The following is a 54,606-nucleotide window of genomic DNA, read 5'->3' on the forward strand; positions in this document are numbered from 1 at the left end:
AGGCAGACATGGGCCGGCGAGCCCCGCTGGGTCTGCTCCCCCTTCGGCTGCTGCGCGCCTGGCGTCTGCGGCGCCGAAAGGAAGCCGGTGGCGAGCCACATGCCGAGTCTCCGCCGCCGTGAGGGGTTGTGATACGGGACGTCATTCATGAGTCACCCCGGATGTCGAGCCTCGCCGGCCCGGCCGCGGTGCCGGACGGGTGTCCGGAACTGCGGCGTCGCGTCTCAGCCGCTGCTCCCGGTGCTTTCACTCGTCTCGCTGATCTCGACGTGCCGGGGCTTTGCGACCTCGGCCTTGGGGACGGTGATGGTGAGCACCCCGTCCGACATCTGCGCATTGATCTTTTCGGTGTCGACTTCTCCGGGCAGCCGCAGCCGGTACTCGAAGGCTCCGGTGCGGCGGGTGCTCCGTCGCAGGACACCTTTGCGTTCCTTCTCCTTGATCTCTCCGGTGACCACCAGCTCCTGGCCGCTCGCTTCGACGTCGATGTCCTTGCTCTTGACGCCGGGGAGTTCGATCTCGATGTGGAAGGCGTCGTCGGACTCCGTGACATCCGCCAGGGGTGTCCACGCGACTGCGGGCGCCGCGCCTCCCACCGTGGATTCGATCAGTCCGCTCATCTCGCTGAGCAGTTGGTCGAACTCCGTCAGCGGATTGCGTGCCCAGCCAAGCGGCCTGGCCTGCATTGCGGCACCCCGTTGGTGCCGGACGGGCGTAGTCATTCCCATCGCCTCCTTCTCCTTCTCGTGATCTCGTCGCTCTCTGGGGTCATGCGAGCCAAGCGGACTCCTTCGGACGGGTGTGCGGGGAGCTGTCGGTGCCGCCGGGCGCGGCCGTGTGGCCCAGGTAGCGGTGCACGAAGTGGATGCTCATCGCGCCTTCGCCGACCGCGGAGGCCACGCGTTTCACCGAGCCGCTGCGGACGTCGCCGGCGGCGAAGACGCCAGGCAGGCTGGTCTCCAACGTCAGGCAGTCGCGGCCCTGGCTCTGCCACAGTCCGGGGACGGAGCAGGCCTGCGCCTCCGCCCCGGTGAGCACGAAGCCGCGCGCGTCGAGGGCGAGCGCGTTGGACAGCCACTCGGTGTGGGGCTCGGCGCCGGTGAAGACGAACAGGGCGCGCACCGCGAGGTGCCGATGCTCGCCCGTACGGTGGTCGAAGACGGTGACCGCCTCCAGCACCTTGTCGCCGATTGCCTCGGTCATCTCGGTGTGCAGCAGCACGCGCACCCGCGGGTGGCGCTCGACCTGATCGATCAGGTAGCGGGACATGTGTGCCTCGAGGCTCGGCCCACGGACGAGCAGATACACCTGCGGTGCGTACCCGGCCAGGAAGAGCACGGCCTGGCCCGCGGAGTTGCCTCCGCCGACGACGGCCACCGGGTCGGTGCGGCACTGCTGGGCCTCGTAGACGGTCGCCGAGTAGTGGACGCTCGTTCCCTCCAGGCGTTCGATGCCGGGCACCTGGAGGCGGCGGTAGCGAGCGCCGGTGGCCAGGACGACGGCACGGGCGGTGATCTCGCTGCCGTCGGCGAACCCGACGGCGTAGTGCCCGTCCCGCGGTTCGAGCCGGGCCGCCTCCGCCGGGACGCTGATCCTGGCGCCGAACTTGTCGGCCTGGAGCACAGCGCGTTCGGTGAGTTCGGCGCCGGAGATGCCGGAGGGGAAGCCCAGCAGATTCTCGATGCGGGACGACGTGGCGGCCTGGCCGCCGCTGGCCATGGCCTCGACCACGGTCGTGCCCAGGCCCTCCGAGGCGGCGTTCACCGCGGCGGCGAGACCAGCGGGTCCGGAGCCGACGATCAGGAGATCGCCGTGATGGTTTCCGGCAGGCAGCGACGGCAGGCCCATGAGCCGGGCCAGTTCCGCGTTGCTGGGGTTGCGCAACAGAGTGGTGTCCCGCCAGATGACGAGCGGTGTCTCCTCCGGGCCGACGCCGAAGCGGCGCAGCAGCTCCTCGGCCTCCTCGTCGGTCTCCAGATCGATCCAGCGGTGCGGCAGCCGGTTGCGGGCGGCGAACTCGCGCAGCCGCCGGGTGTCAGGCGAATAGCGCGAGCCGATGATGCGGAAACCGGCGCCCTGCCCGACGAGCAAAGCACGGCGGCCCAGGCAAGCGCGCAGCACCACATCGCCAAGGACGGAGTCCCGGGTCACCAGGTCACGCAGCTGATCCATGGACAGGGCGAGGGCCTCACCGGGGTCCCTGACCATGGCGGTGTAGAAGGCCACCTGCCCGTTCAGGAGGCCGAGTTCGCCGATGAAGCGGCCGGGGCCGTGCACACGCAGCAGACGTTCGTCGGGCGTGCCGTAGCCCTCGACGATGGCGACCGAGCCACTGAGGACGACGTAGAACGTCTCGCACCGCTCCCCCTCCCGGATCAGCACGTCACCGGCGTCAACCGCGCGCCGCCGGCCATGCTGCGCCAGGCGGGTCATCTGGTCGTCCGGCAGGCGGGGATAGGCGCCGTAGATGTCGGCGGTCTCGAAGGGGACGCTCTCCTCCGCCTCGTCCGGCACGGGCACCGGGCTTGGCCGCGTCTCGTCGCGGGCCATCACACGAACGCCTCGTGGACGAAGCACCACCGCCAGTCCTCGCCGGGCTCCAGCGACGCCACGATCGGATGGTCGTCGGCGGCGGCGTGACGGCGCGCGTGCCGGTTCGGCGAGGAATCGCAGCAGCCGACGTGGCCGCAGGTCAGGCAGAGCCTGAGGTGGACCCATGGGGAGCCGAGCAGCAGACACTCCTGACACCCTTCGGGGGTCAGTGGCTGGACCGGCCGGACGAGCGCGAGGTGGGGGTCGGTTCGTACGGTCATGGCTGATCACCCTTTCCCGGCCGGTTCGCGGCCCGCGATCGACTGCTCCACCCACCGCTGCAGGGCAGGGGCAGGTGCGGCACCCGCCTGCCGGGCGATGGTCTGCCCTTTGTCGAGGACAAGCAGCGTCGGTACCGCCTGGACCTCGAACCGCTGCGCCAGGCGCGGGTTCTTGTCGATGTCGACCTTGACCAGCTTGATCTTTCCCGCGAGATCGGCGGCGACCTTCTCCAGCGCGGGGCTCACCATGCGGCAGGGGCCGCACCAGGTGGCCCACAGGTCGACGACGACGGGCACGGTGGCCTGCTCGACGACCTCGGTGAAGTCGTCGTCGCCCGCGTCGGCCATCCACGGCAGAGGCTGCTTGCAGTTGGCGCACCTGGGGCGGCCCTCGGCGGCCACGGGTACCCGGTTGGTGCGCCCGCAGTGCGGGCAGGTGACGTTGGTGGCTTGCACGGTACTCATGCCGCCCTCGCTCCCTTCACGTCCTCGGGCTGGTCGTAGGTGACGACCAGCTCTCCGTGCTCGGCGTCGACGCGGACCTTCGCGCCGTCCTGGACGTCGCCGCGCAGCAGGGCGCGCCCGACCAGCGTCTCGACCTCGTGGGAGATGTAACGCCGCAGCGGCCGGGCCCCGTACACCGGGTCGTAGCCCTGGTGGGCGATCAGCTCCCTTGCTGCGTCGGTGAGTTCGACGGTGATGCGGCGTTCGGCGACCCGCTGCCGCAGCTCGTCGAACTGCAGCTCCACGATCCGCTCGATCTGCCGCTCACCGAGCGGCTTGAACAGCACGATGTCGTCGACGCGGTTGAGGAACTCCGGACGGAAGTGCCCGCGCAGCTCACCCATCACCAGGGCGCGGGCGTCCGGCTTGATCTCACCCTCGGCGGTGGCGCCGTCGAGGAGGTGCTCGGAGCCGATGTTGGACGTCATGATGATCACGGTGTTGCGGAAGTCGACGGTGCGGCCCTGGGCGTCGGTGATGCGGCCGTCGTCGAGGATCTGCAGCAGGGTGTTGAAGACATCGGTGTGCGCCTTCTCGATCTCGTCGAACAGCACAACCGAGTACGGCTTGCGGCGTACGGCCTCGGTGAGCTGGCCGCCTTCCTCGTAGCCGACGTATCCGGGCGGTGCGCCCATGAGCCGGCTGACGGTGTGCCGCTCCTGGTACTCACTCATGTCGAGGCGGACCATGTTCTCCTCGGAGTCGAACAGGGTCCGGGCGAGGGTCTTGGCCAGCTCGGTCTTCCCGACGCCGGTGGGGCCGAGGAAGATGAACGAGCCGATGGGGCGGCGAGGGTCGCGGATGCCGGAGCGGGCGCGGATGATGGCGTCGGCGACGAGCTTGACGGCCTCGTCCTGGCCGATGACGCGCTCGCGCAGGATGTCGTCGAGGCGCAGCAGTTTCTCGCGTTCGCCCTCCTGGAGGCGGGAGACGGGGATGCCGGTCCAGGCGGCGACGATCTCGGCGATCTCCTCCTCGGTGACGACCTCGCGCAGCAGCCGGTTCTGCCCTTGTTTGGCGGCCAGTTGCTCCTCCTCTGCGGCGAGTCGGCGCTCCAGGTCCTGGAGGCGGCCGTAGCGGAGTTCGGCGGCACGGTTGAGGTCGTAGGCGCGTTCTGCCTCCTCCGCCTCGTGGCGGACCTGCTCCAGTTCCTGGCGCAGCTCCTGCACGCGGCGGATGGCCTGCCGTTCGGCCTCCCACTGAGCGTGCTTGGCGTCGGCCTCGCCGCGCAGGTCGGCCAGTTCCCTGCGCAGCTCCTCCAGGCGGGTTTTGCTGGCCGGGTCGGTCTCCTTGGAGAGGGCGGCCTCCTCGATCTCCAGGCGGGTGACGCGGCGAGTGATCTCGTCGAGTTCGGCGGGCATCGAGTCGATCTCGGTACGCAACCGGGCGCACGCCTCGTCGACGAGGTCGATGGCCTTGTCGGGCAGGAACCGATCGGTGATGTAGCGGTGGCTGAGGGTGGCCGCGGATACCAGCGCGGTGTCCTGGATCTTCACGCCGTGGAAGATTTCCAGGCGTTCGCGCAGTCCGCGCAGGATGGAGATGGTGTCCTCCACGTTCGGCTCTTCGACCAGGACCTGCTGGAAGCGGCGTTCGAGGGCGGCGTCCTTCTCGATGTGCTTGCGGTACTCGTCGAGGGTGGTGGCACCGATCATGTGGAGTTCGCCGCGGGCGAGCATCGGCTTGAGCATGTTGCCCGCGTCCATGGCTCCTTCGGCGGCGCCCGCGCCTACGACGGTGTGGAGTTCGTCGACGAAGAGCAGGATGTGCCCCTGGGCGGCCTTCACCTCGGACAGCACGGCCTTGAGGCGTTCCTCGAACTCGCCCCGGTACTTTGCCCCGGCCACCAGGGAGCCCATGTCGAGTGCGAACACGGTCTTGTCGCGCAGTCCTTCGGGCACATCACCGCGGACGATGCGCTGGGCGAGGCCCTCGACGATGGCGGTCTTGCCGACGCCGGGGTCGCCGATGAGGACCGGGTTGTTCTTGGACTTGCGGCTGAGGATCTGGGTGACGCGGCGGATCTCGGCGTCCCGGCCGATGACCGGGTCGAGTTTGCCGTCCCTGGCCTCGGCGACCAGGTCGCGGCCGTACTTCTCCAGGGCCTCGTACGCCACTTCGGGGTTGGCCGAGGTCACGCGCTGGTTGCCGCGGATCTGGGTCAGCGCGCTCAGGAACGAGTCCCGGGTGATGCCGTGCTCCTTGAGCAGCCGTCCGGCGGCGGTGGACGAGCCCTCCTCGGCCAGGGCCAGCAGGAGGTGCTCCACGGACACGTACTCGTCCTTGAGGCGTTTGGCCTCCCGCTCGGCCGCGTCCAGCAGCCGGGACAGGCGCTGGGTGACGAACACCTGGCCCGGTGCCGCACCCGGGCCGGTCACCTTGGGCCGGCGGGAAAGCTCCTCACGCACAGCCGCACTGAGCTCCTCGGGCTCCCTGCCCGCCTGTTGCAGCAGCCGCGGGATCAGGCCGTCCTCCTGGTCGAGGAGCGCGAGCAACAGATGCTCGCCGTCGATCTCGGTCTGGCCCATGCGGACGGCGGCGGTCTGCGCCTCCTGGAGGGCTTCCTGTGACTTCTGGGTGAGACGGTTCATGTCCATGGCGGTATGTCACTCCTCGTACCGGCGCGGCGCAGTGCGGCTTCGAGCAGGCTGATGCGGTCCAGCAGATCGAGCACCAGACCGATGGATGCGTAGTTGAGACACAGACCGGAGCGCAGCCGCTGGACGCGGGCGAGAACCGCCGGGGCCGCGGAGTCGAACACCAGGCGCCCCGCAGCGTCGCGCTCGGCGTCGAGCAGGCCCAGGGCGACGAACCGGCGGACCAGGTCGGGATGGACGCCGGCGCGGCGGGCCACGGTGTCCAGGGAAAGCCTGGGCACGGGGACGAGCGCGTACCGCACGGCCGTGGAGCCGGCGCTCGTCCGTACGGGACGCCCGCCCGCGTCGGCCCGGGCGGTCCGACCGCCGGTCGCCGCCCATGAGGGTCGGTCGCTCATCACGTCCTCCTGGGGTCGTACGAAGAGGTGGCGGCGAGCTCCTCGAACAGCTCGCGCTCCCGGTCGCTGAGCTTGGGCGGCACCATGACGCGGAGTTCGGCGTAGAGGTTGCCGTCGGCACCGCGCGGGTTCGGCATGCCCTCGCCGCGCAGCCGCAGCCGCCGGCCACTGGACGAGCCCGCGGGCACCGTGACCTTGGCCGTGCCGCCGCCGGGGGTGGGCACCGGAACTGTCGCGCCCAGCGCGGCCTCCCAGGGGGTGACCGGAAGCTGCACGTACACGTCCCGGCCGTCCAGCCGGAACCGAGGGTGCGGTTGGATACGCACCCGCAGATACAGATCCCCCGCGGCGGCGTCACCACTGCCCCGTCCGCCCTCGCCCGCCAGCCGGATGCGCTGCCCATCGGTGACGCCGGGCGGTACGTCGACCTCGTACCGTCGCGGCTGCCCGGTGGGGCCGGCGAGCGTGACGGTGCGGCGGCCGCCCCTGTACGCCTCCTCGACGGTGAGCGGCAGCTCGGCCTCCTGGTCGGCCCCCGGTACACCGCCGGTGGCGCCGCCTGCTCCGAAGAGCGAGCCGAGCAGGTCCTCGATGTCGACGCCCTCCGCTGCGAAGTCGTCGCCGAAGCCGGTGTACCGGACACGGGGGCCGCCCGCACCAGCGGTTCTCCGAGCGCGGAAGCCGCCGCCCGCTCCGGCCGCGACCCGTTCGTCGAAGTCCTCGGGGATCTTGCGGAAGTCCTCGCCGAAGCGGTCGTAACGGGCCCGTGTCTTGGGGTCCGACAGGACGCTGTACGCCTCGTTGAGGTCCTTGAAGCGTTCCTCCGCCCCCGGGTCCTTGTTGACGTCGGGGTGGTACTTGCGGGCCAGTTTGCGATATGCCTGCTGGATCTCGTCCTGGCTCGCGGTCCGTGACACGCCCAGCACCTCGTAGAAGTCCCGTGCCATGACCGGTCACTCCCGCTTCGCGACAGTCACGGCAGCGGGCCTGAGCTGGCGTTCGCCGTCACCGTAGCCCGGGCGCAGCACCTCGACGACCGTGCCCGGTGGGGCGTCGGGGTCCTGGACGACGCCGACCACCTCGTGCCGGGCCGGGTCGAAGGCGACGCCGGTCTCCGCGTGCCGCGGGTAGCCGAGCAGTTCGAGGACGTTCACCGCCTGGTCGCGGACCGCTCGGACGCCCTCGACGACCGCGCCGGGGTCGGATCCGGCATGGTTCAGGGCGAGTTCGAGGTTGTCCAGGACGGGCAGGAAGGCGGCGGCCGTGCGGGACCGCTCGGACGTTCGTTCCCGCTCCAGTTCCCTGGTGTGGCGCTTGCGGAGGTTGTCGAGGTCGGCGAGCGCGCGCCGCCAGCGGTCCTCGAGTTCCTTGAGCTCGGCCGTGTGCTCGTCCTCGGACGGTGCGGGGCCGCCGGCCGCGTCGGGGCCGGGTTCCTCGTCCGTGTCAGGCCCCGGCCCGGTCGGCGGGCCCGAGCGCGGAAGATCCCCTCGGGGAGGGCGTACGGCGCCCTCCGGAGCCGGGTCGGCCGGGTCCGGCACGGCCGGGTCGGATTCCCTGGGGTGGATCGGCATGGCGGTTCCTCAGTCCTTGTCGAACTCGGCATCGATGACGTCGTCGTCACCGCCACCGCCGCTCGGGCCGCCGCCGGTCGCGCCGTCCCCGGTGGTGTCCTGGTCGGGACCGCCCGTGGTGGCGCCGCCCTGATGCGCCGCCAGCCCTGACAGCACCTGCTGGAGTTCGGAGGTCAGGGGCCGCACCCGCTCCACGCCTGCCTCCTCCTTGACCGCCGCCCGGGCATCCGACACCAGCATCTCGGCGCGTGCCTTCTCGTGCGCGGGTGCGGCGTCGCCCAGCTCAGCGAGGCGCTTGTCGACCTGGTATGCGACGGCGTCGAGCTCGTTGCGGGCGTCGACGGCCTCGCGCAGGGCCTGGTCCTGGCCCTGGTTGCGCTCGGCCTCCTGGACCATGCGCTCGATCTCGCCGCGGTCGAGGTTGGAGCTCTCGGTGATGGTGATGCCCTGTTCCTTGCCGGTGTCCCGGTCACGGGCCTTGACGTTGAGAATGCCGTTGGCGTCGATGTCGAAGGTGACCTCGATCTGTGGTTCGCCCCGCGGCGCCGACCGGATGTCGGTGAGCTGGAACCGGCCCAGCACCCGGTTGTCGGCGGCCCGCTCGCGCTCGCCCTGGAGGACCACCACATCGACGGCCGGCTGGTTGTCCTCGGCGGTGGAGAAGGTCTCGCTGCGGCGCACCGGGATGGTGGTGTTCCGCTCGATGATCTTCGTCATCACTCCGCCGCGCGTCTCCACGCCCAGCGACAAGGGTGTGACGTCGAGCAGCAGGACGTCCTTGACCTCGCCCTTGAGCACCCCGGCCTGGATCGCGGCGCCCAGGGCCACGACCTCGTCGGGGTTGACGCTCATGTTGGCTTCCTTGCCGCCGGTCAGCCGGCGGACCAGAGTCTGGACAGCGGGGATGCGGGTGGAACCGCCGACGAGGATGACCTCGTCGATGTCGCTCTCGCCGACCTTGGCGTCGGCCATCGCCTGCTGCACCGGTCCCAGGCAACGCTCCACCAGGTCGCCGGTGATCTGCTCGAAAGTGGACCGCATGATCGAGTCGGTGAGGTGCTTGGGGCCCGAGGCGTCGGCGGTGATGAACGGCAGGCTGACCTGCGTCTGCGTCACCGAACTGAGCTCGGTCTTGGCCTTCTCCGCCGCCTCGAACAATCGTTGCAGCGCCTGCGGGTCCTTGCGCAGGTCGATGCCGTTCTCCTTCTGGAAGTCGTCCGCGAGGTAATCCACCAGACGCCGGTCGAAGTCGTCACCGCCCAGGTGACTGTCGCCCGCCGTGGAACGCACCTCCACCACGCCGTCGCCCACGTCGAGGATGCTCACATCGAAGGTGCCGCCGCCCAGGTCGAAGACCAGCACCGTCTCGTGCTGCTTCTTGTCCATGCCGTACGCGAGGGCGGCCGCGGTCGGCTCGTTGATGATCCGCAGCACCTCCAGTCCCGCGATCCGTCCGGCGTCCTTGGTGGCGGTGCGCTGAGCGTCGTTGAAGTAGGCGGGCACCGTGATGACCGCCTCCGTGACCCGCTCCCCCAGCTGCTTGGACGCGTCGTCGGCGAGTTTGCGCAGCACCTGGGCGCTGATCTCCTCAGGCGCATAGAGCTTGTCGCGCACCTTGAAGCGGGCGACGCCGCCCGGGCCCTCGACGACGTCGTACGCCACCGCTCTGGCTTCGTCCGGGATCTCGTCGAAGTGCCGGCCGATGAACCGCTTGGCCGAGTAGATGGTGCCCTTGGGATTGAGGATCGCCTGGCGCCGGGCCAGCTGGCCCACCAGCCGTTCCCCGGTGTCGGTGAAGGCCACCACGGACGGTGTCGTACGGTTGCCCTCGGTGTTGGGCACGACGGAAGGTTCGCCGCCCTCCCACACGGCGATCACCGAGTTCGTGGTGCCCAGGTCGATGCCCACTGCCTTGGCCATGAGGAACTCCTCCCGTGCGGCGGCAAGCGCCGGCACTGCGGATCCGATCGTTCAGGTATGGGCGGGACGTCCACCGGCACCGGCGGCCCGCAACCCGCCGAGCAGCCGTACGGCCTCGTCGGCGACCGCTTCGTCCACGACGACGTCGTACCGGCTGGGCTGCATCGAGCGGACGGAGGCGAAGTCCCGTCGGCCGCCCTGCAGGGCGTACAGCAGCAGGCCGAACAGCGCGCCCACGATCGCTCCGAAAATCAGGCCGTAGAGGGCGACGAGCAGGGCCGAGACGAGCGGGTCCACCCAGTCGACCAGGCCGAAGAGCCAGCCGATCAGCGCTCCGGGAAGGGCCCCGCTCGCCGCTCCGTGCAGGGCGGCCCTGCCATAGTCCATACGGCCGACGACCTGCTCGACGAGGCGGACGTCCTGGCCGATGATGGCCACCCGCTGCACGGGAAACCCCTGGTCCGAGAGGTGGTCGACAGCGCGTTCGGCTTCCTGGTACGTCTCGTACGTGGCAACGGGCCTGCGAGGCTGCTCGCTCATCGCCCAGTCCTTCCTGCCGGTGTGCACGGCGGCCCCCGGCACGCCCCAGACTCGCGAACCGAGCAGCTCTACGCCTGCACCCGGCAGGTCAAAGAACGACGGAACCCGTCCCCCCGCGAGCACGAGACGGAGATTCCGGATATCTCGGGTATTTTGGTCGGGGAAGGCCTGGAGGAAGAGGCGCTGTCACCTCTCTGAGGGCTCAGGGAAGGGAGTAATCCCATGCCTGGCTGCAGGGTCCGGAGCGTGTACCGACGCCGTCCCGACCGGGAAGGCGACCTTCCGCCGGGCCGTCTGGGGCAGCACCCCACCATCTCGCGGAGAGGGTCCCGCCCGCCCCTTTCCACCCTGGCATCCCACAAACTGCCGGCAGTCTCCCGCGCCCTGTTCGACACCCAGGACGAAAGCGAGATCCTGCGCCTGGCCATGGACCACGTGTCGTTGGCCGGCCCGTACAGAGCCGAGGCCGGATACCTCAGGGTGCACGGCCATATGGTCCCGAGCCCGCAGGTCGGGCCGGGTCATGCGTCAGCCGTCGACCGGACGGTGCGAGAGCTGACAGGACGGGACGTCCCCGTAACCGTTCCCGGCCGGTCCAGGGGCCGGGCCTTGGCCCTGCACGGACCCGGTGGACTGCACGGCTACCTTGTGGTGACGTCTCGCTCCCGGCCCACCGAGGCCCAGCACCTCCTGCTCGCCACGCTCGTACGCCTCACCGCCGCCGCCCTGTCGGTCGCCGTCGCGCACCGCCGCCAGCGGGAAGACGCCCTGGAGCTGCACCGACTGCGACGGGAACGGGCAGCCTTCCAGCGGCGGCTGATCTCTCTCGTGGTCGAGCTGGGATATCAGCGGGCCGTGCACGAGGCCCTCACCGAGGTCGCGGCCTCGGGCGGCGGCGAGGAGGCCATCACCAGCGCACTGCATGAGCTCACCGGGTTTCCCGTGCTGGTGGAGGACCGCTTCGGCCGACTGCGGTCCTGGACCGGTCCCGGCCGGCCCGACCCCTATCCGGAACCGGACCCCGCACGCCATGAGGAGATGCTCCAGGAGGTCGCCCGGAGAGGCGGACCCGTGCGCATCAAGGACCGGCTGATCTCCCTGGTACGCCCCCGCGGTGAGGTCCTCGGAGTGCTGGCCCTGGTCGATCCCCAGGACGAGGCCGACGAGTACACCGTGTTCGCGCTGGAGCACGCCGCCACGTCACTCGCCCTGGAACTGTCGCACCTGCGCCATCTGGCGGAGGTCGAGCTGCGATTGCGCCGCGAACTGGTCGACGATCTTCTGGGGGGCACGGACAAGGCGAGCGCCTACGCCCGGTCCGAGGCGTTCGGACACGACCTGCACCGCATGCAGTACGTGGTCGTCGTGCAGTGGAGGAACCGGGCCGCGGACGACGCTTTCGCGCGGACCGTGGGCCGCGCGGCTTCGGCCGTGGGCATGCCGTCGCTGGTGACTCGGCGTTCCGACCACGTGGTCCTGGTCGCCGAGGGCAGACCCCACGACCACGCCTTGTACGAGACGCTCGCCCGGGAGACCGGAACGCTTGACGGGACGATCGGGGTGAGCGCCCGCTGCGACACCCCGGACGGTATCCCCGGCCGCTACCAGGAAGCACTGCGCGCCCTGGAGGTACGCCGCCGGTCCCGAAGGCGATACGGCACGACGTTCTTCGACGATCTGGGCCTCTACCGCATCCTGGGGCCTGGAAACGAATACCAGGAGCTGGAGGCGTTCGTCCGGGAATGGCTCGGACCCCTCGTCGACTACGACGGTCGGCACCGTACGGCGCTCGTGGAGACCCTGTCCCGGTACTTCGACTGCGGCGGCAACTACGCCGAGACCGCCGAATCCCTCGCGATCCACCGCAGCACGCTGCGCTACCGGCTCCAGCGCATCCGTGAGATCAGCGGCCATGACCTCACGAACGTGGAGGACCGCCTCAACCTGCAGGTCGCGACGCGGGTGTGGAAGATCATGCTGGGCGGACCGGGTTGAGGCGCCCACGGCGATGGGGCCGGCTCCGCTGTCCCCATCGCCGTGAGGAGCAGGCTGCACTCCGCCGAATTGGCTCGTCAGGCATCACGCAGACCGCCGACAGCGGCTCGAAGGCGATGGCCTGCCGCACACACCGCAAGTGTCCTGCTCCGAGCGGTTCCTCCGCGCCGTAAAACTCGAACCTTGGGCACGAATGGCCTTCCACCAGGCATGGCTCCAGATCGAGGCCACAACCGTCGCGGCCCCCTACGCGACCCTCGTGGCCACGGCGCGAGCGGAAGCCGGCGCGCAAATGAGCCTCGCCTGGCAGCAGCATCCGATCGACACCGACAGCGGCATGAACCTCGGAACCCCGTACCCCCGGGACCGATCGAACGCGGCCCGAGCCACGTGCATCGAGGTGATGCGCCGTCACCTCTGAGAACGACCGTGATCTTGGTGCCAACTATCCCTCTTTTGTGCCAACTAAAAATCCTCGTCACAAGCAGGCTAACGCCGTACCCGCGGCATCCCCAGACCGATCCACGAGATGATCTCGCGCTGGATCTCGTTGTTCCCGCCGCCGAAGGTGAAGATGACCGCCGAGCGGTAGCCGCGCTCCAGTTCGCCGCGGAGCACCGCGCCCGCCGAACCCTCCCGCAGCGCGCCCGGCGCGGCGACGATCTCCAGGAGTGCCGCGTAGGCGTCCCGGCGCGCCTCGGAGCCGTAGACCTTGACGGCGGAGGCGTCCTGCGGGGTGAGGGTGCCGTTCTGGACGGTCGTCACCATCTGCCAGTTGAGGAGCTTGAGGGCGTCGAGGCGGGTGTGGGTGCGGGCCAGGAGGCGGCGGACCCAGGGCAGGTCGACGACGCGGCGGCCGTCGGCGAGCTTGGTCTCCATGGCCCAGCGCTGCACGTCGTGCAGGGAGCGGATGGCCATGGTGCCGTGGGCGGCGAGGGTGACGCGCTCGTGGTTGAGCTGGTTGGTGATCAGCCGCCAGCCCTGGTTCTCCGCGCCGACGCGACGGGAGACGGGGACGCGGATGTTCTCGTAGTAGCTGGCCGTGGTGTCGTGACCGGCGAGGGTGTTGATGAGGGTGCAGGAGTAGCCGGGGTCGGTGGTCGGGACGAGGAGCATGGTGATGCCCTTGTGCGGCGGGGCCTCGGGGTCGGTGCGCACGGCGAGCCACACCCAGTCGGCGGTGTCGCCGTTGGTGGTCCAGATCTTCTGGCCGTTGACGACGTACTCCTCACCCTCGCGCACCGCGCGTGTCCTGAGGGAGGCCAGGTCGGTGCCCGCGCCGGGCTCGCTGTAGCCGATCGCGAAGTCGATCTCGCCGGAGAGGATCTTCGGCAGGAAGTGCGCCTTCTGCTCCTCGGTGCCGTACCGCATGATCGTCGGGCCGACGGTGTTGAGCGCCATCAGCGGCAGCGGGACGCCCGCCTGGGCGGCCTCGTCGAAGAAGATGAACTGTTCCATCGCGGTGAGGCCGCGACCGCCGTACTCCGTGGGCCAGCCCACGCCGAGCCAGCCGTCCGTGCCGAGCCGCCGGATGGTCTGGCGGTAGAAGCGTTTCTGGGCGGCCGGGTCGGCGTGCCGGGTGTAGGCGTTATCGGGTACCAACTCGGCGAAGTAGGCGCGCAGTTCGCTGCGCAGCCGCTGCTGCTCGGGCGTGTGGTCGAGATGCACGGCGCCTCCTGGCTCCCCTGGGCCGGTCCTGACGGCGCACACGGTAGAACGTGTTCCAGTAATTGGGAATGGCGGGGAGACGTGAAGAGGCCCCCGGCTCGGGAGCCGGGGGCCTCTTTCATCGGGAACCGGTCACGGTGCCACGGGAGTCGGCCGCGCCGCGGCGACCTCCCGCGCCACGGTCCGTGGTGCGAGCACCCGTTCCGCCAGCAGCCCGAAGACCAGCCCGAAGGCGGTCCACAGGGTGGCCTGCACGGCGAGCGCCGCCAGGCGGAACTGCCAGAGCAGGGTGGCCGGGAAGTGCTCGGGGACCTCGTTGAAGGACGGCAGGAAGGCGTACGCCAGCCCGACGGCCAGGACGAAGAACGCGCCCGCGACGAGGGTCGCGTTCCAGTTGCCCAGGCGTGGCGCGAGGCGCCGGCCCAGGATCACGGTGGCGACGGCGAGCAGGACGCTCAGCACCACCATCAGGAAGTAGAGGGTCGTGCGCTGTCCGATCGTGTCGGGGTCGCCGACGGCGGGCGGGTTGGCGGGGTACTTCAGGAACGGCACGACATACACGGCGACCAGGCCGGCCATCGCCAGGAGCAGCGCGCTCGCGCGCGGCCCGAAGCGGCCGATCCGGCCGAGTGCGAAGCAGTACGCGAGGGCGGCGATGCCGCCGAACGCGACGCCGTAGACGAGGACACCGGTGGACAGGCCGGCGGTGGACTGCATCGTCCGGCTGACGGGTTCGGCACCTCCCCCGTGGTGGTGGGCGTGCGCCTCCTCGAAGGCGATGGCCGCGTCGACGCGCGACTCCCCCAGGAAGTAGGCGACGACGAGGGCGAGCAGGCCCGCGGTGAGTCCCGCGAGCATGCCCCGCACCAGGAGGGTGCGGACAGTGGTGGAGTTCATGGGCTGGTACGTCCTTCCCCGGCCGTCAGTGGCAGGGGAAGCCGAGCAGGTGGCGCGCGTCGTGCACCCACTCGTGGACGTCCTCTCCGGACATCACGGAGGTGGCGCCCTGTTCGGCGCCGACGAAGTAGAGCAGGACCAGCATCAGGATGCCGAAGAAGACCGCCCAGGGGACGATCGCGCCGATCGGCAGCTTCTCGGGTACGGCAGCGGGGGCAGCGGTGGGCTGGACGGCGGACTGCGCCATGGCAGGACCTCCTGGGGGAACTCGCGTCCCGTATCGGTGGTGCACAGGACGACGGACGCGGGTCTGACTCGCCCGGCCCGCACTCGAGGTGCGTGCCCGACATACAGTGGCGCGACCGTGCCGGAATTCCACCGGCTTCCACATACCGTCGTCGATTTCGACGTGACGGTACCGCGAGGGAGGGAATCGGCCAAGGGCGCACGGATCGGCCGCGCGCGCCCGGACGGGGCTGTCAGCCCGTCAAGTCGCTGATTCCAGAAGGGCGTTGAGGGCGCGAGTGGCAGGAATGGACGTATGACGAGCCGAGTGATGTTGATCTCACCGGCGATCAGCGCGGCGCTGCGGGAGGCCCGCTTCGACGACGGCTGCCCCCTCGACCCGGCGGGGTTGCGCCGGGCCCGGGCGGCCGCAAGCACGCTGCCGGCCCGGGAGGCGGCCTGGTCCTCCCCCACCGTGCGCTGCCGTGAGACGGCCGGGGCGCTCGGGCTCGACGCCGTGGCCGCGCCGGAGCTCGCGGGACTGGACGCGGGCCGCTGGCGCGGGGCGACGCTGGCGGAGGTCGGCGCGGCCGAACCCGCGGCCCTCGCCGAATGGCTGGCGGACCCCGGGGCCGCCCCGCACGGCGGGGAGTCGGTGCGGGCGCTGTGCGACCGCGTGGCCGCCTGGCTGGAAACGGCCGCCCGTACACCGGGACGGACCGTGGCCGTGGTCGAGCCGGAGGTGTCCCGCGCCGCGGTCGTCCGCGCCCTCGGCGCGCCGGACCAGGCATTGTGGCGCGCCGACGTGTCACCACTGACGGCCGTCGAGCTCAGCGGCAGATCGGGACGCTGGAACGTCACGGTCGGACGCCCCCTCGGCGGGACGGAGCACTGACCAGCAGCAGACTGCCTTGCCGGGCGGCGGTGTTGCGGTGGGCGGCATCGGCCGGGATCCGGTCTGGACACCGATGCCTGTGCGCTCGCGCCGCCGCCATGAGTGGCTCAGATGTCCTTGACGAAGACGATGGCGTCGATCCGGTCGGTGGTGGCCGGGTCGAGGGCGGCGTACGTGTGGTCGGCCGGGACGCGGGGCGTGGGCTTCTGGTCGAGGACCCTGGCGAGGTGGCCGGGATCGATGACGGCGCGGGCGTGGGGAAGGGAGGACAGGAGCCCTTCGAGGGTGTCGGGAGGGGGGACGTCGGAGCCGCGGGTGCCGAAGGTGGTGGCGGCGAAGGCGTACTGGTCGCCGAGGCGGCTGCCGATGACGGCGCCCGCGCTCCACCACTGGAGCGGGCCGGCGAACTGCATCTGGCTCTTGTCGCGCTGCAGGTGGCCATTGTGGGCGAAGGCGAGGGTGGGGCCGCGACGGGCCTCACGGCGGACGATGGCGTCGAGGTTGTCGGCCATCATCACCTCGCGCAGGCACGTGATCTCCCTGAGGCGCGTGGGCGCGGTGTCGGCCAGGCCGGCGTGGTAGCGCAGGAGCCCTGCGGCGGTGCGGGCGTGCAGGTCGGCGCGCCACAGCTCGTCGGTGGAGGTGACGGCCGTCAGGTGCGGGGCGTAAGAGGTGAGCAGCGTGCGCAGGTCGTCGGTGATCAGGCGCAGCTCCCTGGCCTCGGGGGTGCGGCCGACCGACCGGGTGGGGTCCATGAGGGCGGCCGGGTCGGTCCAGCGCTCGTCGGGGCCGCACAGCTCGTCGAGGGACTCCCGGCTCCGGGCGAGGTCGAGGTGGGCGGAGAGGTAGTCGTGCAGCGCGGTCAGGGCCGGCCGGGGACTTGCGGCGCCGGTCATCTCCAGGGGGCCGTCGAAGCCGTAGAAGCGGAGCCGCTCGTACGGGGGGCGCTGCTCGTTGTGGGCGCGCATCCAGCGCAGGAGCTCGCGGTTGGCGGGTGAGGCGCCGAGGCCGTGGCTGAAGCCGCGGCTCATCGCGTCGTCGAGGGTTGCGATGCCGCCGGCGACGTACGCGTCGGCGGCCAGGGCCGACAGGCAGTCGCTCTCGATGGCGATCGATCGGTAGCCCTCGTGCTCGACGAGGTGGCGGAAGAGCTCGTTGCGCAGCTCGGGGAAGGCTTCGACGCCGTGGGTGGGCTCGCCGAGGCCGAGCAGGCGGGTGGTGGGTGACAGGAGCACGGTGAGGGCGTCGCCGGTGAAGGGACGGGCTGCATCCCGGATCGAGGTCGTCATGCCTTCAACGCTATCGTTGAACCTTCGGTGTAAACTTTTGAGAACTCTGGCGCTATTTCCTGTAGTTGACGAGGACGTACCTTCAAAATGCGGTTGCGGCCCATCGATCTGGCGCGCGAGCACGGCCTGTCCACACAGGCGGTGCGCAACTACGAGGACGCGGGGATCCTGCCGCCGGCCGAGCGCACGGCGCACGGCTACCGGGTCTACGCTCCGCGCCATACGGCGGCGCTGCGGGCGTTCCTGGCGTTGGTCCCCGCGCACGGCCATGCGACCGCGGGGGCGATCATGCGGGCCGTGAACGGCGGCACGGTCGAGGAGGCCCTGCGGCTGATCGACGAGAGCCACGCGCAGCTGGCCGGCGACCGGCGCACGCTGGAGGACGTGGAGGGGGCACTGCGCGACTCGGCGCCACCGCGTGAGCCGGAGCCGGGCGTGACGTTCATCGGGCCGCTGGCGCACAGGCTCGGCATCCGGCCGGCGACGTTGCGCAAGTGGGAGCGAGCCGGGCTGATCGTGCCCCGGCGCGACCCGCGCACCGGCTACCGCGTCTACACCTCCGCCGATGTGCGCGACGTGCTGCTGGCCCACCAGCTGCGGCGGGGCGGGCACGGGCTGGAGCAGATCGCGCGGGTGCTGGAGCAGGTCCGGACGGCGGGCGGACCGGAGCCACTGCAGGCGACGCTGCGGGAGTGGCGCGCCCGGCTGACGGCACGGGGCCTGGCGATGCTGGCGGGTGCGGCCGCGCTGGACGCCTTCCTGGGGACGCACAGCGCCTGACGGCGATTTCTGTCGCGGCTCCGGTTCGCCTGTGCGGCGGGCACCGGGACCTCACGGGTGAAGGGTCAGACCAGGGTGGCCATGAAGTCCGTGCAGGCCCGGGCGCAGGCGCGGCAGGCCTCGGCGCTCTCCTCGGCGCCCGGGTGTCCGTCGAAGACGTGCGCGGACTCCAGGCAGACGGTCCGGCACCACTCCAGCTGGACGCGTATGGCCGCCTCGTCCAGGTGGTTCTGCTCGGACAGCACACGGCAGGTGGCGTCGCACACCTCCGCGCACATGATGCCCTTGCGTCGTACGAGTTCCTGCTGTTCGGTCCCGTCCGGATCCACGAGGCTCGCGCGCAGCGCACACGCCCGGGCGCACTCGGTACACGCCTGGGCACACGCGAAACGGTCCTCCAGGAACCGGAAGAGCTCCTGCTGGGATGTCGTCGGTGTCACGTAAGGGCGGGTAGCCGGTGCGGACGGTGTCAAACACGCGCGCGAGTGAGCGGACCGGAGGTCATCAGACGGTTACGGAACCGGATCGGCCGGTTCACTCCCCATTCGAGGGGTATTCGGCTGGTATGAGTACCGCAACCATGCAGCTGGCCGCGGCGAGTGGGCTGCTCAGCATCGTGCTCTTCGTGGTCGCCGTGACTGTCGTGGCCATCCTGGCCGGGGGTTTCTGGCTGGGCTACCGCATCAAGCTCAACGAGTCGCCGAGGCCGCGACCCGACGAGCAGCCGCACCTTCCCCCGGAAGGGCCCGTCCATGAGGTCCAGGAGAACCGGGAACCCGACGAGGTGCCCCAGATCTCCAAGGACGGCCGTCCGCTCACGCCGTACGAGCTGACCAACATGCAGACCCGCTCGAGCTCCTCGAAGGACCGCCCGCGCTGGGGCCGCGGCAGCAGTGGTTCCTTCGGCGGGGGCGGGCTGGGAGCCCACTGACCGACCCTGTCCGAGCGCACGCACTCGTTTCCGAGGAGTGAGATCCATGGCCGACTCCGGCCGCGGCATGCTGCCGCTGCCCGACTACGACCATCTGCCGATCGGCGGCGTGGAGAGCCGCGTACGGTCGCTGACCGCCGGGGAGGTCGAGGAGCTGCTCGCGTACGAGCACGAGCACGCCGACCGCCGCCCGGTGACGACGGTGCTGACCCACCGCCTTGAACAGCTGCAGGCGGGTGCGGAACCGACCTCCGGCGACCCCGCGGCCCTGCGCCCCGAGCAGGGGCGGGGACGGGCCGGCTCCCCCGTCTCCCCCGCGACCTCGTCCCAGCCCATCAGCCCACCGCCGCACGGCACCCCGGACCAGCGGGGCAGGCCGAAGGGCGACCGAGGGTAGGGGCCGGGCATCCCCGGCACGACACCGTACGTGGACGGCCAGGTCATCCCGGCCGTCCACGCCGCCTGGCGGGCGGCCGGGATGCGCGGTCGCGGTACCGGTACGTACGTCCTGCCCGTACGTCCTGCCTCAGTGCGACGACAGCTGACCTCCTCGGCCCAGGGGCGCCCTCGTCCGGGGCGCGACCATGGGCCGGTCGCCCCGGGCGAGGGTGAGGGCGTCCAGGTGCGCCTGGATGTACGGCACGGCCACCCTCTCCAGTTCGAGTTCGCCGTCCACGAAGGCCGGGTGGACGTTGACCTCGAACACGACCCCGCCGTTCTCGACGGCGAGGTCGACGCCCGCGAAGGGCAGTCCGACGGAGGCGGTGGCCGCGACGGCGAGTTCGGCGAGGCGGGCGGGCAGGTCCTCCGGGGAGAGGTGTATGGCGGTGGCGCCCTGGCAGGTGTTGCACGGGATGTCGGTCCGGGGCTGGATGTGTTCCCGGGCGTGGATGACGCGGCCGTCGAGAACGAAGACACGGAACTGGTGGCGGGCGCCGTCGGGCATGACGTTCTCCGCGTCCCGGGAGAGCAGCCAGTCGCTGCCGCGCTCCGCGTAGAAGGCCGCGGCGTCCTTGAGTTGGTCCGGCGTGGTGACGTGGAAGGTGTCGTTGCCTCCGGTGCCGATCACGGGCCGGGCCCAGGTGTCCCCACCGAGCCGGTCGAAGGCGGCCTCCGCCTCGCGCGGGCCGGGCCGGGACAGGACGACGGTCTCCATCTGGGCGACGCCGTCCCGGGCGAAGCGTTCCACGGTGAGGTTCTTCTCCGTCGCCGTGCGCCACGCGTCCGTGCCGGTGGCGAGGGTGACCGCGTGGTGGTGTGCGAGGAGCTGCTGGAAGGCGGCGAGTCCCTGACGTTGGTGCGGCTGGATCTCGTAGACCACGACGACGTCGGGCACGAGGTCCAGCCCCTCCTCGGGGACCCGCAGCCGTAAGCGGTCTCCTTCGCGGACTCCGCGGCCGGATCCGTCGGTGGCGAAGTGCCGGGCATCGATGCGGACGGGGGGTGCGCCGGTGAGCAGTTCGACGGCTGTGGCCAGGTACTCGCGGCAGCCTTCGGCAGAGGTGGGGTCGGCGATGAGGGCGATGCACGGTCGGGACACAGCGGCCTCCAAGGGCTCTGGACACGCGCTCGGACCGCGGACACTCGGCTGCGCGGTCCGAGCGGTTTCACGGGGTTGGTGCCTGTCGCGCGGGTGATCCTCGGGGCACGTCGCTGCGGCCGCCGCGCCCTTGTGGTGGGGCGCGCCGGGAGGTCGCGACGGCGGAGCGGCCGTTGACCACGAGGGTTGAGCACAAGGGGTGGGGCTCCGCCCTGCGGACGGACGGCACAGGGCTGGGCGCCACACTGTAAGTGACCGGCGGGGCCCGGTAACAGGGCGCACGCACGCCGGTCTCCTGCTCCCGCCTCTGCGCCGTTCGCCCCGATGTGTGCGCCCTGCGGCGAGCCCACGGACGGGGAGTCGGGAGTCCGCCCGAACGGGATCTAGGAGTCTGCTCGGACGCGATCGAGCCGCCCCACGCGGGCCACGTTCTCCCGGTCCTCGGCGTCCTCACTGGCGTCGGCGGCGAACCAGGCGTCGAGGATCTCCTCAAGCAGGGGCCCGGAGGTCAGCCGCAGGCTCAGCGCCAGTACGTTGGCGTCGTTCCAACGGCGGGCGCCGTCCGCGGTGTACGCGTCCGTACAGAGCGCCGCCCGTACCCCGGGCACCTTGTTGGCGGCGATCGAGGCGCCCGTTCCGGTCCAGCAGCACACCACCGCCTGGTCCGCCGTCCCGGCGGCCACCTCACGGGCCGCGGCCTCCGAGCACACCGCCCACTGCGGGTCGTCCCCGTCGCGCAGCGCCCCGTACGTGCGTACCTCGTGGCCCCGGGTCCGCAGCTGCTCGACGAGGGTGCGGGCCACGGGTTCGTCCATGTCGGAGGAGACGGAGATACGCATGCCTCGGAGCCTACTCGGGCGCGGCCCGCCCCAGTCGCCTCCCGTCACTCCGCCTTCAGTGCCAGGGGCAGTGAGCTGATGCCGCTGAGGAAGTTGGAGTACACCGGGGGCGTCGGCCCGGTCTCCCGGGTGCAGGGCGGGCGTCGTCCAGCGGAGCATCTCCTCCACGCTCCGTCACGTCGTCGCGGGCGTCACCGCTCCGGGCGGCCCGGAACCGAGGACGCCTCTTCCCGGCCCCCTGAGTGCGTCCGAGTGACGCGGTACAGCTCCTTGGAGGTGCTGATCAGTTCCCGCTGCTCCTCCTGCGAGCCGACCATGGGCTGCGAGCCGCGGAGCGGCACCTGGGCGCTCTCCGGCAGGAACCGCACCGTGACCAGGCCGATCACGCCGGCCAGGATCAGGTAGTACGCGGGCATCATGTCGTCCCCGGTGACGCTGATCAGCGCCTCGGTGACCAACGGCGTGGTGCCGCCGAACGCGGCGACGGCGAAGTTGAAGCCGATGCCCATGGCCGCGTACCGGACGGCGGTCGGGAACAGCGCGGGCAGCGTGGCGGCGCTCGGCGCCGCGAAACAGGTCAGCAGGGTGGAGAGGATCAGCACGCCGAGGATCGGCGGCCAGGTGCCCTCCATCTTGATCAGCATGAAGGAGGGCACGGCGAGGAGGATCATGGCGGCCGCGGCGAAGCCGTAGACCGGCCGCCTGCCGACCCGGTCGCTGAGCCGTCCGACGAACGTGACCAGCAGCACGATCCACACCATGCCGATGAGCACCAGGACGTCGGCGGAGCTGCTGGAGCGGTTCAGGTTCTCCGTCTGGTACGTCGGCAGGAAGCCGGTGACCATGTAGTTGGGGACGTTGTAGAGCAGCACCAGGCCCATGCAGATGAGCAGCGGCTTCCAGTGGTGCCTGACGATGGTCTTGAACTCGCTGCCCGCCGACTCCTGGGCGAGGCTCTTCTCGTGCTCGTCCAACTGCTGCTGGAAGGCCGGGGACTCCTCCAGCTTCAGCCGCATGTACAGGCCGATCACGCCGAGCGGACCGGCGATCAGGAACGGGACGCGCCAGCCCCAGGAGAGCATCTCGGCGTCGGTGAGGAGCAGGTTCAGCACAGTGACCAGGGCCGAGCCGAGCGCGTAGCCGACGAAGGTGCCGAAGTCGAGCCAGCTGGACAGGAAGCCGCGGCGGCGGTCGGGCGAGTACTCGGCGACGAAGGTGGTCGCGCCGCCGTACTCGCCGCCGGTCGAGAAGCCCTGGAGCATACGGGCCAGCAACAGGAGGATCGGCGCGGCGATGCCAATGGTGGCGTAACTGGGGATCAGACCGATGGCGAATGTGCCGACCGCCATCATGATCATGGTGGTGGCCAGTACCTTCTGCCGGCCGAGCCGGTCCCCGAGCGGTCCGAAGACGAGACCGCCGAGCGGGCGGACCACGAACGCGGCGGCGAAGGTCGCGAAGGAGGAGATCACCTGAGCGCCGGGCGAGGCGCCGGGGAAGAAGACCTTGCCGAGGGTCGCGGCGAGATAGCTGTAGACGCCGAAGTCGAACCACTCCATGCAGTTCCCGAGCGCCGAGGCGCCCACCGCGCGCTTGAGCAGCGGTGGCTCGACGACCTGGACGTCCTCCTCCCGGAAGGCCCGCTTACTGCGACGCAGCCTCCGGGTCAGGTCGTCCCGGACCTGCCGAGGCATGTCCACGACCGCCTTCGCCACTCCGGACCTCGGCTGCCCGCCAGGCATGGCGTTCACCACTTTCAACCCCTTCTCTCGACCTTCGCCTACGCGAATCCAGCACAGGCTTGATCGACCCGCGCACCCCAGAGCTTCTGCCCGGGTTTACTCGGGACATACGGGTATCAGAGGTCACACTGTCGGCTGTAAGCCCCCTCACATCAGCCGGAGGGCACGACCTTGGTCACCTTGCCCTGCGGGTCGGCCTCCACGTAACCGCCCTCGCCGTAGTCATTGCTGATGTACACAGCCATGGCCTCGGTCTGGCCGGTTCGGTCGTTCGGCTGTCGCAACAACAGGTAACGGCTCGTCGGTTTGTCGACCTTGAGCTCCTTCTCGGCGCGTGCCAGCAGGGCGGGAAGGACGTCCCAGTCGAAGTCGTCCGCGCGCACCGGCTTGTCACCGTTGAACAGGGTGCCCTTGATGATGCTCGTCTCCACGCCCCGATCGACCCAGTAGTCGAAGGTGTCGTAGCGGGTCTGGCTGCCACTGACCATCACCTCGGCCGTGGCGTGCTCCGGATAGACGCTCAGATCGCCGTAACTCCTGCTCCCCGTCTTCTTCTCGAAGGCATCGACGACCTCGCGGATCCCGGCGGGGGTCAGCAGGTCGGTCACGGGTCCGGCGGTCTCGTCGTCGGAAGGTGTGTCGCTCGCTTCGGCGGCGGCGGACGGCGCGTCGCTGTCGTCGGACACGGCGTCGGCGGTGCCGGACGGCACGGCCGAGGTGCGCTGGGTCCCGCCGGCGTTGTCCAGGGAGCCGCCCGAGCCGCCCTCGCCCCCGGGGAGCGCCACCCAGAGGGCTCCGCCCACCACCACCGCGCCGAGCGCGACGGCGAGGACCGTCACGCGTCGGGGCCGGGCGGGCGGCCTGGCGTCGGTGGATGCGTGCTGCGGGGTGTCGGCGGGCACGTGGTGCGGGGCCGGCCATGCCGGTGGCGCGAGCGGGTAGGACGTGGGGTTTGGGCCCGAGCCGGTCGGGGGCGAGGCCGAAGCCGGTCCCGCGTCGACCTGGGACGAGACCCAGGCTGGTGCCGCGTCGACCTGGGACGAGACCCAGGCCGGTGCCGCGTCGACCGGGGACACGCCCCCACCCTGGGCCGTGCCGCCCTGCGCACCGGCCCACTCCGCTTCCGCACCGCCCCGCGCCACGGCTTCCAGCATCCGTGCCACCGCCCCGGCGTCCGGCCGCGCGGCGGGATCCCGTACCAGCACCCGTGTGAGCAGGGGCGTCAGGGCGCCGGCCCTGGTCGGCGGGGGCACGTCCTCGTGCAGGACGGCGGCCAGGGTGGCCAAAGTGGTTCCCCGGCGCAGGGGGTGGTGCCCCTCGACGGCCACGTACAGCATCATCGCCAGGGACCACAGATCCGCCGCGGGCCCGCCCGCAGCGCCGGAGACGCGCTCGGGAGCCATGTAGTCGGGGGTCCCGATGATCGACCCCGTCGCGGTCAGGGTCGTGGCCTCGCGGATCGCGGCGATCCCGAAGTCCGTGAGCACCGGCCGTCCGTCGGCGCGCAGCAGGACGTTCGCCGGTTTCACGTCGCGGTGCTCGACCCCGGCGTCGTGCGCGGCGCGCAGGGCGTCCAGCACTCCGCGGCCCAGGTCGGCGGCGTCCGCGGGGGTCATCGGTCCGCGGGCGAGCCGGTCGGCGAGCGAACCGCCCTCGACCAGCTCCATGACGATCCACGGGTAGGTGCCCTCGCCGCCGTCGACGATGTGATGGATCGTCACCACGTTGGGGTGCTCGATCCTGGCGAGGGCCCGTGCCTCGCGCAGGACGCGCTCGCGCAGCATCAGCGCCCGGTCGGGGTCGTGGGCGTACTCCGCGTCCGGTGGCCGCACCTCCTTGATGGCCACGTCACGCTGGAGGACCAGGTCGTGGGCGCGCCACACGGTGCCCATCCCGCCGCCGCCGAGTCTGACCCGTAGTTCGAAGCGGCTGTCGACGACCCGTCTGCCGCTGTCCCCCTCGTTCATGGCGAGGAGCTTAGGGGACAGTCCGGTCGATCCCGTCACCGAGGGCTTTCGGCCAGGCTCCTCGACCGGTCAGGTCCACGACGAGGGCCGCGATGTTCCAGGCGTCGTCCTCGCCCCTGTGGTGCCGCCCTTCGAGGGGCAGCCCGGCGATCTGCAGGGCCTGGGCCATTCCGGGGCGTTTGCGCAGGCCGTACGCCTCGGTGAAGACGGCCTTGGCATTGGTGTGGCGGGCGCCGAAGGGGTACGGCGTGCGGGTCGCCGCGCACTGCCGGGTGAACTGGTGCCGGTCGTAGTCGCCCCAGCTGGCCCACGGTCGCTCACCGGCCCGATGGAGGGCCGCCAGTTGTCGGCAGGCCTCGGCGAACTCGACGCCGGTGTCGACCTCTTGTCGGGTCAGTCCGGTCAGCTCGGTGCAGAACTCGCTCACGGTGGACCGCGCGGGGCGCACCAGGATGCGATGCCGCCCGACTCGCGTCCGGGCTGCCAGGTCCACGACGGTCAGCCCGATCTCGATGATCTCGCTGACCGCCCCGGGCGGCGGGGATCCCCGCCAGCAGGTCGCTTCCACGTCGACGACGTTCAGCCAGGGCTCTCGCCCGTTTCCGTCCATGGCGGGCAGCGTAGGAAGGGGGCACGGCTCCCGGCATCCGGTTTTCGTCGCACCCATGTGGCTTCGCACGGCTGTTCACCTGACCCCATAGCTGATAGGAAACATTCCTATCAGCTATCCGCCCCCCACAAGCCACTTGGAGTCACAGTGGTACACAACCTCGACGAAAGCGAGGCGGAACGTTCCGCCTCGGGCCCTTCGCGCCGCGCCCTCCTCACCGTGCTGGGCGCCTCCCTGACAGTCGTCCCACTGCTGCGCGCCCCGGACGCCTCCGCGGCCGCCCGCGCGGTGGGCCTTGACGACCCGGCGAAGAAGGAGATCGCCATGAAGCTGGTGTCGAGCGCGGAGAACTCCTCTCTCGACTGGAAGGCGCAGTACAAGTACATCGAGGACATCGGCGACGGCCGCGGCTACACCGCCGGCATCATCGGTTTCTGTTCCGGCACCGGCGACATGCTCGACCTCGTGGAGCTCTACGCCGACCGCAAGCCCGGCAACGTGCTCGCCAAGTACCTGCCCGCCCTGCGGCGGGTGAACGGAACCGACTCGCACAACGGCCTCGACCCCTCGTTCCCCGGTGACTGGCGCACGGCGGCCCGCGACACGGTGTTCCAGCAGGCCCAGAACGACGAACGCGACCGCGTGTACTTCAACCCGGCCGTCAAGCAGGGCAAGACCGACGGGCTGCGCGTGCTGGGCCAGTTCGCGTACTACGACGCCATCGTCATGCACGGCGACGGCACCGACCCGACCAGCTTCAGCAACATACGCAAGCGCGCCCTGCGCACCGCGAAGCCGCCGGCGCGGGGCGGCGACGAGGTGACCTACCTCAACGCCTTCCTCGACGCCCGGGTCTGGGCGATGAAGCAGGAGGAGGCGCACAGCGACACCAGCCGGGTGGACACCGCTCAGCGGGTCTTCCTGCGCAAGGGCAACCTGGACCTGACTCCGCCGCTGGACTGGAAGGTGTACGGGGACAGCTACCACATCGGCTGACGAGGCTTGGGTCCACCTCGGCCTCGGAACGTCAGGTCCGCCGGATGCCTAAGGGGTCCTTGCACAATGAGCGCCCGATCAGGTCGCGTGGTCTGGTGCCGTGCATCGCAAGGCGCCGGAGAGCCCTCGATGGGGCCCCCGCTCGAGCAAAGCCGAGAGTGGGGGAGGAGCTACTAGGGCTTTTCGGCAACGCGGCGAGGTGCGGTGCCAGGCCGCGCGACCCGGGCGGGCATTGTGCAAGGACCCCTACGGTGGGGACCATGACCGAGGTCGAGGTGGTACAGCTCCTGGTGTCGCCGGAGCACCGGCTCGCGGGGCGCCCCTCGGACGGGCCGCCCGCCGCTCCGGACGACGAGTTGGTCCGGCGGGTGGAGGTACGCGGAGGCCTCGGGCTCGTCGGCGACCGCTACTTCGGCCGGCGCGCCCATCGGGACGCGGCCGTGACGATCATGGCCGCGGAGCGCCTCCCCCTGGACATCGATCCGCTCGTCGGACTTCTCCTGACGCGCAGGAACATCCTGATCCGCGGCTTCGACATCGACTCCTGTGTCGGTTCCACGCTCTCCCTCGACACCGGCGCCGGGCCCGTCACGTTCGCCGTGAACCGTCCGGCCCGGCCCTGTGCGTGGATGGATGTCACGATCGGCGCGGGTGCCCAGCGCGCGCTGCGCGGCGGGGGCGGGGTGCGGTGCACACCCCTCTCCGACGGAGTGATCACCCTGGGGAGGGCGAGCCTCTCCCTGATCGCCGGGCCACGCACCGGCCGGTAGCCCCGTTACCTTTCCAGGCGGGCCGTCGCGGCGAGCACCACCGCCGCCGCACCCGTGCCCAGCACGGCACCCGCGACGACGTCGCCCGGATAGTGCACTCCGGTGTGGACCCGCGAGTAGCCCACGGCACAGGCGAGCAGGCCGAGCGGCACGGTGGCGGCCGGCCAGGCGGGTCCCACGGCCGCGGCGAAGGCGACGGCCGAGGCGGTGTGGCCCGAGGGGAACGACGCGGACTCCGGCATCGGCACGTGCCGTCCGGGGAACGGCGAGTCCTCGGCGCGGTGGGGACGGGGACGGCGTACGAGACGTTTGCCGACCAGGTTGGCGGTCGCCGAGGCCACACCGATGGCGGCGACACCGAGGGCGGCGGCGCGGCGGGGGCGGCCGGGGAACAGCGCCAGGAGCCCGGCGACCGTGAACGAGATCTTGGAGTGGTCCGCCGCCGCGGACAGCCGCCGCAGGGCGGAGTCCAGCGTGGGAGTCTCGGTGACCGTCACGGCCGCGTACAGCGTCTGGTCGAGGGTGGCGAGGTCGCGCACCAGGCCGCGCAGGGCCGGATGTTGCGGCGACGGACGGTCAAGCATCGCTCTGCTCCTGAGTCGTACGGGGTCGGTCGGGGGACCGGCTCAGCGCGAGGTGGACCACGCGCCGCCAGTCGACGGACGGTGCCACGTACGTGGCGCCGGGGCGGTGTCTCGGTACCCGCACCCGCAGCGCACCGGGCCGTACGGTGCACACGACGGGCGTGGGCAGGGTGAGCGCCTCCCCGTCGACGGCCACCGGGATGAACTCCTCGTCGGCCTCGACGACCACGCGACGTGACGTCAACACAGTAATGCCGCTGGCCCGTTCGCCGCGCAGGGCCAGCTCGGCGGCCTGGGTCGCGCTCTCCACGCGGACCGCGACCACCCCGAGCGCGCCCGCGTCGAGCCGCGGCCTGCGCCCGCCGCCGCGGGGATCGACCCGCCCGTAGGCGTTGTTGCTGACCAGCAGCGCCTGCGGAGCGTGCAGACGCGTGCCGTCGGTCCGCACGTCCAGGGACGTCCCGCCGTCGGCGACCAGCAGATCCGGCAACTGGTCGAGTATGGTCGCCGCCTTGGCGTCACGGTAGTCCGGGTTCTGCACGATCTCCGCGTACGTGCCGAACGAGACGGTGTTGACGAAGCACCGCCCGTTCACGTCGCCGAGGTCGATGCGGAGTTCCACGCCGTCGGTGAGTGCGTCGAGGCTGTTCGCCGGGTCGTCGCGGTCCAGGCCGAGGTCCATGGCGAAGTGGTTGCGCGTTCCGGCGGCCACCACCACGAACGGGAGGCCGTGCTCGGCGGCCACCGCCGCCACCAGCGCCTGGGTGCCGTCACCGCCCGCGACACCGAGCAGGTCCGCGCCCTCGGCGACGGCCCGCTCGGCCAGCGCCACGGGGTCCGGGTGGGCGTCGAGGTCGAGCAGTACGACGCGGGCACCCAGTGCCTCGGCCCGCGCCACGAGCCCGTGGCGGCCGACCTTGCCGCCACCGGACCGTGGATTCATGATCAGGACCGGTCGGCGGGCCGGTCGGGGGGACCGGCTGTGCATGCCGTGCGGTCGGCGCAGGCGGCGCAGGGCGCTGCGCGCGCACGCCAGCGCCGCCACCCACGCCGCGAGCGCGGCCACGGCCACCACCCACAGGCCCGACACCGCGTACAGCACCAGGACGCCCACGGGTGCGGCGAGGGCCAGCAGGGTGCCGAACAGGCGCACCGCTCCCCGGTGCGCCAGGGTCCACCAGATGCCCGCACCCGCCAGGGCTAGGCCGACAAGACCGAGCAGCAGGATCAGCCAGCCACCGGAGCCCACCCCGGCGATCACCGCCGCGACGGCGCCGACGACGCACAGCAGGGCGAGCCGGGCCAGGGCCCGTGCCGCGCCGCCACCCCGGTCCGAGCCGTCGGGCTTGGCCATCGGTCTCCTCCATACGCGCGGGCTCCCGCCCTTCCCGACCTTCCCGTCCTTCTCACCATGGTCGTGACTGCCCGCCGGTTCGGCATCCCGGCCCTCGCCGCGCACGTGCGAAACGCTTCGGATGCCCCGCCTTTTGTGGAACAAACGTGCGGATTATGGGTGTGTGTTGGGCATTTTGTGGGGCACCTGAACCGATGGAGGTTGATAACAATGGTTCCCCTGCTTCTTGTTCTGCTTCTGGCACTGGTCCTCTTCGGCGCCGGTTTCGCGCTCAAGGCCCTGTGGTGGATCGCCGTGATCGTGCTGGTGCTGTGGCTGTTGGGCTTCTTGGTCCGACCCGCGGGAACCGGCGGCCGAAGGGGTCGCTGGTACCGCTGGTAGGCAGGCGCCACACGGCATGCGTGGGCCCCGTCGGCACACCGCCGACGGGGCCCACGCATGTCCGGCACCCGACTCCGGCTCAGCACAGCACCCGGAGCGCCCCCGGCAGGACCCTGGCCGTGACCGGGAGAACGGCCTCGACCTCGCCGTCGGCGCCGTAGGGCACGGGCCGGTCGGCCTCGACGTGGATCTCCTTGCCGCGCAGGATCCGCACCTCGGACCGTGCCACGTGGGCGCCCGACCGGAGCTCGTTCATCAGGGCGAAGAACAGGCGCCGCGGCGCCTCACGGATCATCACGACCTCCAGCAGGCCGTCGTCGACTCGGGCGCCGGGCGCGATGATCCGGCCCGAGCCGTAGTAGCCGGAGTTGGCGATCACCACCGTGTAGCCGCTGAGCGCGTGTTCCTCGCCGTCGATCGTGACCCGGTAGTGCGCCGGACGCCAGGTGGTGACCGCCCGCAGCCCGCCTGCGTAGTAGGCGGCGGCGCCCCGCAGCACCTTCGCCCGGTTGGCGTGCCGGTTGGCGACCGCGTCGACGCCCGCGTACACGCTGCCGAGCACGACGGTGCCGTGGTGAACGGCCGACTCCACCTCGATGGTGTCGACGGCGCGCGGCTCGCCGCGCAGCAGCACCTCGGCCAGCGCGGCCGCCTCCGTCGGCAGCCCGAGGGCCCGGGCGAAGTCGTTCCCGCGGCCGGCCGGGACCAGCCCGAGCAGCGCGCCGGTCCCGCTGAGAGCGCCTCCGACGGCCCCGGTGATGCCGTCCCCGCCGACCGCCAGCACCACACGCCCCCGCTGCCCGGCCTCCCGGGCGAGGTCCCGGGCGTGCGGCAGGCTGCGGCTGTACTCGGTCTCCAGCCCCGCGCCCGCCTCCCGCAGCAGCCGGGCCACCGCGAGCAGCGCGGCGGCACCGGTGGAGCCGCCTGCGGTGGGGTTGACGACGGCGGTGAACTGTCGCATCGGGGGCCTCCGGGCTGACGGCGGGTTGCTGAAAGGGGGGTGACGAAGTGTCGGGTCAGTCGACGGGCAGCAGCACGCCGGGGTTGAGCACCCCGGCGGGGTCCAGGCGTCGTTTGACGGCGCGCAGAGCGTCGACGCCCAGGGGTCCGGCCTCCCGGACGTACCAGTCCCGGTGGTCGGTGCCGACGCCGTGGTGATGGGTGATCGTGCCGCCGGCGGCGAGGATCGCCTCGTTGGCGGCGCGCTTCGCCCGCGTCCAGTGTGCGACGGGGTCGTCGCCCTGGGCGCAGACGACGGTGAAGTACAGCGAGGCGCCGTTGTCGTAGACGTGGGAGATGTGGCACATGACCAGGGGCGGGGTGCCGGCCTCGGTGAGCGTCGAGGTGAGCGCCTCTCGGACGGAGGCGTACAGCTCCGGGACACGGGACCAGAAGGTGGCGGTCTCCAGCGTCTCGACGAACGCGCCCGCGTCGAGCAGCGCGTCCCGCAGGTAGGGAGCCGAATAACGGCCGTGGGCCCACTTCTCCCCCGGCTCGGCGCCCAGGGGTGTGCCGCCGCAGTCGCGCAGTACGGCGGCGGCCTGCTCGCGGCGGTGGGCGGTGTCCTGCGGCGTGCCCTCGAAGCCGGCGATCGCCAGGCATCCCGCGCCCTGCTCGGCGCCGGAGCCGATGGCGTCGGGCTGGGCCAGGCCGACGAGGGTCTCGGTCTCGTCGGACAGCCGCAGCACGGTTGGGCGCGGTCCGTCCTGGGCGAGCCTGCGCAGCGCGTCGGCGCCCTCCTGGAAGGAGGCGAAGCGCCAGCCCTCGTGGACGCGGGTCTGCGGGACGGGGCGGATCCGCACGGTCACGGACGTGATGACGCCGAACGCTCCCTCCGAGCCCAGGATCAGCTGGCGCAGGTCCGGTCCGGCCGCCGAGCGGGGGGCGCGCCCCGTGTCGAGGGTGCCCTGCGGTGTGGCGAGGGTCAGGCCGAGGACCATTTCGTCGAATCGGCCGTAGCCCGCGGAGGCCTGTCCGCTGGAGCGGGTCGCGGCGAACCCGCCGATGGTGGCCCACTCGTAGGACTGGGGGAAGTGCCCCAGGGTGAAGCCGTGCTCGGCCAGCAGCGCCTCGGCCTGCGGGGCGCGCAGCCCCGGTTGCAGGGTGGCGGTGCGGGAGACCGGGTCGAGGGCGAGCAGGCGGTCCATGCGGCGCAGGTCCAGGGCGACGAAGTCGCCGCGTCGGCCGGGGGCGAGGCCGCCGACGACCGAGGTACCGCCGCCGAACGGCACCAGCGCCAGTCCGTGTTCGACGCACACCCCCAGCACCGCGAGCACCTCGTCGTGGCTCTCCGGGAGCACCACGGCGGCGGGCACGGCGTCGACGTCGCCGCTCCGGATCCGCAGCAGGTCGGGCGTGGACTTGCCGCGTGTGTGCCGCACGCGCGTCTCCGCGTCGGTGCGCAGGCACGGGGCCCGGCCGCCGACGGTGACGAGCAGCGCGCGCAGCACGCCGGTGTCGAGGGCGGGTTCGGGTACGGCGATCTCCTCGAGGGCGACCGGTTCGGCGTCGCGCGGCTTCACGCCGAGCAGATCGCGCAACAGCCCGATCACCGTGTCCGGCAGGGGTGTCGCCCTGGCCGGGTCGCCCCAGCCGCTCCACAGCATGTCCATGGCCCGCGTCCTCACCGGTCGATGTCGGGATGCCGTCCTTCTCGATGGCATCGCCCGCGCGGCCTCGGAGGAAGGTGCACCGCCCGGCCTCACGGCGAGTTACACTGTGACACATGACGCCTATTCGTCACAACAACTCGGACAGCGACGCGGTGCTCGACGCGGTGCGCGACTGCGTCCTGGCCGTGGGAGTCCGCCGTACGACGCTGACCGACGTGGCCCGTCGCGCGGGTGTCTCGCGCATGACGATCTACCGGCGCTGGCCCGACGTACGCTCCCTGGTCGGCGACCTGATGACCCGTGAATGGGTCGACGTGGCCACCCGCGCGATGCCCGAGCGCCGCCCGGGGGCGGAGGCGCGGTCCCTCGTCGTCGACGGGCTCGTGACCGGAGTGGACGCCTTCCGCGCCCATCCGCTCTTCCGCAAGATCGTGGACGTCGATCCCGAGCTGCTCCTCCCCTACGTCCTGGACCGCCGCGGGGCCAGCCAGGAGGCGCTGCTGGAGTTGCTGGCCGACGGCCTGCGGGAAGGTCACGCCGACGGGTCCGTCCGGGCCGGCCACGCCGAACGGCAGGCGCGCTCCCTGCTGCTGATCGTGCAGTCCTTCACGCTGTCACTGCGGACCATGACCGACGAGGAGGACGCCGAGCTGAACACCCCGGCCCTCCTCGCCGAGTTGCGGACCATCCTGGAGAGGACCCTCACGCCGTGAGCCCCGCGACCGCCACCACTCCCCTGGCCCCCGGATCATCACTGTCGGCCGACCGGCGCTCGCGCGAACTCGCCGACACCGTGGGCGGCGACGCCGTGGACGTCCTCGTCGTCGGACTCGGCGCGACCGGGACAGGAGCCGCGCTGGACGCGGCGGCCCGCGGTCTGGGCGTCGTCGCCGTCGACGCCCACGACCTGGCCTTCGGCACCTCCCGGTGGAGCTCCAAGCTCATCCACGGCGGCCTGCGCTACCTCGCCTCCGGCCACCTGGACGTCGCCCACGAGAGCGCGGTGGAGCGCGGAGTTCTGATGGAGCGCACGGCACCGCACCTGGTGCGCGCCCAGCCGTTCCTGCTGCCCCTCACCCCGCTGGTCTCCCGTGGCCAGGCCGCCCTCGCCTGGGCGGGCTTCCGGGCCGGCGACACCCTGCGTCTGGCGGCGCGCACGGCCCGGGCCACCCTGCCCGCGCCGCGCCGGCTCTCGGCGGTGGAGGCCCGTCGCCTCGCCCCGTCGGTGCGCGCCGACGGCCTGCGTGGCGGGCTGCTGTCCTGGGACGGGCGGGTCACCGACGACGCCCGCCTGGTGACCGCCCTCGCCCGCACCGCGGCGGCGCACGGCGCGCGCGTCCTCACCCGGGTACGGGTGCTGCGGCTCTCCGGCTCCGGCGCCGTCGTGCGCGACGAACTCACCGGCGAGGAAGGGGAGATCCGGGCCCGCGTGGTGGTCAACGCCTCGGGCGTGTGGGCCGGTGAGCTGGTGGACGGCATCCAGGTGCGGCCCTCGCGCGGCACGCACATCGTGCTGCGCTCGGAGCGCCTCGACTCCCTCCCCGCGGGCCTGCACATCCCGATCCCCGGCGAGAGCAACCGCTTCGTCCTCGTACTGCCCCAGGGCGACGGCCGGGTCTACGTGGGACTCACCGACGAGCCCGTCGAGGGCGGGATCCCCGACGTCCCCGAGGCGCCGGAGTCCGACATCGGCTTCCTGCTCGACGTCCTCGGCTCCGTCGTGAACACACCGGTCCACCGGTCCGACGTGGTGGGAGCGTTCGCGGGCCTGCGCCCCCTCCTGGACATGACTCCCGAGGGGCAGCCGGAGGACACGCGCAGGACGTCCGACATCTCCCGCCGGCATGCGGTCATCACCTCGTTCGACGGTGTCGTCACCGTGGTCGGCGGCAAGCTCACCACCTACCGGCGCATGGCCGAGGACGCCGTCGACGCCGCCGTGGCCGCGGCCCGCCTCGACGCGGCCCCGTCCCGCACCGCGGACCTTCCCCTGGTCGGCGCCGCGCCCCCGCGCGTCCTCGACACCCTGCCGGTGCCCCGACGCCTGCTGCGGCGCTACGGCACCGAGGCACCTGCCGTCCAGGCGCTCGGCGCCCGCGACCCCCGGCTCAACGACCGCGTACTGCCGGAACACCCGGTCACCCGGGCCGAGTTGCTGTGGGCGATCCGGCACGAGGGGGCGCTCGACGAGGCCGACCTGCTGGACCGGCGTACGCGCATCGGTCTGGTGCCCGAGGACCGGGCAGCCGCGCTGGACACCGCGCGCGAAGTGCTCGGGGAGGCCACGCCCCGGAAGAGCTGACCCACCGCCGCCCCTAGGGGGACGGCCGGTGCACGACCAGGCTCGCGACCTCGAACGACATCTCCGTGACGTCCGGGTCGGGCTCCGGGTGGTAACGCCCCGCGCACACGGAGAGGTTGACGATGAGGTGGGCGTGCCAGTCGCGTCCCACGCCGTTCCGGTTCGTGTAGACGGGCGTGTCGTTCAGCGTCCAGACGACGCGGCGCGCGCCGAACTCCACGGCCACGTCGACCCAGCCGCCGGGGCGGACGGCGTCGTCGCGGTGGTAGAGGTGGCCGCCGCGCACGTGGTTGGAGAACTCGAGCAGGTCGGGGTTGTCGGGGTGGTACTCGAAGACGTCGATCTCCTGGTCGCCGTCGCGCCACGTCCAGATCGCCGGCCACGCGCCCGTCTCGGTGGGCAGCCGCACCCGGGTCCGCAGCAGGTCCCCGGTCCGGACGAGGAACCCCTCCTCGCTGCCCTCGGTGGTCAGCAGCCCGGCGTCCCACAGTCCGTCGGGGCGACGTGTCGCGCGGAACGTCCCGCTGCGGCAGTAGTCGGGGTCCGCCACCAGGTGATCCAGTTTGTTGTCACCCGGGTTGACGGGTCCGCCGTCCGGATAGGCCCACGAGCGCCCCGCGACCCATTGCCGGGGCGAGGCGAAGTCGGCGGTGAAGACGGGGGCGGCGGCGAAGACGGGGTCGGCCGGCATACGGCTCCTCCTTGCCCGGAGACGGATGGGCGCTGGGGTTCTGCCCGAGGTGGGCCGCGGCATGCCGTCCGACGGACTGTCGCCAGCTCATATCACTCGGTGAGTGAAAACGCCCCCGTCACTTCGCCACGCCCTTGATCCCGCAAAAAGTTACCGTAGCGTAACTTTCCTTGGCGTTACCGGCGGTAACTAAGCAGTGCTAGTTTTTCGCGCACCCTGAAACGGAGCAGCGCGAGGAGTGCACTGTGAGCCGCAACAGAACCCGTCCGCGTTCCACGTTCAGCCGCCTGGCCGCCGCCGCGATCGCCACCGTGGCCTGCGTCGGCGTCAGCGCGACCCCGGCCGGCGCCGCCCCGGACACCGAACCCGTCGTGTCCCGGGGAGTCACCATCCCCGCCTTCTACACCCCGCCCATCCAACTGCCCGCCACCAACGGCACGTTGGTCCGACAGGAGCCCCTCCCCCTCGGACTCTCGCTGCCCGGCCTGGACGGCCGCCCCCTGCCGGGCACGGCGACCCGTCTGATGTACAAGTCCACCGACTCGAGCGGAAAGCCCGTCGCGGTGACCGGCGCCTACATCGAACCGTCCACCCAGTGGAAGGGCGACGGCCCCCGCCCCCTGGTGGCGGTGGCGTCGGGGACCATGGGCCAGGGCGACCAGTGCGCGCCCTCGTTCGCCCTGGAACACCCGCTCACCCTCAACGGGGAGACCGTGTCCATCGCCTACGAGAACCTGGCGATCTACCGTCTCCTCGCCACCGGAGCGGCCGTCGTCGTCACCGACTACGCCGGCCTGGGCGCGACCGACCGTCTGCACACCTACGTCAACCGCCTGGACCAGGGACACGCGGTGCTGGACGCCGTCCGCGCGGCGCGTGCCCTGCCCGGGACGTCCCTCATCTCCGGCTCCCGCGTCGGCCTCTACGGCTACAGCCAGGGCGGCGGCGCCAGCGCCTCGGCGGCCGAACTGCAGCCCACGTACGCACCCGACGTCCCACTGGCCGGGACCTACTCGGGCGCACCGCCCGCCGACCTGACCTCCGTCATGAAGGGGATCGACGGCAGTGCCCTGGCCGGTGCCCTGGGCTGGTCGATCAACGGCTTCGCCCAGGCCTACCCCGATCTGCGCAACGTCGTCGAGGCGAACATCAACGACGCCGGGCGCAAGGCCCTCGCCGACACGTCGACCATGTGCGTCGGCGACGCCGTCTTCGGCTACGGCTTCGCCAACAGCACCGCGTGGACGACCAGCGGGAAGTCCGTCGCCGACATCATCGCCGCCGAACCCCGCGCCCAGGCCGTCCTCGACCAGCAGCACATCGGGACGCTCAAGCCGACCGGCCCGGTGCGTCTGGCCACGGGTATCCAGGACGACATCGTTCCGCACGGCCAGGCCCGCCAACTGGCCGTGGACTGGTGCCGGAAGGGCGGCAACGTCACCTACGAGGCCGTCGACCTGCCCAACCTCGGCGACAGGATCCTCACCAACCACCTCGCCCCGCTCATCACCGACCAGACCGCGGCGATCTCCTGGCTCACCGACCGCCTGGAGGGCAAACCCACCACGTCCACCTGCTGGACGCTGCCCTTCCAGCGCTGACCCTCAGGGGCCCGTTCCACCGGCGGTGGAACGGGCCTCCCCCTGTCAGCGCTCTGCCCCGATGTCCCGGCCGGTCTCGACGGCCTCTGCGGTCTCGACGGTCTCGACACCTTGTACGGCTTCCCACGGCAGGGCCCCGGTGCCGTCGGCCCAGGACAGCAGCGCCTGTCGGTCCACACACACGATCCCGCACTGTTCGGCGTACTCCGCCGCCGGCGCGGTGAAGTCGCTGGTGGTGACCAGGACGGCGACGTCGGCTTCGTGGACGGTGAAGCAGGTGCCGCCGAAGCGCTGCATGTCCTGGGAGCCGACCCGGTGGGACTCGCCGTAGCGCTTGCACTGGATGACGACACGCCACCCCTCGGGGGACACGGCCACGACATCGGCGCCCAGATCCCCCGCCCCGCCGACGACTTCCACGGCGGAACAGCCGTCACGCTCGCAGAGAAAGGCGACCGCCGCCTCGAACTCCGCTGCGTCCAGGGCGTCATAGTCGATATCGATACCGGAGGCCACGCGCTGACGAGGAACGGGCGCGCGCTCCAGGGCTTCGGCCGCCTCCGTCGCCGCCTCGTCGAGAGCGGCCGCGGCCCGACGGGCAGCTCTCGCCACATGGATCCGGCGCCCCAGACCCGCGATGCCCGCACCAGCCAACAGCACGAGGACGAGCGCCCAGCCGGGATGTCGCTCGGCGGCATCGGCCACCGTGCGGACCGCGAGTCCCAGCACGCTCACGACCACGGCGAGAAGCACGAAGAACAGGGCTGTCGAGCGGAGGTCGAAGGCACGCCGAGGGTTCGTGGACGGAGTACGACGGGCGGGTGCGGCCACGGTGATGAGCCCCCTCTGGGATCGACGTGAAGACGTGAAGACGTGAAGATCACTTCCACCGTCTGCCCAGGATCGGCTCCTTCACGAGGGGTCGGCCGCCCCCGAGGTGGAGTGGATCGTGAAGATCTGGTCCAGGCCCACGATGCGCAGGATGCGAAGGGTGTTCGACGGTACGCCGGTCAGGGCGACGTCGGCACCGGCGGCCAGGGCGTGGTTGCGGGCGGCGATCAGGGCGGTGATGCCGCTGGAGTCGCAGAACGTGAGGCCGGCCAGGTCGAGGATCAGACACTGGCCGGGTTCGAGGGTGAACCGGGCGACACGGTCGCGCAGTTCGGTGGCGTTGGAGTAGTCGAGTTCTCCACCGATCTCCAGTACGGGTCCGGTGGCGGCGTCTCGGGGAGTGATCTTCAGCAGGCTCATGGCGTGTTCTTCGTCGAGGAGTCGGGGTCGGGTCGTGCGGGCGAAGGGGCTCCCAGGGCGAGGAGGGCGGTGTCGTCGTCCAGACCGTCTCCGAAGGAACGCAGCAGTCCGGTCAGCGCCTTGACGATGTCCTTCGGCGGGGCGCCGGCGTGGTGGCCGGCGAACTCGCGCAGGGCGTCGTCGCCGTACAGGGCGCGACCGGGCCCGGTGCGGGCCTCGGTGAGGCCGTCGGTGTACAGCAGCAGGGTGTCACCCGGGGCCAGTGTGGTGGTGGCCGGGGTGAAGCGTGCTGTGGGCAGTATGCCGACCAGGAGCCCGCCGGGGGTGTGCAGGAAGTCGCTGCCGCCGTCGGCGCGCAGGACCAGGGCCGGTGGGTGGCCGCCGGAGGCGAGGCTCACGGTGACGCGGCCGCTGTCCCGGTCGGGTTCGAGGGTGCCGAATATCGCGGTGCAGTAGCGGGGGTCGCTGTCGGTGTACCGCTCGTGGAGCACCGTGTTAAGGGTCGTCAGGGCGGCGACCGGATCGGGGTCGTGGAGGGCCGCCGCCCGCAGGGTGTAGCGGGTGAGCGAGGTGACGGCGGCGGCCTCGGGGCCCTTGCCGCACACGTCGCCCAGGAAGAACGCCCAGCGTTTGCCGTCGATGGCGAAGACGTCGTAGAAGTCGCCGCCGAGACGGTCGGGCGAGGCCGCGTGATAGTGGGCGGCGGTCGCCACTCCGGGCACGGCGGGGAGGGTGTCGGGCAGCAGGCTGCGCTGGAGGACGGCGAGCGCGTGCTGGAGCCGGGCGCGGTCGGCCTCCGCCTGCCGCCGCGCCGCCTCGGCGGCCTTCCGGCCGCGCAGGAGTTCCTCCTCGTAGGCGCGCCGGTCCCGGGCGTCGAAGAGGGTGGTGCGGATCAGCAGCGGCTCGCCCTCAGTGCCGTACTTGAGGGCAGAGGAGACCAGCACAGGGATGCGGGTGCCGTCGGGCGCCCTGATCTCCAGGGCGATGCCGCCGATCTCCCCCTGCATGCGCAGCAGCGGGGCGAAGTGCGTCTCGTGGTAGAGCTTGCCGCCCATGGTGAGCAGGTCGGTGAAGCGCATGCGCCCGACGACGGCGTCCCTGGTGAGGCCGAGCCAGCCGAGGAGCGTGGTGTTGATCTTCGCGATCGTGCCGTCCATCAGCGTGGACAGGTAGCCGCACGGGGCGGTCTCGTACAGTTCCTCCGCGCTGTCCTCCAGCAGCGCGGCGAAGGGAGCGTCGGCCGCGCCGTCGTCCCAGTCGTGCGGGTCGGGCGCTTGCCCGACGCGGCACATCACCGCAGGTCCGCGAGGAACCCGGTGATCGCCTCGTTGGTGGCCTCGGGCGCGGACAGGTGCGGGCAGTGTCCGGTGGCGTCCAGGGTGACCAGCCGCGAGCCCGGGATCGCCGCGTGCACGAAGGCGCCCACCTCGCGCGGTGCGATGACGTCCTGTGTGCACTCCAGGATCAGGGTCGGCACGGTGACCGCCTTCAGATCGTCCCGCGAGTCGGACAGGAAGGTGGTGCGGGCGAAGACGTGGGCCATGTCGGGGTCGGTGGCGCAGAAGCTGTTGGTCAGCTCCTCGCCCAGTTCGGGCCGCTCCGGGTTGCCCATGATCACCGGGGCCATGGCGGCCGACCAGCCCAGGTAGTTGGCGTCCAGCGACGCCAGCAGTTCGTCGATGTCCTCGGCGCTGAATCCGCCGCGGTAGCCCTCGTCGTCGAGGTAGCGGGGCGAGGGCGCGACCATCACCAGGGCGCCGATGCGTTCCGGGGCGGTGCGGGCGGCCAGTACGCCGATCATGGCGCTGACCGAGTGCCCGACGAACACCGCGTCCCGCAGGTCGAGTGCCTCGCACACCTCCACCACGTCCTGGGCGTAGCCGTCCAGGGAGGAGTACCGCTCCTCGCTGAAGGCGGACGGGTCGGAGCGCCCGGAGCCGACGTAGTCGAACAGCACCAGCCGGTGGGTGTCCGCGAGGGCGGGCACCGTGAGCCGCCACATGTTCTGGTCGCAGCCGAACCCGTGGACCAGCACCACGACCGGTCCCGTCGGGTTGCCGGTGACGGTGACGTTGTTGCGGCGTGGGATGTCCATGCCCGTGATCCTCTCACCACGGGCATGGGCGGTTCATCTCATCCAGTCCGGTGGTCGCCCCCGGCATCCAGCAACTGCTGGAAGTGGGTCATGCAGCTCGTACAGTGGCGGTCGGTGTCGGCCGAGCCGGGCCCCGCTGCGGACAGTTGCACTCCGCACAGGCTGCTTCTCGTGTGCCGGGCCACCACGTGCCACACCAGGTCGGAACTTCCGGTCTGCGGACCTACGCACATCTCGTACACGACGCGCCTCCCTTGACGGCGATGCTTCCAGCCCACCGCACCATCGCCGCCACGTCCCGGTGGGCGGGCCGTTCGCGTGAATTTCGGCGCGTTTCGGCGGCGCGACGATTGACGGAGGCGTCCTCGTGTCAGCCGGTGGCGAGGGCCCGCAGGTCCGTGGGAGCTCCCCTGAACGCGTCGTGGTCGCCGACCGTCCGGCCCGTCGAGGTGTACTGCCACATCGTGTAGTGGCTCCAGCCCGCGGGCAGGGTGCCCGCGTCGGAGGCGTACCGGGCGATCCACAGCGGGTTGGTGGCGGCGAAGCCGCTGTAGTTCCCGGTGCACTGGCTCCACCAGCTCGTCGCCGTGTAGATCACGGCGTCCCTGCCGGTGCGGGCCTTGTACCGGTTCAGGAAGTTCCGGATCCAGCTGACGAGCCCGCTCTGCGTCTTGCCGTAGCAGGCGTCGCCGTACGGGTTCCACTCCATGTCGAGCGCGCCCGGCAGCGTCTTTCCGTCCGCGGACCAACCGCCGCCGTGGTCGACGAAGTAGTCCGCCTGGGCGGCGCCGCTCCCGGTGTCCGGGGTCGCGAAGTGGTACGCGCCACGGACCATGCCGATGTCGTAGGAGCCGCCGTACTGCTGGGTGAAGGAGGGATTGCGGTAGTCGGTGCCCTCCGTCGCCTTCGAGTAGGCCCATTTGACGCCGTTGCCCCACAGGGTCGACCAGGCGACGGAGCCCTGGTAGCTGGCCACGTCGACACCTTCGGTGAGGGTGCCCCGGGTGCCGCCGGGCGTGCCGGACCACCCGTCGTGGGTCAGGACGCCCATGCCCATGTAGGCGGAGCCGCGTATCGGGACGTGGCCGGCGGACGAGCCGCGGACCGGGCGGGGGTCGGCCGACGAGGGGGCGGCGGACAGGGGGACGAGGAACGCGAGCACGGCGAGCAGCAGGCCCGTCGTGCGCAGGGGGAAGCGGCGCGCCGCTGTGATCAGGGATCTATTCACGGATCCCATCCGACCCACAGTCACGTCTCCCCGCACGTCGGCGTCGTCCACCCGGGGCGCCACCCTTCTCGCGTACGACCCCGTGGTCGAACGTCTGAACGTCGGGTGTCCGGGTAGGCGGGCGTGACAGGTCATCACCTGCGCCGTCCGTCACCACCCGGACGGCGCCGAGCCATCAGGGGTTGGGATGAGGAGCTTGGTCCGACGGCGCGGCCGCACGACTCGGGAGCTGTCCGCGCGACGCGCACGCCACCTGCGGGCGCAGTTGGGTGTCGCGGCCGACATCGCCATCACCGTGCGGCGCAGGGAGGTGGTCGCCCGGCTGCGGGCCGACCTCCGCGCGGGCGGCGAGCGGGTGCTGCGCGGCCGCGTGACCGTCGACGACGTCCTCGAATACGCCCGCCGGCACTTCGGCCTCACCGCGGTCCCCCGCGAACAGGCCGCCTCCGTATTGCGCTCACGCTACGCACTGCGGGTCGGCAACGTGGACCTGGACACCGACGCGTACTGCGCGGCGTACCGCCCGAGCGCGGCCTGAGCGGCATCTGTCGGGCCGGCCCGGGCACCCCCTTACGACGGAGTGCGTGTGCGGCCGCCACCTGACACTCACCTCGGTGGCGCCACCCCCTCCGGCAGCGGGGACCGGCTCACCCGGATCTTCGACTGGCCGTGCGGTCGCTGTTCCCAGTCCGCCATGAGGCGTGCGTACAGGCCGTGCCCGCGGGCGAGGGACAGGAGGGTCTCTGCGCGGTAGTAGAAGTCCTCGTGCAGTACCTGGTGTTCGGTGCCCTCGGTGCGGTCGAAGGTGAAGTCGAAGAACCCCTTCTCGGTCATGACGCGTCCGACGTGAGCCATGCACTCCTCGATGACGTGCGGCGGGGAGTGGGAGAAGACGCTGTGCGCGTGGACGACGTCGAAGTGGTCGCCGGGCAGGAAGTCCAGGGTGAGGTCGCCGGTGAGGGTCAGGTGCGGCAGCTTGTCCTGGAGCCTGCGCTCGGTGAGCGTCTTCTTGGCGGCGATCAGGATGTCGGGCGAGATGTCGATGCCGTAGTAGTGGCCGGGGTCGAGGTGGTCGACGAAGCGCCAGCCGCCGCGCAGGTTCCCGCAGCCGATGTCGAGCATGCGGTGTTCGGGGAGCAGCCCGTGCTCGATGAGGTAGTCGAACTGCATCTGCCCCAGTGCGAGCCAGCGTTCATGGGTCCTGCTCCCGACGGCGGCCTCCGCGTCGCGGCGGGTGTCCGAGGCCATCACCGCCCGGTAGTAGCCGACGTGGTCGGGGTGCCTGAGACGCAGCCAGGCGTCCCGGCCGGCGCGGCGGAGGTAGGGGGCGACACGGCCGGGGTGGAGCAGGGCGTAGCCGACCTTGTGGGTGAGGGTGGCGCGGTTGCGGTCCGGTTTCCTCGTGGGGTTCACGTGCTGGGCCATGGCGGTGACCTCCGTACGGGGGGGCTCCCCGGTGCGGGGAGGAGCCCGTGAGAACTCTGCCTGTCCACAGCACCACCGCCCCCGCCGGTCCACCAGCGAACCGGCCCGTCCGGGTGGCGGAGGGTGTCCGGAGGCACCGCCCGCACGACAAGCGCGTTACTGACGGGTTCATTTATGTCGGACCCGCTGTTCGAGCGCCGAGGCCGATCATCTTTACTCTGTGGGGCCGTCACGTACACGGAGCGTTGAGCGCGGAGCAGCGCCCGTCGTAGGAAAGGAAGTCATGGGGTCCCATCCGAACAGCGGGCCGACAGCCCCTCACGAGCCCCTGGAGTCGATGAGCCTGGAGCCGCTCATGACCCGGGACTACGAACGTGACCCCGCCCTCGTCTACGAGCGGCTGCGCCGGATCCACGGTCCGGTGGCGCCGGTCGACCTGCTGGGGGTGCCGGTCTGGCTGGTCCTGGGCTACGAGGAGTCGCTGGAGGTCCTGCGGGACGACCCCGCGTGGCCGAAGGGCCTGGAGAACTGGCGGGCGCGTGAGGAGGGGCGGCTGCCCGAGGACTGGCCGCTGGCGCCGTCCCTCGACGTCAACCATGTGCTCATACAGGGCGGGGAGGGATACCGGGGCCTGCGCACCGCGTGGGACGCCGCGCTCAGGCCGTTCCAGGACCCTCGGCGTGCCCAGGCCCGGCAGCTCAGGGCCAGGATCGCCCGCGACGCGGACGAGCTGATCACGTTGCTCTCCCAGGGAGGCGGCACCGGCTGGGCGGATCTGTCCGCCCAGTTCTCGCGGCCGTTGCCACTGATGGTCGCCAGTCATCTGCTCGGCTTCCCCGGCTCCCAGCACGACGACGCGCTGATGGACATGTGGCGGGTGCTGGACGCCGGCCCCGACGCCGGGCCCGCCCTGGACCGGCTGCTGGCGGCCCTGGCGGAGCTGGGCGCCCTGAAGATGAAGGAGCCGGGCGACGACTTCCCGTCGTATCTGCTCGCCGCCCACCCCGGCCTCGGTGTCGAGGAGTTGTCCCGGGAGCTGATGATGCTGCTCGGCATGACCTCGGACCATGTCGGCATCCTGATCTCCAACACGGTCGTCGAGGTGATCAGCGGGGACGCCTCGACGCGGGCCAGCCTGTCGGCGGGGATGATCCGGGAGACCATGAACCGGGTGGTGATGCAGAAACCACCGCTGATCAACTTCGTCCCGCGGTTCCCCGTCGCCGACACCCGGCTGGGCCACTACACCATCGCGGCGGGCGACCCGGTGTGGGTGTCCGTCGGTGCCGCGCACGCCGACCCCGCCTTCTCGGACAACGTCTGCCCCGCCTCGACCATCAGCACCCGGGCGCACCTGGCCTGGGGCGCCGGACCGCGCCAGTGCCCGGCCAGGGAACTGGCGACCACCACGGCGGCGATCGGTGTGAGCCGGCTGTTCGAGCGCCTGTCCGGGCTGGAACTGTCCCTGCCCCTCGACCAACTCCCCTGGCGCTCCTCCCCCTTCATGCGGGGCCTGCGCTCGCTGCCCGTGCGCTACACCCTCGCGGACCCGCCCACCACCCCACCCACGGCCGCGCCGCCCCTTCCCGCCGCGCCTCCCTCCCTCGGTCCGGCTCCGGACCCCGACGGCACCGAAAGGCCGCGTTCCTCGCTGTGGCGCTACCTGGCGGGGCTGGTCCGCGGACGGTGACCGGTGCCGGCGTCGACTCCCGAGCACCAGGGCGACCACAACGAACTCAACCTCTCTTGCTGACACAAGTGGGGCCACTCACGCGTCGAGTCGCACACTCGTGACGTCGTCTGTCTTCCGTCGACCGTCGTCCATCGTTGGTCGTTCGTCGTTGGTCGTTCGTCGTTCGCCGACCGGGAGTGAGGGGTTGTGGAGGGTTCCGTGCGTGCCTTGCGTGGTGCCGTCGCCGCGGCTCTGGCCCTGCTCGTCGTGAGTGCGTGCGGGGCCTGGCCGGGCGGCGGGGAGCGGCCCGGCGGCGAACTGCGGATCATGGTTCCCAACACTCCCGGCGGCGGCTACGACACCACGGCACGGACCGCCGCGAGAGTGATGCAGGAGGCGAGGATCGCGGTGGACGTCCAGGTCTTCAACCTCCCGGGCGCCGGCGGCACCGTCGGCCTGCAGCGCATCTTCAACGAGCGGGGCAACGGCACCCTGGCTCTGCAGATGGGCCTGGGCGTCGTCGGGGCGTCGCATGTCATGCACTCCGAGGCGGCCCTCGCCCGGACCACCCCCCTCGCCCGCCTGATCGAGGAGGCGGGCGCCGTGGTCGTACGGAGGGACTCCCCGTACCGGACGATCGACGACCTCGTCGCCGCGTGGCGCCGGGACCCCGGCCGCATGTCCGTCGGCGGCGGCTCCGCACCCGGCGGGCCGGACCACCTCCTGCCCATGGAACTCGCCAGGGCGGTCGGCATCTCCCCCGAGCGGGTCGACTACGTGGCCTACGACGGCGGCGGAGGTGACCTGCTGCCCGCCCTCCTCGACGGGAAGGTCGACTTCGCCACGAGCGGGTTCGGTGAGTTCCTCGGTCAGATCGACGCCGGCCGACTGCGGGTTCTCGCAGTCACCAGTGAGAAGCCGGTCCGCGCTCTCCCGGGTGTCCCGACCCTCAAGTCCTCCGGTGTCGACCTGGTCTTCCACAACTGGCGGGGCCTCGTCGCCCCACCCGGCGTCAGCGCCGCGGACGAGAAGCGCTGGACCGACGCCCTCACCGCGCTGCACGACTCGCCCGCATGGCGGGCCGAGCTCACCCGGCACGGCTGGGACGACGCCTTCCTCACCGGCGAGGCGTTCCGGAGATACCTGAAGCGGCAGGACGAGTTCGTCGCCCGACTCGTGGCGTGACACCCCCACGCCAAGGAAAAGTCATGTGATCGCAAAGACCACAACCTCCCTTGCTTACCGAAGGGAGACAGCCGGTTTTACCCGCGGGCACCATGTGGGCCACCCCAGCACCTCGAAAGGTGGTGACTCCCATGCGTCTGCGGACCTCCCTGAATCTGCTGGCGGCGGCCGTGCTCGTCCTCGCGGGACCGCCCCTGCTCACCACGGGCGGCGGCACCGAGAGCGGCACGCAGATCCCGGGCCTGCGTTTCATGGTCCCGAACTCGCCCGGCGGCGGGTACGACATCACGGCCCGCACCGCCGCGAAGAACGCCGAGGACGCCGGACTCACGCACAACATCGAGGTGTTCAACCTGCCGGGCGCCGGCGGCACCGTCGGTCTGAGCCGGCTGGTGAGCGAGCACGGCAACGGCAAGCTCGCGATGTCGATGGGCCTCGGCGTCGTCGGCGCCGTCCGCTCCAACCACGCGCCGAAGACGCTCGCCGACACCACCCCGATCGCCCGGCTCACCGAGGAGCAGGACGTCGTCGTGGTCGCCAAGGACTCCCCGTACCGGACCGTCGACGAGCTCATCGACGCCTGGAAGGACGATCCGGGCAAGCTGCCGGTGGGCGGCGGTTCGTCGCCCGGCGGGCCGGACCACCTCGCGCCGATGCTGATGGCCCGGGCCGCCGGGATCGCCCCGAAGCAGGTCAACTACATCCCCTTCGACGGCGGCGGCGAACTGCTCGCCTCGATCCTCGGCAACAAGGTCGCCTTCGGGGTGTCCGGCGTCGGCGAGTACCTCGACCAGATCAAGGCGGGCGAACTGCGGGTGCTCGCGGTCACTGGCCCGGAGCGGGTCGACGAGCTCGACGCGCCCACGCTCAGGGAGTCGGGCTATGACGTGAGCTTCACCAACTGGCGCGGCATCGTCGCCCCGCCCGGCCTGTCCGACGCCGAGCGCGACAAGCTCACCGGCCTGGTGCGGGAGCTGCACGGCTCGCCGGAGTGGCGGGCGTCGCTGCGGCAGAACGGCTGGGACGACGCCTTCCTGACCGGCGAGAAGTTCGGCGCGTTCCTGGACGCCCAGGACGAACGCGTCGTCTCCGTACTCAAGGAGCTGGGCCTGTGACGACCTCCGCCGTTCCCGGGACCGAGACCGCGAAGCGCTCCTCGTGGGTGCAGGAGCACTCCGAACTCGGCGTCTGTGTCCTGCTGCTGGCCCTTGGTGTGCTGGTCCTGACCGACGCCCTCACGATGGACGTCGAGATCACCCAGCGCGGGCCCGTCGGGCCGAAGACCGTACCGGTCGTCGTCGGTGTCGGCCTGCTGGTGATCGCCGCCCTGCTCGCCCTCGACGTGCTGCGCGGCGGCCGGGGGCAGGCCGAGAGCGGCGAGGACGTCGACCTGTCCGAACCCGCCGACTGGCGCACGGTGCTGCTGCTCGCCGGGGTCTTCCTGGGCGCGGCCGTCCTCATCGAACCCGCCGGCTTCCCCGTCGCGGGCGCGCTGTTGTTCTGGGGAGCCGCCTTCGCACTCGGCAGCCGTCGCATCGACCGCGACCCGCTCATCGCGGCCGTCCTGTCCCTCGTCACCTACGCCGTCTTCAACAACCTGCTCGGGGTTCCGCTGCCCGGTGGTCCGCTGATGGGAGTGCTGTGACATGAATGCCCTCAACTCCCTGCTGGACGGCTTCGGTACCGCGCTGACCCCGCTCAACCTGCTGTGGGCGGCGCTCGGCGTGCTGCTCGGCACCGCGATCGGCGTCCTGCCCGGCATCGGCCCCGCGATGGCGGTGGCGCTGCTGCTGCCGGTGACGTACGGACTCGAACCGATCGGCGCGTTCATCATGTTCGCGGGCATCTACTACGGCGCCATGTTCGGTGGTTCGACGACCTCGATCCTGCTCAACACCCCCGGTGAGAGCGCGGCCGTGGTCGCGGCCATGGAGGGCAACCCGATGGCCAAGTCGGGGCGCGGCGCGCAGGCGCTGGCGGCCGCCGCCATCGGGCACTTCGCGGGCGGCATGGTCGGCACGGTCCTGCTGGTCGCGCTGGCTCCGGCGGTCGCGGACCTGGCGGTGGACATCGGCGCGCCGGACTACTTCGCCATCATGGTTCTGGCGTTCATCGCCGTGACGTCGGTGCTGGGTTCGTCCCGGATCCGGGGTCTGGCGTCCCTGCTGATCGGGCTGACGCTCGGCCTGGTGGGCCTGGACCAGATGACCGGCCAGCAGCGTCTGACCTTCGGCTCGCTCCAACTCGCCGACGGCATCGACGTGGTGATCGTGGCGGTCGGTCTGTTCGCGATCGGCGAGGCCCTGTGGGTGGCGGCCCATCTGCGGCGCAGTCCGGGCGAGCCGATCCCGGTGGGCCGGCCGTGGCTCGGACGTGACGACGTGCGGCGGACCTGGAAGTCGTGGCTGCGCGGCCCGTTCATCGGCTTCCCGTTCGGCGCGATCCCGGCCGGCGGCGCGGAGATCCCCACCTTCCTGTCGTACGTCACGGAGAAGCGCCTGTCGAAGCACAAGGACGACTGGGGCAAGGGCGCCATCGAGGGCGTGGCCGGACCGGAGTCGGCGGCGTCGGCCTCGGCGGCGGGCACCCTGGTGTCGATGCTGACCCTCGGGCTGCCCACGACGGCGGTCGCGGCGGTGATGCTGGCCGCCTTCCAGCAGTACGGCATCCAGCCGGGGCCCTTGTTGTTCGAGCGCGAACCCGACCTGGTGTGGGGTCTGATCGCGTCCCTGTTCGTCGGCATGGTGCTGCTGCTCGCGCTGAACCTGCCGCTGGCGCCGCTGTGGGCGAAGCTGCTGCGCATCCCCCGGCCGTACCTGTACGCGGGGATCCTCTTCTTCGCCGCGGTCGGCGCGTACGCGGTCGGCGGCGAGGTCGTCGACCTGGTGATCCTGCTGATCATCGGCCTGATCGGCTTCGGCATGCGACGCTACGGCCTGCCGGTCCTGCCCACCGTCATCGGCGTCATCCTCGGGCCCAACGCCGAACAACAGCTTCGGCGCGCGCTCCAGATCAGCGACGGCAGCGTCACGGGACTGGTCAACACGCCGTTCTCGGTGACGGTGTACGCGGTGATCGTGCTGCTGCTGGTGTGGCCCCTGCTGAGGAAGGTCACCGCCCGCGGCCGTCCCGCCTCCTGAACATCCACCGGCTCTTTCGCTGTCGCCGGTCGCACGTCATGATGATGCGACTCGTCGCACGAGCCTCCCGGTCGTGTCAGCAGCAGAGATTGAGTTCCGTCGTGGTCGCCACCTTCCGCCGCCATACCCTAGCGGGCGAGATGCTGGTGCTTCAGCTCGCCATCGTCGTGGTCGTGCTGCTGGCGGTCGCGGCGGTCTCGCTCGCCCAGTCGGAGGCCACCTTCGACCGGGTCGAGGGCCGCCGGGTCGGTGCGCTGGCCGAGCAGCTTGCCGCCAATCCGCTGGTACGCAACCAACTGCCGCGGCCGGCGCCGGAGGAGACCCTGGGTCCGTTGATGCACTCGACCCTGGTGCAGTCCGGGGTGACCTCCGTCACCGTCGCCGACGCCTCCGGACGCGTCGTCAGTTCGACCAATCCCACGGTCGTCGGCGACCGTCTGCCCCTGGGGCCGGGGGTGACCGAGGGGCGGGGCTGGTCCGGTGCGGTCACCTGGGACGGCAGCCATGAGCTGGTGGCCCAGGTTCCGGTGCTCGGCGCGACGCATCGTGACCTGGGGCGGACCCTGGGCATCGTCATGATCGGGGAGCGGTCCCCGACGGTGTGGCAGCGGCTCAACGGAGCGTCCTCGTACCTCCTCGCCTACCTCGGAATCGCCAGCGGGCTCGGCCTGGCGGGCTCCTGGCTGCTGGCCCGGCGCGTCAAACGGCAGACCCTCGGTCTGGAGCCGCGGGAGATCGCCGGGCTGGCCGAACACCGCGAGGCCATGCTGTACGGGATCGCGGAGGGGGTGATCGCCCTCGACCCGCAGCAGCGCCTCACTCTGGTGAACGAGATGGGCAGGCGGCTGCTCGACCTGCCCGAGGCGTGCGTCGGCAGGACGCTGGCCGACCTCGGCATCGAGGGCAGGCTGCGGGACGTACTCACCGGAGCCCGACAGGAGACGACGAACCGGCACGACCAGGTCGTGGTCCGCAACGGCCGTGTGCTGGTGATGAACAGGATGACCGTCACGAAGGACGACCGGCTGCTCGGGTCGGTCACCACTTTGCGGGACCGTACCGAACTGGCCCGGCTGGAACGGGAGATCGGCTCGTTCCGCAGTTCCTCCGAGCTGCTGCGGGCGCAGGCCCACGAGTTCGCCAACCAGTTGCACACCATCTCCGGGCTGATCCAGATCGGCGAGCAGGACGAGGTGGTGCGCTACATCCGCACGCTGACCCGGCGCCGCCAGTCCCTGGACATGACCATCGGCCGCCGTGTTCACGACACGGCCGTGGCCGCGCTCCTCATGGCGAAGTCCTCCCTCGCCGCCGAGCGGAAGGTCACGTTGAGGATCTCGGACGGCACGGCTCTCGGGCGGCTCGCCGCGGAGGACGCCGCCGATGTGGCGACCGTGGTCGGCAACCTGGTCGACAACGCCGTCGACGCCGCCGCCGGGGGCGGATCCGGCGCTCACGAGGCCTGGGTCGAGGTCGAGCTCAGGCAGGACGCGGCCAGTGTGGAGATCGTGGTGCGCGACTCGGGCCCCGGCATCGCACCCGAAGTCGCTCAGGAGGTCTTCACCCACGGCTTCACCACCAAGGCCGCCGAGAAGGGCGAGCGGGGCATCGGACTCGCCCTGACCCGGCTCGTCTGCGAGCGCCGTGGCGGGGAGATCACGGTGACCAACACCCCCGCCGGTGCAGAGTTCACCGCGCGCATGTCCGTGAGCCACCCCGTCGAGGCGGTGGCGGAAGGAGCGGCCCCATGACCGCAGTTGCCGACATGATCGACGTCCTCGTCGTCGACGACGACTTCATGGTGGCCCGGGTTCACCGGACCTTCGTCGCGCGGGTGCCCGCCTTCAGGGTCGTCGGTACGGCGGGCACCGGCCAGCAGGCCGTCGCGGCGGTCGACGAGCTCCGCCCCGACCTCGTCCTGCTCGACCTCTATCTGCCGGACGTCTTCGGTCTGGACGTCATCCCCAGACTGCGCACCGCCGGACACGACTGCGACGTCATGGTCATCAGCGCCGCCCGCGAGGCCGACACCGTACGCGGCGCCGTACGCCACGGTGTGGTCGACTACCTGCTCAAACCCTTCGACTACGAGGACCTGCAGCCCCGCCTGGAGCGGTACGCCGCCCAGCGCGGCCGTCTGCTCACGGCGGTGGTGCGCGACCAGGCGGACATCGACCGGGTCCTGTCCCAAGGCTTCGTCCCCACCACGGGCACCGCGCTGCCGAAGGGCCTGAGCGTGGAAACAGCCGGCCTGGTCGAACACGCCCTCCGTGGCACGCCCGGCACCCTTTCCGCCGCCGAGTGTGCCGCCGCCATCGGCATCTCCCGCGTCAGCGCCCGCCGTTACCTGGAGCACTTCCACACCACCGGCAACGCCGCCGTGTCGCTCCGCTACGGTGCCGCGGGCCGGCCGGAGCGCCGCTATGGGTGGCGGGACTGAGTCAGGGTCAACTGCCTCAGGTGCCGGTGTACCCGAGCTGGCGTCGCATGTACGGCGTCATGAGGGTCTTCGCCTTCGCCAGGACGGACGTGCGGCCGCCGAGGACCGCCGTCTCACCGCCCGGCACCGGCAGCATGGTCAGTCCGTCGGCCGGGCCGAAGGGCACGATGATCGGGGTGCGGTGGATCGGCCGGTAGAGGCGGGGCTCCTTGCGGTGCTTGCCGGAACTGTTGAGGTAGGCACGGATGTTCCAGGCGGCGAGGTCCGCCTGGGCCAGCGCGGCGGGGGTGATCTTGAGCTCGGTGGCGTCGTTCGCGTCACCGACCGCGAAGACGTCCAACCAGCCGTCGACCCGCAGCGTGCGGTCGACCTTGATGTGCCCGTCCTTGTTCAGCCAGTCGCCGTGCCCGCCCAGGCGCAGCCAGAGCGTGTTGGGGGTGGTGCCCGTCGCCCAGAAGGAAAGGTCGGCGTCGATGATGTTGCCCTGGGCGTCGCGATAGGTGCCGAAGTCGTTGCCGGGGGACATGAAGGAGTCGAGCCGTACCTCCACGTCGTGGGATTCCAGCCAGGCGCGCGCCTTGCGCCCGGCCCGCTCGCTGCCCGTGGCGTGGAGCAGGGCCGGCCCGGAGTGGGCGAGCGTGACCCGTGCGTCCGGCCGGGCCAGGCGGATCTCGGCGCTCAGCTCGACGCCGGAGGGCCCGCCGCCGACGACGAGGACGTGCTCGGCGGCGCCGATCCTCTGCTGGTGCGCGGAGAACGACTTGATCGCCTCCTCGGTGGTGGTGCCGGTGAAGCGGGCCGGTTCGGGGTAGTCCGCGCCGGTGGCGATCACCACCACGTCGTACGGCAGCCGCTCGCCCGTGGCCAGCACCACCTGCCGTTCGGCGGTGTCGATGCGGACGGCCTTGCCCGCCACCACACGGCCGTTGCGCAGCAGCCGGTCGTAGGGGATGAAGGGGGTCACCGTCCAGTTCGGGTGAACGCCGGCCCGGAGGGAGGCGATGCGATGGAAGAAGACCTCCTTGCGGTCCACCAGCGTGACCCGAGCCGTTGCGTCCAGTCGTTTCGCCAGACGGACGCCCGCATAGCCGCCGCCGATCACCACTACATCGCCGTCACGCACGCCGAATCTCCTGTACCAGGTGGGGGTAAAGCGAGCGCCGCGGCGGGGGGCACCCTCGGCCACTCGGTCTGCCGGTGAGCGTAACGCTTGAAACCTCAAGCTCTGGTGAGGGTGTGTGAGCATTCTGTGAAGTGACGGCATGCGCTTGCCGAGCGAACCGGGGAGAGCCGATCGAACTAGAACGACACGTCGAAGTAGTCGATGTTGTTGAGGCTTACTTCGAGGTCGTCGGCGCGGCGCCCGCCGTCCTTGAAATACACCTCTTGCAATCCCTCGGCGACGATGTCGCGCATCTGCTGGTCGCTCGCACCCTGCTCGCGGGCGTCGAAGAGGCGGCGGGCGTACTCCGGCGGAAGGTGTACGGTCAGCCGGCGGAATCGGCCGTCGTCCGTGGTGCCGATCGGCGCCGTGTAGCCGAACTGGGCGCGGGTCTCCAATCGCCGCCTGCAGCGCCGACGCCTCGACCAGCCCGCCCCTCCTCAGCCCCTCCGGTTCCCAGGTGGCCCGCGCGGAGGAGAAACGGAGCAGTACGGGGAGGGTGCACCCTCTCGACCTGACCGCCGTTCCCGCCACTCTCGACCTCGGCGCCGGCATCATGGCCGAGTCCTGGGCCTTCGGCGGCCAGGTCCCCGTGAAGGAGCTCCGCATCTCGGCCGGCGACACCGTCACCGCCGAGCTGTCCAACCAGTTGCCCGACGGGACCACCACCTCCGTCCACTGGCACGGCATCGCGCTGCGCGGCGACATGGAGGATCCCCAGGAGCCGCTGTCGTACGACGACGAGTGGGTCGTCGTCCTCGACGACTGGCTCGACGGCGTGACCGGCATCCCCGAGGAAGTCTTCACCGAAGTCAGCCACTGCATGGGCGGGATGGACAAGGACGAGACGACGGCTTCGCCGCCCCGGTCCCCCGGGGACGACATGCCGACCGGGTTCATGCTCATGGGCACCACCAGCGAGCTGCTCGGCGGCGAGGCGGGGGACGTGAAGTACCCGTACCACCTGGTCGACGGACGAGTGCCGGCCGACCCGGCCGTCCACACCTGCAAGCCGGGCCTGCGCGTCCGCCTGCGGATCATCAACGCGGGCAGCGACACCGCGTACCGGGTGGCACTCGGCGGCCACAGACTCACCATCACCCACACCGACGGCTTCCCCGTCGAGCACCAGCAGGTCGACGCGCTGCTGATCGGCATGGGCGAGCGGTACGACGTCCTGGTCACCCTCGGCGACGGCGTCTTCCCGCTTGTCGCGCTCGCCGAGGGCAAGGACGCCACCGGCATGCCGTCCTGCGCACGGGGTGGGGCAGCGCGCCGAAGCCGGAGGTGCGACCGAGCGAACTGGACGGCCTGATCGTGACCGCGTCGCAGCTGCGCGCCGCCGACGACGTCCGACGGGACGCGAGGGAGACCGACCGGGTTCACCGGATCAAACTGACCGGCAGCATGGACAAGTACGACTGGGCCATCAACGGCAAGCGGTTCGACATGAGCAACCCGACCGCCAACCCGCTGCTCGTCGAGGAGGGCGAGCGCGTCCGGCTCGACTTCGTCAACGCCACCGGCATGTGGCACCCGATGCACCTGCACGGCCACACCTACCAGCTCAGCGGCACCGGCCCCCGCAAGGACACCACCATCATGCTGCCGAAGAGGAACGTGTCGGTCTTCTTCGACGCGGACAACCCGGGCCAGTGGATGCTGCACTGCCACAACGCCTACCACGGCGAGGCCGGGATGATGGCGCTCGTGGCCTACGGAGCCTGAGCCTTCGGTTCCCGGACCTTCGCCTCAGCCACGCCCGGTCGTCAGCCGCCCGAGGCCGCGGACCACTTCTGGTTGGGGTTGCCGGTGCAGCTCCACAACTGCACGGAGGAGCCGTTCGCCGTGCCGTTGCCGGTCACGTCGAGGCAGAGTCCGGACAGGTCGTTGGTGACGCTGCCGTTCGCTTGGAAGGTCCACTTCTGACTGGCGCCGCCGTTGCAGTCCCAGGTGACGACCTTCGTACCGTTCGCGGTGCCGTTGCCAAAAGCGC

At 71.3% G+C, this 54,606-nt stretch carries 52 protein-coding genes, 3 pseudogenes and 1 riboswitch (1 of these 56 running past the window's edge); of the genes and pseudogenes, 21 read left to right on the top strand and 34 right to left on the bottom strand.

Annotated features, from left to right (window positions below):
* Nucleotides 1-224: 224 nt before the first annotated feature.
* From ACFYWX_RS13700 to ACFYWX_RS13745, 10 genes are read right to left on the bottom strand one after another with little or no spacing between them, the layout of a single operon-like run.
* Complete coding sequence (locus tag ACFYWX_RS13700) at nucleotides 225-722, bottom strand: Hsp20/alpha crystallin family protein (RefSeq protein ID WP_389424178.1); 498 nt, start codon at nucleotides 720-722, stop codon at nucleotides 225-227.
* Nucleotides 723-768: 46 nt separating this feature from the next.
* Entirely contained in the window at nucleotides 769-2,550 is a 1,782-nt protein-coding gene (locus ACFYWX_RS13705) for an FAD-dependent oxidoreductase (protein WP_389424179.1), read from the bottom strand.
* On the bottom strand, nucleotides 2,550-2,813 hold the full coding sequence (locus tag ACFYWX_RS13710; RefSeq protein ID WP_389424180.1) for a UBP-type zinc finger domain-containing protein: 264 nt from the start codon (nucleotides 2,811-2,813) through the stop codon (nucleotides 2,550-2,552). The genes ACFYWX_RS13705 and ACFYWX_RS13710 overlap by 1 nt, the downstream gene beginning before the upstream one ends.
* 6 nt (nucleotides 2,814-2,819) lie before the next feature.
* A complete protein-coding gene (gene trxA, locus ACFYWX_RS13715) occupies nucleotides 2,820-3,278 on the bottom strand; it encodes a thioredoxin (protein ID WP_030039833.1) in 459 nt (152 codons plus the stop codon).
* The gene (gene clpB, locus ACFYWX_RS13720; protein ID WP_389424181.1) at nucleotides 3,275-5,914 is read right to left on the bottom strand and encodes an ATP-dependent chaperone ClpB; all 2,640 of its coding nucleotides are present in this window, start codon (nucleotides 5,912-5,914) and stop codon (nucleotides 3,275-3,277) included. Before clpB ends, trxA begins: the two co-directional genes overlap by 4 nt.
* On the bottom strand, nucleotides 5,905-6,312 hold the full coding sequence (locus ACFYWX_RS13725) for a chaperone modulator CbpM (protein ID WP_389424182.1): 408 nt from the start codon (nucleotides 6,310-6,312) through the stop codon (nucleotides 5,905-5,907). The genes clpB and ACFYWX_RS13725 overlap by 10 nt, the downstream gene beginning before the upstream one ends.
* Entirely contained in the window at nucleotides 6,312-7,259 is a 948-nt protein-coding gene (locus ACFYWX_RS13730; protein ID WP_389424183.1) for a DnaJ C-terminal domain-containing protein, read from the bottom strand. The genes ACFYWX_RS13725 and ACFYWX_RS13730 overlap by 1 nt, the downstream gene beginning before the upstream one ends.
* 6 nt (nucleotides 7,260-7,265) lie before the next feature.
* Entirely contained in the window at nucleotides 7,266-7,883 is a 618-nt protein-coding gene (gene grpE, locus ACFYWX_RS13735; RefSeq protein WP_389424184.1) for a nucleotide exchange factor GrpE, read from the bottom strand.
* Between the two features lie 9 nt (nucleotides 7,884-7,892).
* On the bottom strand, nucleotides 7,893-9,803 hold the full coding sequence (gene dnaK / locus ACFYWX_RS13740; RefSeq protein ID WP_389424185.1) for a molecular chaperone DnaK: 1,911 nt from the start codon (nucleotides 9,801-9,803) through the stop codon (nucleotides 7,893-7,895).
* Between the two features lie 51 nt (nucleotides 9,804-9,854).
* Complete coding sequence (locus ACFYWX_RS13745; protein WP_389424186.1) at nucleotides 9,855-10,343, bottom strand: general stress protein; 489 nt, start codon at nucleotides 10,341-10,343, stop codon at nucleotides 9,855-9,857.
* Between the two features lie 222 nt (nucleotides 10,344-10,565).
* Here ACFYWX_RS13745 and ACFYWX_RS13750 point away from each other — a divergent pair, with 222 nt between their 5' ends.
* Nucleotides 10,566-12,338 carry a PucR family transcriptional regulator gene (locus tag ACFYWX_RS13750; RefSeq protein ID WP_389424187.1) on the top strand — a complete coding sequence of 591 codons (1,773 nt, stop codon included), beginning with the start codon at nucleotides 10,566-10,568 and terminating at the stop codon, nucleotides 12,336-12,338.
* A 193-nt stretch (nucleotides 12,339-12,531) separates the two neighbouring features.
* Nucleotides 12,532-12,759, top strand: coding sequence for a hypothetical protein (locus ACFYWX_RS13755; RefSeq protein WP_389424188.1), 228 nt, complete (start codon nucleotides 12,532-12,534; stop codon nucleotides 12,757-12,759).
* Nucleotides 12,760-12,827: 68 nt separating this feature from the next.
* Here the strand turns inward: ACFYWX_RS13755 and ACFYWX_RS13760 are convergent, their stop codons facing one another.
* The 3 genes from ACFYWX_RS13760 to ACFYWX_RS13770 form a co-directional block, all read right to left on the bottom strand.
* Nucleotides 12,828-14,006 (bottom strand): acyl-CoA dehydrogenase family protein, encoded by a 1,179-nt coding sequence (locus tag ACFYWX_RS13760; protein WP_389424189.1) that lies wholly within the window; start codon nucleotides 14,004-14,006, stop codon nucleotides 12,828-12,830.
* 132 nt (nucleotides 14,007-14,138) lie between these two features.
* Nucleotides 14,139-14,903, bottom strand: coding sequence for a CbtA family protein (locus ACFYWX_RS13765; RefSeq protein ID WP_389424190.1), 765 nt, complete (start codon nucleotides 14,901-14,903; stop codon nucleotides 14,139-14,141).
* A gap of 25 nt (nucleotides 14,904-14,928) precedes the next feature.
* Nucleotides 14,929-15,150: a CbtB-domain containing protein gene (locus ACFYWX_RS13770; RefSeq protein WP_389424191.1), complete on the bottom strand. Its 222-nt coding sequence runs from the start codon at nucleotides 15,148-15,150 to the stop codon at nucleotides 14,929-14,931.
* Nucleotides 15,151-15,191: 41 nt separating this feature from the next.
* A riboswitch (cobalamin riboswitch) is annotated at nucleotides 15,192-15,341 on the bottom strand.
* 103 nt (nucleotides 15,342-15,444) lie between these two features.
* On the opposite strand from ACFYWX_RS13770, the gene ACFYWX_RS13775 reads away from it, so the two are divergent.
* Nucleotides 15,445-16,023, top strand: a complete 579-nt coding sequence (locus ACFYWX_RS13775; protein WP_389424192.1) for a histidine phosphatase family protein — start codon at nucleotides 15,445-15,447, stop codon at nucleotides 16,021-16,023.
* Nucleotides 16,024-16,130: 107 nt separating this feature from the next.
* Here the strand turns inward: ACFYWX_RS13775 and ACFYWX_RS13780 are convergent, their stop codons facing one another.
* A complete protein-coding gene (locus tag ACFYWX_RS13780) occupies nucleotides 16,131-17,312 on the bottom strand; it encodes an erythromycin esterase family protein (protein WP_389424193.1) in 1,182 nt (393 codons plus the stop codon).
* 87 nt (nucleotides 17,313-17,399) lie between these two features.
* On the opposite strand from ACFYWX_RS13780, the gene ACFYWX_RS13785 reads away from it, so the two are divergent.
* The gene (locus tag ACFYWX_RS13785; protein WP_389424194.1) at nucleotides 17,400-18,092 is read left to right on the top strand and encodes a MerR family transcriptional regulator; all 693 of its coding nucleotides are present in this window, start codon (nucleotides 17,400-17,402) and stop codon (nucleotides 18,090-18,092) included.
* Between the two features lie 65 nt (nucleotides 18,093-18,157).
* On the opposite strand, the gene ACFYWX_RS13790 is transcribed toward ACFYWX_RS13785, so the two are convergent.
* Nucleotides 18,158-18,532 carry a four-helix bundle copper-binding protein gene (locus ACFYWX_RS13790; protein ID WP_389424195.1) on the bottom strand — a complete coding sequence of 125 codons (375 nt, stop codon included), beginning with the start codon at nucleotides 18,530-18,532 and terminating at the stop codon, nucleotides 18,158-18,160.
* Nucleotides 18,533-18,657: 125 nt separating this feature from the next.
* Here ACFYWX_RS13790 and ACFYWX_RS13795 point away from each other — a divergent pair, with 125 nt between their 5' ends.
* Both ACFYWX_RS13795 and ACFYWX_RS13800 read left to right on the top strand, forming a co-directional pair.
* Nucleotides 18,658-19,023, top strand: a complete 366-nt coding sequence (locus ACFYWX_RS13795) for a DUF6479 family protein (RefSeq protein ID WP_389424196.1) — start codon at nucleotides 18,658-18,660, stop codon at nucleotides 19,021-19,023.
* A gap of 46 nt (nucleotides 19,024-19,069) precedes the next feature.
* Nucleotides 19,070-19,420, top strand: coding sequence for a hypothetical protein (locus tag ACFYWX_RS13800; protein ID WP_389424197.1), 351 nt, complete (start codon nucleotides 19,070-19,072; stop codon nucleotides 19,418-19,420).
* 129 nt (nucleotides 19,421-19,549) lie between these two features.
* Here ACFYWX_RS13800 and ACFYWX_RS13805 read toward each other — a convergent pair whose 3' ends face one another.
* The 5 genes from ACFYWX_RS13805 to ACFYWX_RS13825 form a co-directional block, all read right to left on the bottom strand.
* A complete protein-coding gene (locus ACFYWX_RS13805) occupies nucleotides 19,550-20,563 on the bottom strand; it encodes a RimK family alpha-L-glutamate ligase (RefSeq protein ID WP_389424198.1) in 1,014 nt (337 codons plus the stop codon).
* 383 nt (nucleotides 20,564-20,946) lie between these two features.
* Nucleotides 20,947-21,402, bottom strand: coding sequence for an RpiB/LacA/LacB family sugar-phosphate isomerase (locus tag ACFYWX_RS13810; RefSeq protein WP_389424199.1), 456 nt, complete (start codon nucleotides 21,400-21,402; stop codon nucleotides 20,947-20,949).
* Between the two features lie 191 nt (nucleotides 21,403-21,593).
* Nucleotides 21,594-23,144 carry an MFS transporter gene (locus tag ACFYWX_RS13815; RefSeq protein ID WP_389424405.1) on the bottom strand — a complete coding sequence of 517 codons (1,551 nt, stop codon included), beginning with the start codon at nucleotides 23,142-23,144 and terminating at the stop codon, nucleotides 21,594-21,596.
* A gap of 152 nt (nucleotides 23,145-23,296) precedes the next feature.
* Nucleotides 23,297-25,111, bottom strand: coding sequence for a protein kinase (locus ACFYWX_RS13820; RefSeq protein ID WP_389424200.1), 1,815 nt, complete (start codon nucleotides 25,109-25,111; stop codon nucleotides 23,297-23,299).
* A 10-nt stretch (nucleotides 25,112-25,121) separates the two neighbouring features.
* Nucleotides 25,122-25,721 carry an exonuclease domain-containing protein gene (locus tag ACFYWX_RS13825; RefSeq protein WP_389424201.1) on the bottom strand — a complete coding sequence of 200 codons (600 nt, stop codon included), beginning with the start codon at nucleotides 25,719-25,721 and terminating at the stop codon, nucleotides 25,122-25,124.
* Between the two features lie 219 nt (nucleotides 25,722-25,940).
* Between ACFYWX_RS13825 and ACFYWX_RS13830 the strand changes: the two genes are divergently transcribed.
* Both ACFYWX_RS13830 and ACFYWX_RS13835 read left to right on the top strand, forming a co-directional pair.
* Nucleotides 25,941-26,717: a chitosanase gene (locus ACFYWX_RS13830; protein ID WP_389424406.1), complete on the top strand. Its 777-nt coding sequence runs from the start codon at nucleotides 25,941-25,943 to the stop codon at nucleotides 26,715-26,717.
* A 260-nt stretch (nucleotides 26,718-26,977) separates the two neighbouring features.
* On the top strand, nucleotides 26,978-27,487 hold the full coding sequence (locus tag ACFYWX_RS13835) for a molybdenum cofactor biosysynthesis protein (RefSeq protein WP_389424202.1): 510 nt from the start codon (nucleotides 26,978-26,980) through the stop codon (nucleotides 27,485-27,487).
* A gap of 5 nt (nucleotides 27,488-27,492) precedes the next feature.
* On the opposite strand, the gene ACFYWX_RS13840 is transcribed toward ACFYWX_RS13835, so the two are convergent.
* Nucleotides 27,493-28,071, bottom strand: coding sequence for a phosphatase PAP2 family protein (locus ACFYWX_RS13840; protein ID WP_389424203.1), 579 nt, complete (start codon nucleotides 28,069-28,071; stop codon nucleotides 27,493-27,495).
* Nucleotides 28,064-29,425 (bottom strand): diacylglycerol/lipid kinase family protein, encoded by a 1,362-nt coding sequence (locus ACFYWX_RS13845; protein ID WP_389424204.1) that lies wholly within the window; start codon nucleotides 29,423-29,425, stop codon nucleotides 28,064-28,066. Before ACFYWX_RS13845 ends, ACFYWX_RS13840 begins: the two co-directional genes overlap by 8 nt.
* 210 nt (nucleotides 29,426-29,635) lie before the next feature.
* Between ACFYWX_RS13845 and ACFYWX_RS13850 the strand changes: the two genes are divergently transcribed.
* Nucleotides 29,636-29,806, top strand: coding sequence for a hydrophobic protein (locus tag ACFYWX_RS13850; RefSeq protein ID WP_389424205.1), 171 nt, complete (start codon nucleotides 29,636-29,638; stop codon nucleotides 29,804-29,806).
* Between the two features lie 79 nt (nucleotides 29,807-29,885).
* On the opposite strand, the gene ACFYWX_RS13855 is transcribed toward ACFYWX_RS13850, so the two are convergent.
* The gene (locus ACFYWX_RS13855; RefSeq protein WP_389424206.1) at nucleotides 29,886-30,767 is read right to left on the bottom strand and encodes a diacylglycerol/lipid kinase family protein; all 882 of its coding nucleotides are present in this window, start codon (nucleotides 30,765-30,767) and stop codon (nucleotides 29,886-29,888) included.
* 55 nt (nucleotides 30,768-30,822) lie between these two features.
* The gene (locus ACFYWX_RS13860; protein ID WP_389424207.1) at nucleotides 30,823-32,418 is read right to left on the bottom strand and encodes an FAD-binding oxidoreductase; all 1,596 of its coding nucleotides are present in this window, start codon (nucleotides 32,416-32,418) and stop codon (nucleotides 30,823-30,825) included.
* Between the two features lie 113 nt (nucleotides 32,419-32,531).
* Between ACFYWX_RS13860 and ACFYWX_RS13865 the strand changes: the two genes are divergently transcribed.
* Both ACFYWX_RS13865 and ACFYWX_RS13870 read left to right on the top strand, forming a co-directional pair.
* Complete coding sequence (locus ACFYWX_RS13865; protein ID WP_389424208.1) at nucleotides 32,532-33,131, top strand: TetR/AcrR family transcriptional regulator; 600 nt, start codon at nucleotides 32,532-32,534, stop codon at nucleotides 33,129-33,131.
* Nucleotides 33,128-34,720 (top strand): FAD-dependent oxidoreductase, encoded by a 1,593-nt coding sequence (locus tag ACFYWX_RS13870; protein ID WP_389424209.1) that lies wholly within the window; start codon nucleotides 33,128-33,130, stop codon nucleotides 34,718-34,720. The genes ACFYWX_RS13865 and ACFYWX_RS13870 overlap by 4 nt, the downstream gene beginning before the upstream one ends.
* 13 nt (nucleotides 34,721-34,733) lie before the next feature.
* Here the strand turns inward: ACFYWX_RS13870 and ACFYWX_RS13875 are convergent, their stop codons facing one another.
* On the bottom strand, nucleotides 34,734-35,411 hold the full coding sequence (locus tag ACFYWX_RS13875) for a beta-glucanase (RefSeq protein ID WP_389424210.1): 678 nt from the start codon (nucleotides 35,409-35,411) through the stop codon (nucleotides 34,734-34,736).
* A gap of 245 nt (nucleotides 35,412-35,656) precedes the next feature.
* On the opposite strand from ACFYWX_RS13875, the gene ACFYWX_RS13880 reads away from it, so the two are divergent.
* Nucleotides 35,657-37,012, top strand: coding sequence for a lipase family protein (locus ACFYWX_RS13880; protein WP_389424211.1), 1,356 nt, complete (start codon nucleotides 35,657-35,659; stop codon nucleotides 37,010-37,012).
* Nucleotides 37,013-37,057: 45 nt separating this feature from the next.
* Here the strand turns inward: ACFYWX_RS13880 and ACFYWX_RS13885 are convergent, their stop codons facing one another.
* The 5 genes from ACFYWX_RS13885 to ACFYWX_RS13905 form a co-directional block, all read right to left on the bottom strand.
* Nucleotides 37,058-37,843, bottom strand: a complete 786-nt coding sequence (locus ACFYWX_RS13885) for a restriction endonuclease (protein ID WP_389424212.1) — start codon at nucleotides 37,841-37,843, stop codon at nucleotides 37,058-37,060.
* Nucleotides 37,844-37,924: 81 nt separating this feature from the next.
* Complete coding sequence (locus ACFYWX_RS13890; RefSeq protein ID WP_389424213.1) at nucleotides 37,925-38,263, bottom strand: STAS domain-containing protein; 339 nt, start codon at nucleotides 38,261-38,263, stop codon at nucleotides 37,925-37,927.
* Nucleotides 38,260-39,555 carry a PP2C family protein-serine/threonine phosphatase gene (locus ACFYWX_RS13895; protein WP_389424214.1) on the bottom strand — a complete coding sequence of 432 codons (1,296 nt, stop codon included), beginning with the start codon at nucleotides 39,553-39,555 and terminating at the stop codon, nucleotides 38,260-38,262. Before ACFYWX_RS13895 ends, ACFYWX_RS13890 begins: the two co-directional genes overlap by 4 nt.
* Complete coding sequence (locus ACFYWX_RS13900) at nucleotides 39,555-40,358, bottom strand: alpha/beta fold hydrolase (protein ID WP_389424215.1); 804 nt, start codon at nucleotides 40,356-40,358, stop codon at nucleotides 39,555-39,557. The genes ACFYWX_RS13895 and ACFYWX_RS13900 overlap by 1 nt, the downstream gene beginning before the upstream one ends.
* Nucleotides 40,359-40,728: 370 nt before the next feature.
* Nucleotides 40,729-41,595, bottom strand: coding sequence for a lysozyme (locus ACFYWX_RS13905; protein ID WP_389424216.1), 867 nt, complete (start codon nucleotides 41,593-41,595; stop codon nucleotides 40,729-40,731).
* A gap of 178 nt (nucleotides 41,596-41,773) precedes the next feature.
* Here ACFYWX_RS13905 and ACFYWX_RS13910 point away from each other — a divergent pair, with 178 nt between their 5' ends.
* Nucleotides 41,774-42,124 (top strand): hypothetical protein, encoded by a 351-nt coding sequence (locus ACFYWX_RS13910; RefSeq protein ID WP_389424217.1) that lies wholly within the window; start codon nucleotides 41,774-41,776, stop codon nucleotides 42,122-42,124.
* 68 nt (nucleotides 42,125-42,192) lie between these two features.
* Here ACFYWX_RS13910 and ACFYWX_RS13915 read toward each other — a convergent pair whose 3' ends face one another.
* Entirely contained in the window at nucleotides 42,193-43,011 is an 819-nt protein-coding gene (locus tag ACFYWX_RS13915) for a class I SAM-dependent DNA methyltransferase (RefSeq protein ID WP_389424218.1), read from the bottom strand.
* 283 nt (nucleotides 43,012-43,294) lie between these two features.
* Between ACFYWX_RS13915 and ACFYWX_RS13920 the strand changes: the two genes are divergently transcribed.
* The 7 genes from ACFYWX_RS13920 to ACFYWX_RS13950 all read left to right on the top strand — a co-directional run bounded on the left by ACFYWX_RS13920 (nucleotide 43,295) and on the right by ACFYWX_RS13950 (nucleotide 51,448).
* On the top strand, nucleotides 43,295-44,701 hold the full coding sequence (locus ACFYWX_RS13920; RefSeq protein WP_389424219.1) for a cytochrome: 1,407 nt from the start codon (nucleotides 43,295-43,297) through the stop codon (nucleotides 44,699-44,701).
* Nucleotides 44,702-44,902: 201 nt separating this feature from the next.
* On the top strand, nucleotides 44,903-45,868 hold the full coding sequence (locus tag ACFYWX_RS13925) for a tripartite tricarboxylate transporter substrate binding protein (protein ID WP_389424220.1): 966 nt from the start codon (nucleotides 44,903-44,905) through the stop codon (nucleotides 45,866-45,868).
* A 131-nt stretch (nucleotides 45,869-45,999) separates the two neighbouring features.
* Nucleotides 46,000-46,983, top strand: a complete 984-nt coding sequence (locus ACFYWX_RS13930; protein ID WP_389424221.1) for a Bug family tripartite tricarboxylate transporter substrate binding protein — start codon at nucleotides 46,000-46,002, stop codon at nucleotides 46,981-46,983.
* The gene (locus ACFYWX_RS13935; RefSeq protein WP_389424222.1) at nucleotides 46,980-47,513 is read left to right on the top strand and encodes a tripartite tricarboxylate transporter TctB family protein; all 534 of its coding nucleotides are present in this window, start codon (nucleotides 46,980-46,982) and stop codon (nucleotides 47,511-47,513) included. The genes ACFYWX_RS13930 and ACFYWX_RS13935 overlap by 4 nt, the downstream gene beginning before the upstream one ends.
* 1 nt (nucleotide 47,514) lies before the next feature.
* Nucleotides 47,515-49,008: a tripartite tricarboxylate transporter permease gene (locus tag ACFYWX_RS13940; protein WP_389424223.1), complete on the top strand. Its 1,494-nt coding sequence runs from the start codon at nucleotides 47,515-47,517 to the stop codon at nucleotides 49,006-49,008.
* A gap of 101 nt (nucleotides 49,009-49,109) precedes the next feature.
* Complete coding sequence (locus tag ACFYWX_RS13945) at nucleotides 49,110-50,759, top strand: ATP-binding protein (RefSeq protein WP_389424224.1); 1,650 nt, start codon at nucleotides 49,110-49,112, stop codon at nucleotides 50,757-50,759.
* Complete coding sequence (locus tag ACFYWX_RS13950; protein ID WP_389424225.1) at nucleotides 50,756-51,448, top strand: response regulator; 693 nt, start codon at nucleotides 50,756-50,758, stop codon at nucleotides 51,446-51,448. The genes ACFYWX_RS13945 and ACFYWX_RS13950 overlap by 4 nt, the downstream gene beginning before the upstream one ends.
* 16 nt (nucleotides 51,449-51,464) lie before the next feature.
* On the opposite strand, the gene ACFYWX_RS13955 is transcribed toward ACFYWX_RS13950, so the two are convergent.
* Both ACFYWX_RS13955 and tpg read right to left on the bottom strand, forming a co-directional pair.
* Nucleotides 51,465-52,571, bottom strand: a complete 1,107-nt coding sequence (locus ACFYWX_RS13955; protein ID WP_389424226.1) for an NAD(P)/FAD-dependent oxidoreductase — start codon at nucleotides 52,569-52,571, stop codon at nucleotides 51,465-51,467.
* A gap of 176 nt (nucleotides 52,572-52,747) precedes the next feature.
* Nucleotides 52,748-53,008: pseudogene (gene tpg, locus ACFYWX_RS13960) on the bottom strand (telomere-protecting terminal protein Tpg); the annotation flags it as partial.
* Here tpg and ACFYWX_RS13965 point away from each other — a divergent pair.
* Nucleotides 52,948-54,338, top strand: a pseudogene (locus tag ACFYWX_RS13965) (multicopper oxidase family protein). The pseudogenes tpg and ACFYWX_RS13965 sit on opposite strands and share 61 nt — an antisense overlap.
* A 41-nt stretch (nucleotides 54,339-54,379) precedes the next feature.
* Here the strand turns inward: ACFYWX_RS13965 and ACFYWX_RS13970 are convergent.
* Nucleotides 54,380-54,606, bottom strand: a pseudogene (locus ACFYWX_RS13970) (ricin-type beta-trefoil lectin domain protein); its annotated part runs 52 nt beyond the window's last position; the annotation flags it as partial.

Origin of the sequence: Streptomyces sp. NPDC002888 (assembly GCF_042888465.1) — a bacterium.
Taxonomy (GTDB): domain Bacteria; phylum Actinomycetota; class Actinomycetes; order Streptomycetales; family Streptomycetaceae; genus Streptomyces.

Excerpts from the sequence above, each read along its gene's own strand:
- ACFYWX_RS13700 (WP_389424178.1), bottom strand. The coding sequence starts at position 722 with ATGACTACGCCCGTCCGGCACCAACGGGGTGCCGCAATGCAGGCCAGG.
- ACFYWX_RS13705 (WP_389424179.1), bottom strand. The coding sequence starts at position 2,550 with ATGGCCCGCGACGAGACGCGGCCAAGCCCGGTGCCCGTGCCGGACGAG.
- ACFYWX_RS13710 (WP_389424180.1), bottom strand. The coding sequence starts at position 2,813 with ATGACCGTACGAACCGACCCCCACCTCGCGCTCGTCCGGCCGGTCCAG.
- trxA (WP_030039833.1), bottom strand. The coding sequence starts at position 3,278 with ATGAGTACCGTGCAAGCCACCAACGTCACCTGCCCGCACTGCGGGCGC.
- clpB (WP_389424181.1), bottom strand. The coding sequence starts at position 5,914 with ATGGACATGAACCGTCTCACCCAGAAGTCACAGGAAGCCCTCCAGGAG.
- ACFYWX_RS13725 (WP_389424182.1), bottom strand. The coding sequence starts at position 6,312 with ATGAGCGACCGACCCTCATGGGCGGCGACCGGCGGTCGGACCGCCCGG.
- ACFYWX_RS13730 (WP_389424183.1), bottom strand. The coding sequence starts at position 7,259 with ATGGCACGGGACTTCTACGAGGTGCTGGGCGTGTCACGGACCGCGAGC.
- grpE (WP_389424184.1), bottom strand. The coding sequence starts at position 7,883 with ATGCCGATCCACCCCAGGGAATCCGACCCGGCCGTGCCGGACCCGGCC.
- dnaK (WP_389424185.1), bottom strand. The coding sequence starts at position 9,803 with ATGGCCAAGGCAGTGGGCATCGACCTGGGCACCACGAACTCGGTGATC.
- ACFYWX_RS13745 (WP_389424186.1), bottom strand. The coding sequence starts at position 10,343 with ATGAGCGAGCAGCCTCGCAGGCCCGTTGCCACGTACGAGACGTACCAG.
- ACFYWX_RS13750 (WP_389424187.1), top strand. The coding sequence starts at position 10,566 with ATGCCTGGCTGCAGGGTCCGGAGCGTGTACCGACGCCGTCCCGACCGG.
- ACFYWX_RS13755 (WP_389424188.1), top strand. The coding sequence starts at position 12,532 with ATGGCCTTCCACCAGGCATGGCTCCAGATCGAGGCCACAACCGTCGCG.
- ACFYWX_RS13765 (WP_389424190.1), bottom strand. The coding sequence starts at position 14,903 with ATGAACTCCACCACTGTCCGCACCCTCCTGGTGCGGGGCATGCTCGCG.
- ACFYWX_RS13770 (WP_389424191.1), bottom strand. The coding sequence starts at position 15,150 with ATGGCGCAGTCCGCCGTCCAGCCCACCGCTGCCCCCGCTGCCGTACCC.
- ACFYWX_RS13775 (WP_389424192.1), top strand. The coding sequence starts at position 15,445 with ATGACGAGCCGAGTGATGTTGATCTCACCGGCGATCAGCGCGGCGCTG.
- ACFYWX_RS13780 (WP_389424193.1), bottom strand. The coding sequence starts at position 17,312 with ATGACGACCTCGATCCGGGATGCAGCCCGTCCCTTCACCGGCGACGCC.
- ACFYWX_RS13785 (WP_389424194.1), top strand. The coding sequence starts at position 17,400 with ATGCGGTTGCGGCCCATCGATCTGGCGCGCGAGCACGGCCTGTCCACA.
- ACFYWX_RS13795 (WP_389424196.1), top strand. The coding sequence starts at position 18,658 with ATGAGTACCGCAACCATGCAGCTGGCCGCGGCGAGTGGGCTGCTCAGC.
- ACFYWX_RS13800 (WP_389424197.1), top strand. The coding sequence starts at position 19,070 with ATGGCCGACTCCGGCCGCGGCATGCTGCCGCTGCCCGACTACGACCAT.
- ACFYWX_RS13810 (WP_389424199.1), bottom strand. The coding sequence starts at position 21,402 with ATGCGTATCTCCGTCTCCTCCGACATGGACGAACCCGTGGCCCGCACC.
- ACFYWX_RS13815 (WP_389424405.1), bottom strand. The coding sequence starts at position 23,144 with ATGCCTGGCGGGCAGCCGAGGTCCGGAGTGGCGAAGGCGGTCGTGGAC.
- ACFYWX_RS13820 (WP_389424200.1), bottom strand. The coding sequence starts at position 25,111 with ATGAACGAGGGGGACAGCGGCAGACGGGTCGTCGACAGCCGCTTCGAA.
- ACFYWX_RS13825 (WP_389424201.1), bottom strand. The coding sequence starts at position 25,721 with ATGGACGGAAACGGGCGAGAGCCCTGGCTGAACGTCGTCGACGTGGAA.
- ACFYWX_RS13835 (WP_389424202.1), top strand. The coding sequence starts at position 26,978 with ATGACCGAGGTCGAGGTGGTACAGCTCCTGGTGTCGCCGGAGCACCGG.
- ACFYWX_RS13840 (WP_389424203.1), bottom strand. The coding sequence starts at position 28,071 with ATGCTTGACCGTCCGTCGCCGCAACATCCGGCCCTGCGCGGCCTGGTG.
- ACFYWX_RS13845 (WP_389424204.1), bottom strand. The coding sequence starts at position 29,425 with ATGGCCAAGCCCGACGGCTCGGACCGGGGTGGCGGCGCGGCACGGGCC.
- ACFYWX_RS13850 (WP_389424205.1), top strand. The coding sequence starts at position 29,636 with ATGGTTCCCCTGCTTCTTGTTCTGCTTCTGGCACTGGTCCTCTTCGGC.
- ACFYWX_RS13855 (WP_389424206.1), bottom strand. The coding sequence starts at position 30,767 with ATGCGACAGTTCACCGCCGTCGTCAACCCCACCGCAGGCGGCTCCACC.
- ACFYWX_RS13860 (WP_389424207.1), bottom strand. The coding sequence starts at position 32,418 with ATGGACATGCTGTGGAGCGGCTGGGGCGACCCGGCCAGGGCGACACCC.
- ACFYWX_RS13865 (WP_389424208.1), top strand. The coding sequence starts at position 32,532 with ATGACGCCTATTCGTCACAACAACTCGGACAGCGACGCGGTGCTCGAC.
- ACFYWX_RS13875 (WP_389424210.1), bottom strand. The coding sequence starts at position 35,411 with ATGCCGGCCGACCCCGTCTTCGCCGCCGCCCCCGTCTTCACCGCCGAC.
- ACFYWX_RS13890 (WP_389424213.1), bottom strand. The coding sequence starts at position 38,263 with ATGAGCCTGCTGAAGATCACTCCCCGAGACGCCGCCACCGGACCCGTA.
- ACFYWX_RS13895 (WP_389424214.1), bottom strand. The coding sequence starts at position 39,555 with ATGTGCCGCGTCGGGCAAGCGCCCGACCCGCACGACTGGGACGACGGC.
- ACFYWX_RS13900 (WP_389424215.1), bottom strand. The coding sequence starts at position 40,358 with ATGGACATCCCACGCCGCAACAACGTCACCGTCACCGGCAACCCGACG.
- ACFYWX_RS13905 (WP_389424216.1), bottom strand. The coding sequence starts at position 41,595 with ATGGGATCCGTGAATAGATCCCTGATCACAGCGGCGCGCCGCTTCCCC.
- ACFYWX_RS13910 (WP_389424217.1), top strand. The coding sequence starts at position 41,774 with ATGAGGAGCTTGGTCCGACGGCGCGGCCGCACGACTCGGGAGCTGTCC.
- ACFYWX_RS13915 (WP_389424218.1), bottom strand. The coding sequence starts at position 43,011 with ATGGCCCAGCACGTGAACCCCACGAGGAAACCGGACCGCAACCGCGCC.
- ACFYWX_RS13920 (WP_389424219.1), top strand. The coding sequence starts at position 43,295 with ATGGGGTCCCATCCGAACAGCGGGCCGACAGCCCCTCACGAGCCCCTG.
- ACFYWX_RS13930 (WP_389424221.1), top strand. The coding sequence starts at position 46,000 with ATGCGTCTGCGGACCTCCCTGAATCTGCTGGCGGCGGCCGTGCTCGTC.
- ACFYWX_RS13940 (WP_389424223.1), top strand. The coding sequence starts at position 47,515 with ATGAATGCCCTCAACTCCCTGCTGGACGGCTTCGGTACCGCGCTGACC.
- ACFYWX_RS13950 (WP_389424225.1), top strand. The coding sequence starts at position 50,756 with ATGACCGCAGTTGCCGACATGATCGACGTCCTCGTCGTCGACGACGAC.